This window comes from Kribbella sp. NPDC058245 (assembly GCF_042882005.1).
In the GTDB taxonomy this organism is placed as follows: Bacteria; Actinomycetota; Actinomycetes; order Propionibacteriales; family Kribbellaceae; genus Kribbella.
In genome coordinates, this window is the sequence record NZ_JBHVWY010000008.1 from 230,685 (window position 1) to 288,355 (window position 57,671).

The 57,671-nt window shown below is 65.5% G+C and carries 48 protein-coding genes (1 of these 48 only partly in view); 26 read left to right on the plus strand and 22 right to left on the minus strand.

Annotated elements, in window-relative coordinates; all coding sequences use genetic code 11:
- Nucleotides 1-15: 15 nt before the first annotated feature.
- The 7 genes from ACFVWG_RS20720 to ACFVWG_RS20750 form a co-directional block, all read right to left on the minus strand.
- A complete protein-coding gene (locus tag ACFVWG_RS20720) occupies nt 16-417 on the minus strand; it encodes a hypothetical protein (protein ID WP_391544958.1) in 402 nt (133 codons plus the stop codon).
- Between the two features lie 686 nt (nt 418-1,103).
- Nucleotides 1,104-1,583 (minus strand): hypothetical protein, encoded by a 480-nt coding sequence (locus ACFVWG_RS20725; RefSeq protein WP_391544959.1) that lies wholly within the window; start codon nt 1,581-1,583, stop codon nt 1,104-1,106.
- Between the two features lie 699 nt (nt 1,584-2,282).
- Nucleotides 2,283-3,002, minus strand: a complete 720-nt coding sequence (locus tag ACFVWG_RS20730; RefSeq protein WP_391544960.1) for a TIGR02391 family protein — start codon at nt 3,000-3,002, stop codon at nt 2,283-2,285.
- A gap of 1,527 nt (nt 3,003-4,529) precedes the next feature.
- Nucleotides 4,530-5,834 (minus strand): hypothetical protein, encoded by a 1,305-nt coding sequence (locus ACFVWG_RS20735; RefSeq protein ID WP_391544961.1) that lies wholly within the window; start codon nt 5,832-5,834, stop codon nt 4,530-4,532.
- Nucleotides 5,831-7,183, minus strand: a complete 1,353-nt coding sequence (locus tag ACFVWG_RS20740; protein ID WP_391544962.1) for an AAA family ATPase — start codon at nt 7,181-7,183, stop codon at nt 5,831-5,833. Before ACFVWG_RS20740 ends, ACFVWG_RS20735 begins: the two co-directional genes overlap by 4 nt.
- Before the next feature lie 466 nt (nt 7,184-7,649).
- Nucleotides 7,650-8,507 carry a hypothetical protein gene (locus tag ACFVWG_RS20745; protein ID WP_391544963.1) on the minus strand — a complete coding sequence of 286 codons (858 nt, stop codon included), beginning with the start codon at nt 8,505-8,507 and terminating at the stop codon, nt 7,650-7,652.
- A 93-nt stretch (nt 8,508-8,600) separates the two neighbouring features.
- On the minus strand, nt 8,601-8,846 hold the full coding sequence (locus tag ACFVWG_RS20750; RefSeq protein ID WP_391544964.1) for an AAA family ATPase: 246 nt from the start codon (nt 8,844-8,846) through the stop codon (nt 8,601-8,603).
- Between the two features lie 711 nt (nt 8,847-9,557).
- On the opposite strand from ACFVWG_RS20750, the gene ACFVWG_RS20755 reads away from it, so the two are divergent.
- The 3 genes from ACFVWG_RS20755 to ACFVWG_RS20765 all read left to right on the plus strand — a co-directional run bounded on the left by ACFVWG_RS20755 (nt 9,558) and on the right by ACFVWG_RS20765 (nt 16,182).
- Nucleotides 9,558-14,006, plus strand: a complete 4,449-nt coding sequence (locus ACFVWG_RS20755) for a S8 family serine peptidase (RefSeq protein ID WP_391544965.1) — start codon at nt 9,558-9,560, stop codon at nt 14,004-14,006.
- Nucleotides 14,007-14,406: 400 nt separating this feature from the next.
- A complete protein-coding gene (locus ACFVWG_RS20760) occupies nt 14,407-14,616 on the plus strand; it encodes a hypothetical protein (RefSeq protein WP_391544966.1) in 210 nt (69 codons plus the stop codon).
- A gap of 435 nt (nt 14,617-15,051) precedes the next feature.
- Nucleotides 15,052-16,182, plus strand: a complete 1,131-nt coding sequence (locus tag ACFVWG_RS20765) for a hypothetical protein (protein ID WP_391544967.1) — start codon at nt 15,052-15,054, stop codon at nt 16,180-16,182.
- Nucleotides 16,183-16,320: 138 nt separating this feature from the next.
- Here the strand turns inward: ACFVWG_RS20765 and ACFVWG_RS20770 are convergent, their stop codons facing one another.
- Together ACFVWG_RS20770 and ACFVWG_RS20775 are read right to left on the minus strand one after the other, a co-directional pair.
- Nucleotides 16,321-19,083, minus strand: a complete 2,763-nt coding sequence (locus ACFVWG_RS20770; RefSeq protein WP_391544968.1) for a hypothetical protein — start codon at nt 19,081-19,083, stop codon at nt 16,321-16,323.
- A 689-nt stretch (nt 19,084-19,772) separates the two neighbouring features.
- On the minus strand, nt 19,773-22,295 hold the full coding sequence (locus ACFVWG_RS20775; RefSeq protein ID WP_391544969.1) for a tetratricopeptide repeat protein: 2,523 nt from the start codon (nt 22,293-22,295) through the stop codon (nt 19,773-19,775).
- A 1,399-nt stretch (nt 22,296-23,694) separates the two neighbouring features.
- On the opposite strand from ACFVWG_RS20775, the gene ACFVWG_RS20780 reads away from it, so the two are divergent.
- The 13 genes from ACFVWG_RS20780 (at nt 23,695) to ACFVWG_RS20840 (ending at nt 36,623) form a co-directional block, all read left to right on the plus strand.
- Nucleotides 23,695-24,219, plus strand: coding sequence for an ImmA/IrrE family metallo-endopeptidase (locus ACFVWG_RS20780; RefSeq protein ID WP_391544970.1), 525 nt, complete (start codon nt 23,695-23,697; stop codon nt 24,217-24,219).
- Nucleotides 24,220-24,632: 413 nt separating this feature from the next.
- Nucleotides 24,633-25,532, plus strand: a complete 900-nt coding sequence (locus ACFVWG_RS20785; RefSeq protein ID WP_391544971.1) for a hypothetical protein — start codon at nt 24,633-24,635, stop codon at nt 25,530-25,532.
- Between the two features lie 3 nt (nt 25,533-25,535).
- Nucleotides 25,536-26,597, plus strand: a complete 1,062-nt coding sequence (locus tag ACFVWG_RS20790) for a toprim domain-containing protein (protein WP_391544972.1) — start codon at nt 25,536-25,538, stop codon at nt 26,595-26,597.
- A 113-nt stretch (nt 26,598-26,710) separates the two neighbouring features.
- Nucleotides 26,711-27,433: a hypothetical protein gene (locus tag ACFVWG_RS20795; protein WP_391544973.1), complete on the plus strand. Its 723-nt coding sequence runs from the start codon at nt 26,711-26,713 to the stop codon at nt 27,431-27,433.
- Between the two features lie 29 nt (nt 27,434-27,462).
- Nucleotides 27,463-28,242 carry a hypothetical protein gene (locus ACFVWG_RS20800; protein ID WP_391544974.1) on the plus strand — a complete coding sequence of 260 codons (780 nt, stop codon included), beginning with the start codon at nt 27,463-27,465 and terminating at the stop codon, nt 28,240-28,242.
- The gene (locus ACFVWG_RS20805) at nt 28,239-28,784 is read left to right on the plus strand and encodes a CHAP domain-containing protein (protein WP_391544975.1); all 546 of its coding nucleotides are present in this window, start codon (nt 28,239-28,241) and stop codon (nt 28,782-28,784) included. The genes ACFVWG_RS20800 and ACFVWG_RS20805 overlap by 4 nt, the downstream gene beginning before the upstream one ends.
- Nucleotides 28,781-29,095, plus strand: coding sequence for a DUF6112 family protein (locus ACFVWG_RS20810; protein WP_391544976.1), 315 nt, complete (start codon nt 28,781-28,783; stop codon nt 29,093-29,095). Before ACFVWG_RS20805 ends, ACFVWG_RS20810 begins: the two co-directional genes overlap by 4 nt.
- A gap of 5 nt (nt 29,096-29,100) precedes the next feature.
- Nucleotides 29,101-30,321 (plus strand): hypothetical protein, encoded by a 1,221-nt coding sequence (locus ACFVWG_RS20815; protein ID WP_391544977.1) that lies wholly within the window; start codon nt 29,101-29,103, stop codon nt 30,319-30,321.
- On the plus strand, nt 30,318-31,736 hold the full coding sequence (locus ACFVWG_RS20820; RefSeq protein ID WP_391544978.1) for an SCO6880 family protein: 1,419 nt from the start codon (nt 30,318-30,320) through the stop codon (nt 31,734-31,736). The genes ACFVWG_RS20815 and ACFVWG_RS20820 overlap by 4 nt, the downstream gene beginning before the upstream one ends.
- Complete coding sequence (locus ACFVWG_RS20825) at nt 31,737-33,143, plus strand: ATP-binding protein (RefSeq protein ID WP_391544979.1); 1,407 nt, start codon at nt 31,737-31,739, stop codon at nt 33,141-33,143.
- A 5-nt stretch (nt 33,144-33,148) separates the two neighbouring features.
- Nucleotides 33,149-34,903: a type IV secretory system conjugative DNA transfer family protein gene (locus tag ACFVWG_RS20830; protein ID WP_391544980.1), complete on the plus strand. Its 1,755-nt coding sequence runs from the start codon at nt 33,149-33,151 to the stop codon at nt 34,901-34,903.
- Nucleotides 34,900-35,265, plus strand: coding sequence for a hypothetical protein (locus ACFVWG_RS20835; protein WP_391544981.1), 366 nt, complete (start codon nt 34,900-34,902; stop codon nt 35,263-35,265). The genes ACFVWG_RS20830 and ACFVWG_RS20835 overlap by 4 nt, the downstream gene beginning before the upstream one ends.
- A 728-nt stretch (nt 35,266-35,993) precedes the next feature.
- Nucleotides 35,994-36,623 (plus strand): flavin reductase family protein, encoded by a 630-nt coding sequence (locus ACFVWG_RS20840; protein ID WP_391544982.1) that lies wholly within the window; start codon nt 35,994-35,996, stop codon nt 36,621-36,623.
- On the opposite strand, the gene ACFVWG_RS20845 is transcribed toward ACFVWG_RS20840, so the two are convergent.
- A complete protein-coding gene (locus ACFVWG_RS20845) occupies nt 36,607-37,794 on the minus strand; it encodes an ABC transporter substrate-binding protein (protein WP_391545095.1) in 1,188 nt (395 codons plus the stop codon). The genes ACFVWG_RS20840 and ACFVWG_RS20845 overlap by 17 nt on opposite strands.
- Here ACFVWG_RS20845 and ACFVWG_RS20850 point away from each other — a divergent pair.
- Nucleotides 37,735-38,460 (plus strand): alpha/beta fold hydrolase, encoded by a 726-nt coding sequence (locus ACFVWG_RS20850; protein WP_391544983.1) that lies wholly within the window; start codon nt 37,735-37,737, stop codon nt 38,458-38,460. The two genes, ACFVWG_RS20845 and ACFVWG_RS20850, sit on opposite strands and share 60 nt — an antisense overlap.
- Before the next feature lie 86 nt (nt 38,461-38,546).
- Here ACFVWG_RS20850 and ACFVWG_RS20855 read toward each other — a convergent pair whose 3' ends face one another.
- The 3 genes from ACFVWG_RS20855 to ACFVWG_RS20865 all read right to left on the minus strand — a co-directional run bounded on the left by ACFVWG_RS20855 (nt 38,547) and on the right by ACFVWG_RS20865 (nt 41,778).
- Complete coding sequence (locus ACFVWG_RS20855) at nt 38,547-39,359, minus strand: hypothetical protein (protein ID WP_391544984.1); 813 nt, start codon at nt 39,357-39,359, stop codon at nt 38,547-38,549.
- Nucleotides 39,360-39,510: 151 nt separating this feature from the next.
- Nucleotides 39,511-40,743 (minus strand): MFS transporter, encoded by a 1,233-nt coding sequence (locus ACFVWG_RS20860; protein WP_391544985.1) that lies wholly within the window; start codon nt 40,741-40,743, stop codon nt 39,511-39,513.
- Nucleotides 40,744-40,875: 132 nt separating this feature from the next.
- On the minus strand, nt 40,876-41,778 hold the full coding sequence (locus ACFVWG_RS20865; RefSeq protein ID WP_391544986.1) for a LysR family transcriptional regulator: 903 nt from the start codon (nt 41,776-41,778) through the stop codon (nt 40,876-40,878).
- A 208-nt stretch (nt 41,779-41,986) separates the two neighbouring features.
- Here ACFVWG_RS20865 and ACFVWG_RS20870 point away from each other — a divergent pair, with 208 nt between their 5' ends.
- Entirely contained in the window at nt 41,987-43,708 is a 1,722-nt protein-coding gene (locus ACFVWG_RS20870) for a CocE/NonD family hydrolase (protein WP_391544987.1), read from the plus strand.
- Nucleotides 43,709-43,799: 91 nt separating this feature from the next.
- Here ACFVWG_RS20870 and wrbA read toward each other — a convergent pair whose 3' ends face one another.
- The 8 genes from wrbA to ACFVWG_RS20910 form a co-directional block, all read right to left on the minus strand.
- Nucleotides 43,800-44,423 (minus strand): NAD(P)H:quinone oxidoreductase, encoded by a 624-nt coding sequence (gene wrbA, locus ACFVWG_RS20875; RefSeq protein WP_391544988.1) that lies wholly within the window; start codon nt 44,421-44,423, stop codon nt 43,800-43,802.
- Between the two features lie 251 nt (nt 44,424-44,674).
- Nucleotides 44,675-45,445, minus strand: a complete 771-nt coding sequence (locus tag ACFVWG_RS20880; protein WP_391544989.1) for an SDR family NAD(P)-dependent oxidoreductase — start codon at nt 45,443-45,445, stop codon at nt 44,675-44,677.
- A 38-nt stretch (nt 45,446-45,483) separates the two neighbouring features.
- The gene (locus ACFVWG_RS20885) at nt 45,484-47,205 is read right to left on the minus strand and encodes a CocE/NonD family hydrolase (RefSeq protein WP_391544990.1); all 1,722 of its coding nucleotides are present in this window, start codon (nt 47,203-47,205) and stop codon (nt 45,484-45,486) included.
- 4 nt (nt 47,206-47,209) lie between these two features.
- Nucleotides 47,210-47,566: a YciI family protein gene (locus ACFVWG_RS20890; RefSeq protein ID WP_391544991.1), complete on the minus strand. Its 357-nt coding sequence runs from the start codon at nt 47,564-47,566 to the stop codon at nt 47,210-47,212.
- Between the two features lie 19 nt (nt 47,567-47,585).
- A complete protein-coding gene (locus ACFVWG_RS20895; RefSeq protein WP_391544992.1) occupies nt 47,586-47,996 on the minus strand; it encodes a nitroreductase family deazaflavin-dependent oxidoreductase in 411 nt (136 codons plus the stop codon).
- 17 nt (nt 47,997-48,013) lie between these two features.
- On the minus strand, nt 48,014-48,982 hold the full coding sequence (locus ACFVWG_RS20900) for a zinc-binding dehydrogenase (RefSeq protein WP_391544993.1): 969 nt from the start codon (nt 48,980-48,982) through the stop codon (nt 48,014-48,016).
- A complete protein-coding gene (locus ACFVWG_RS20905) occupies nt 48,979-49,482 on the minus strand; it encodes a nuclear transport factor 2 family protein (protein ID WP_391544994.1) in 504 nt (167 codons plus the stop codon). Before ACFVWG_RS20905 ends, ACFVWG_RS20900 begins: the two co-directional genes overlap by 4 nt.
- Nucleotides 49,479-50,411 carry an NADP-dependent oxidoreductase gene (locus ACFVWG_RS20910; RefSeq protein WP_391544995.1) on the minus strand — a complete coding sequence of 311 codons (933 nt, stop codon included), beginning with the start codon at nt 50,409-50,411 and terminating at the stop codon, nt 49,479-49,481. Before ACFVWG_RS20910 ends, ACFVWG_RS20905 begins: the two co-directional genes overlap by 4 nt.
- A 76-nt stretch (nt 50,412-50,487) precedes the next feature.
- On the opposite strand from ACFVWG_RS20910, the gene ACFVWG_RS20915 reads away from it, so the two are divergent.
- The 7 genes from ACFVWG_RS20915 (at nt 50,488) to ACFVWG_RS20945 (ending at nt 55,692) form a co-directional block, all read left to right on the plus strand.
- Entirely contained in the window at nt 50,488-50,862 is a 375-nt protein-coding gene (locus ACFVWG_RS20915) for a nuclear transport factor 2 family protein (RefSeq protein WP_391544996.1), read from the plus strand.
- A gap of 39 nt (nt 50,863-50,901) precedes the next feature.
- A complete protein-coding gene (locus ACFVWG_RS20920; protein WP_391544997.1) occupies nt 50,902-51,510 on the plus strand; it encodes a TetR/AcrR family transcriptional regulator in 609 nt (202 codons plus the stop codon).
- Nucleotides 51,511-51,629: 119 nt separating this feature from the next.
- Nucleotides 51,630-52,622 carry an SDR family NAD(P)-dependent oxidoreductase gene (locus tag ACFVWG_RS20925; protein ID WP_391544998.1) on the plus strand — a complete coding sequence of 331 codons (993 nt, stop codon included), beginning with the start codon at nt 51,630-51,632 and terminating at the stop codon, nt 52,620-52,622.
- Nucleotides 52,619-52,888, plus strand: a complete 270-nt coding sequence (locus ACFVWG_RS20930) for a hypothetical protein (protein ID WP_391544999.1) — start codon at nt 52,619-52,621, stop codon at nt 52,886-52,888. Before ACFVWG_RS20925 ends, ACFVWG_RS20930 begins: the two co-directional genes overlap by 4 nt.
- Entirely contained in the window at nt 52,881-54,014 is a 1,134-nt protein-coding gene (locus tag ACFVWG_RS20935; RefSeq protein ID WP_391545000.1) for a thiolase family protein, read from the plus strand. The genes ACFVWG_RS20930 and ACFVWG_RS20935 overlap by 8 nt, the downstream gene beginning before the upstream one ends.
- Complete coding sequence (locus ACFVWG_RS20940; protein WP_391545001.1) at nt 54,011-54,805, plus strand: MaoC/PaaZ C-terminal domain-containing protein; 795 nt, start codon at nt 54,011-54,013, stop codon at nt 54,803-54,805. The genes ACFVWG_RS20935 and ACFVWG_RS20940 overlap by 4 nt, the downstream gene beginning before the upstream one ends.
- On the plus strand, nt 54,802-55,692 hold the full coding sequence (locus tag ACFVWG_RS20945) for an NAD(P)H-binding protein (RefSeq protein WP_391545002.1): 891 nt from the start codon (nt 54,802-54,804) through the stop codon (nt 55,690-55,692). The genes ACFVWG_RS20940 and ACFVWG_RS20945 overlap by 4 nt, the downstream gene beginning before the upstream one ends.
- A gap of 1 nt (nt 55,693) precedes the next feature.
- Here ACFVWG_RS20945 and ACFVWG_RS20950 read toward each other — a convergent pair whose 3' ends face one another.
- The gene (locus ACFVWG_RS20950) at nt 55,694-57,226 is read right to left on the minus strand and encodes a class I adenylate-forming enzyme family protein (protein WP_391545003.1); all 1,533 of its coding nucleotides are present in this window, start codon (nt 57,224-57,226) and stop codon (nt 55,694-55,696) included.
- Between the two features lie 117 nt (nt 57,227-57,343).
- On the opposite strand from ACFVWG_RS20950, the gene ACFVWG_RS20955 reads away from it, so the two are divergent.
- Nucleotides 57,344-57,671: the 5' end (the start) of an SDR family NAD(P)-dependent oxidoreductase gene (locus ACFVWG_RS20955; protein WP_391545004.1), read on the plus strand. It continues 407 nt past the right edge of the window; 328 of the gene's 735 nt are visible here — the first part of the coding sequence; the start codon lies at nt 57,344-57,346; its stop codon lies off the right edge, out of view.

Sequence of the window (57,671 nt, forward strand, 5' to 3'; positions counted from 1 at the left end):
TGCTGGAGCTCTGAACTACTCGGTCGACTTCAGGTAATGGATCCAGTTGCCGGTGCTGACGTCCATGAAGTCGGGCTCCTTGGTGAAGGTCGCGCCCGGTGCCACCGCGAAGGCGAAGTTCGGCTGGGCCAGACCGATATAGGGCAGGTCGGTGGCGATCGCCTGGGTGATCGCCCGCATCGCTACCAGGCGTTTGGCCTGGTCGGTGCTGGAGTCGAGCACCTTGAGCGCCGCCCCCGTCGACGTCGAAAAGCGTGAGGCGTTGTAGGGGTTGGACTTGGCGACAACATACGAGTCCCAGGAACTCCGATCCGGGGCAACATCCTCGTCGGCAAGATCCCCGATCGCCGATGAGTCGTTGAGCCGCCGCGAGACGAGTTTGACGATGACGCCGATCTTGTTCAGGTTGAACCGCACGAGAAGTCTGCCTGTGAACTCTAGGTTTGCGCTCAGCGACTAACAACGCCGACCGGGCTTTGGCGGAGTCGCGGAGCTGGACACAGCCAGGTTGACCACTCAGATGGCGGGCCTGGCCGTAGAACCCGGGGAACCCCTGTTGATCTCCATGCCGTTGACGGCCCGGAGGGATCAGTTCGATGTCCCTGGAAGCGAGCAAATTCTAGTCCTTCGGACCGCGCTGTTTTGTTGCGAGTGACACCGATGCGAGTCCGATCACTGAGACTGCTGTGGCAACCACCGATGCCACTGGCAGGCCGAAGATCAAGATGAGCCCGGCGGAAAGGCTAACGACCACGCAGAGCGCCAGTACGCGTATCAGTGTTACGGCGTGTACCGAGAAGCGGCGTGGATTTGGCGATTCCTGTTCTCTGCCGTGCTGTGGCGTGTCCATGCTGTTCCGACGTAAGCGCTCTTGTTCGGCTCGCTCGGCTTTGATCCGGAGACGCTCTGCCTCCAAATGAGCCAGGTCCTCCGCCGCAGGAGTCCATGGGTCCGAAGCTCGCGACTTCTCTGTCTCAAGTCTGTGATTCGAGTTGGACACCGGGCGTGTGTTGGACATCGCCATGAACAGTTCGACCAGCCAAGGATGGCGTGTCCGCAACAGCGGTGCGCGGGGCACTCGCAGACCCAGCCGACCCGACAGGCTACTCAAGGTTGCCTCCTTCTGGCGCCGGGCGGGCAACGTCAGGTGGCTCCAGTTTGGTGCTTGCTGTCTTTGGCGATCTGCGCTTGGAGGTAGCCAAGTGTTGATCGGTGGTCGTTGCCTGCTCCGCGCCTGGCGTGATTTCAGGAAAGGTCCCTTGAGCGGTCAGTCGGCTGACTGTGACGAGCGCACCTGCTCCAGTTACCAGCGCACCGTATGCACCGCTGATCTGGTCCGCTGAAGCAAGTACCGTGACGAGCGCGAAGGCGACGCCCGTCTTCAGGAACACCCCGAGGAAATAGGTTTGCAGAGACGGCTGCGGTATCCCGTCCACCTTCCTGCCTCGCCAGCCTGCCATCGTGATCCACGGGACATGCGCATAGCGCTTGATGAAAAGGGCAACCTCGGCGGCCTCGGTCAGGATGGCGCCGAGTGCCCCGGCCGCCCCAAGCTCCCAGACTGCGGTCGTCACCAAGAACATGTCCTGAATCGTAGAGGGTGGTGACTCGGCAGCACAGAGTTCATGCGCCTGCTGGGCCCAAGACACAGTGTCACGCGTAGACAGAGTGGTACATCGTGCAGTGGGCCGAGCTCCCGGACCTCACGGGCCGCGCTTTGGCCGACTGCAACGATGCTATCCGCACTGTTATAGAGGGATTGAAGATATCGATCCAATTGGCGGCGCAGAACCTCAGCCCCCGAGATGCTTCCCAGCAGCGACCCCGGGGGTCATGTACGCGCTGATGACCCACAGCCCACGATGCAACCTGAGGCGAACTCGAGGGACCGGGCCGGCCGTGTGAACATGAAGGACCCCGTCACGAACGGTTGATTCCGACCCTAGCGCCTAACGGCGCTGTGCATCTGCGAGCTCAAGCACGGCAGAGTGAACGCCATGTCCTCCACCCACGAACATACTCTCTGAGAAGTGGTTGACACGTGGTCCAGGAGCCATACGAACAGTCTCGCACTGGATTGGCCCAGCTAGGCTGCGGCGGCATCTGTCGGTCATGACGGTTCCTCCGGTGGTTGTGCAACCGGCGGGACGGCCTGCCAGTGGGGCATCCGGGTTGTCCGGCGCGGTCCGGGAGGACTCTGTGACAATCCAGGGAAGTCTGCTGCAGATCATGGAACTTGCGGTCATATCGGTCTAGGCATCGACCATTCACCGTTAGGCCGCTCAGAGTCTCTTGTCGATTCGATCCAGCAGTCTGAGAAGGAGATCGGCCAAGAGAATCACATCGCTCGCGATCAGCGGATCCTCATAGCTAACTGCTCGATGAGACGCCGGGTTCTTGAAGAGGCCGATCGCACCCTTGAACAAATTCATTGCCGCTTCCTGTTCAGATCCCTCCGCTTTGGGGTCCGCCAGCGGCCCCGGCGCGGCCGGGGCGAACGCCCATTGCATCAGCTTTGTGCCGAGCACTCCGTCGGATGCGCCCGCGAGGTCGCGCACCCGAATCTCAACTTCGCGCATGGCCGCGAAGACGGCGAGGTCGTACTCGCCCAGCAAGAACTGGGACTCCACGCGCTGTGCGATCCGTGGGTGCAGGGCAACTCCAAGCCGTTCGGCGGCAGTGAGCTTGTCGACGCCATACTCAAGGGTTTCACGTCCAAGTCGAGTAATTCGATAGGCGTCGACCGAGGATTGAGATGAGTCACGTGCGACCAGGCCGTGGGTCATGAGCCACTGCCAACCCTCGCCAAGAGCTGCGTTTATTTCCTTGTCCCGCGCAGTTCCCTGTTGCTCGGCTCCTCGCATCCAGTTTTGCCAGTTCCAGCCCTGCCCAGCGCTATAGTCCGCCAGGATCAATAACGCGAGCGCGTTGATTGGCAGGGCTAGTGTTTCTTCTCGTGTCTTGTCCCATGCCATGCTCAGATCGTGGCAGAGCCGGATCACCGATGCCAGGGTATGCGGCGATCTTGGGCACGCACCCAACCCACCTGCCTGGTAATACCTCGCGCGCATGCAAGGAAAGTCCCAAAGCGGTCTCGGCTGCGATCTCTTGCATTGCGGAAGGTCAGGGACGAGCGTAGCGCTGCGGGACTGCAGTTGGCGCCTATCAGTTGGCATCCCAGCTTGGCCGCAGAGCCGCCGAGGAACCGGAACGGTTCGCGAACCTCGCCCTCCGGCTCGACTCTTCGACGCCGGCGGTGCACCTCCTGAGGATCATTTCCGCCATCGCTCCAACCGTCGACTTGGGGCTCCTGTCCCAGGTGTGCACTCGTGCGTTCGAAGATGCCGGTCCCGAGGTGCTGCGCACTGCCAACGACCAACAACGTGGCGGAGTACTCCGGTCTGATCGCCGGGCCGCAGTGTCGATGCCGTCGGTCCCGGCTGCATCCGGTAGGGCGGGCGGGCTAGTGCCAGGAGGCGTTGTCTTGGGTGACCAACCGCCCTGCCCCGGCCTCAGCGCCTTCGATGTCGGAGAGCGCTTGCAGTGCGTCGCTCACGGCCGCATCCAGGCGGTGCGATCGAGGCTCGGGGTGCCGTTGGCGAGGGCCTCCTCGCTTTGCTCGACGAAGCCTGTTCGTCGACGAGCGACGCAGACTGTGGGCCCGAGAGTTTCCGTGCCGGACCTGGTGAGCGGCGGTCGAGAGTTGCCTGTTGTCGTCGATGTAGATGACGACAGTCCGCACGCGCTCCTCGTCACCGTTAGGGACGAACGTGGTCGTCTGCTTCATAGCCGACAGTTGCGTCCGCGCCAAGGACACGTCGAGACAACGTTTACCGATCTACCGCCTGGCGCGCAGAGCGTCCGTGTGGCGGGATTCCAGTCGGGCAGTCCTATTGCACCGGTTGAGACAACGACCCTGGGCTGGTCCGACGAGACTGTACGGTGACGGACCGCTGAGGTCGGCCAAACAAGCTCACACACCACCAAGGCACGTACCGTGAACCCTGGATGCGCGATGGACGCGAGCCACCCAGGAATCCGCGCCGCACCAGGCTCCTACCGGGGAGTGCCCGCAAGCTGAGCACCCGGTCGCAGTTCGCCGAGTGAGAATTCGGACTGCGACCGGTCCGGCCGCGGTCTACTGAGGTCAGTTGAGGGGGTAGTGGGAGGTCCTGATGGTGCAGTGGACGGGGGAGGAGTCGCTCGATGTGAATGGTGACTTTTGGCTGGCGTCTCAGCCGCAGGGCCGGGTGAACCACCCCGGGTTTGATGCACACCTCCTTCGCTGGGAAGGTGGCACTTACGCCGAGCAAGTAGGGACTGCCCCCGGTTCGGTTGTCTCCTGGGGCGTGGGCTGGTCAGGTCGGGGTTGTCAACGGCCCGGTGTCGAGCACGGCTCTGCGGATGGGCGTCAGCCCGGACAGCATGCTCCCGTTTCGGTTGGCTGACCGCCTGCGGCCGACCACGTGGAGGCGATCATCTCTTGAGCGTACGAGGAGTCTTTGGCGGGAAGGATCAGGGTTCGCCGTCTAGTTGGTGACATGCTCGGCACACGGGCAATGCGTGACGCTTTGCCGGTTGGGGGTTCTGTCATCGTCGGCGGATAGTTGCTGGCGCGCCATCCTGGCTAGTGTGCGTCCCTTGCGAAGGAGAAGTAGCGTGCTGTCGCGCAACTCGTACCGGAAGAGTACGAAGGTTGTCCGGGGGATCAGGGTCAGGACGGCGTTGAGGTTTCGCCGCTTGAGTTCGAGTTTCGCCAGGCGGGCATTGCACAGGAGTTCGCCGCGGGGAAAGTTCTTGGCTCTGCTTTGGTTTGTTGCCCTTCGGAGTACTTTGGCTGCAGCGGCTGGATCGTCTTTCAGCAGCAGGTGTGTTGCCTCGGCTGAGTGGAGCATGGCTTCGCCAGCGCCAGTGTCCTGACCCTGGGCGAACAGCTTTCGGGCCAGTGCTAGGTGAACTTGAGCCTCGTCCAGCAGTCGTTCGCGCATCAGAATCTCGGCCACTCGAAGGTTGTGGAATCCGCGTCCCGTGAGGCGACCCTCGGAGATCTCCTGTGCCGCGAACAGGAGTTGTAGTGCATCGCGGTTGCGGCCTTGATCGCCTGCGATGCGACCGAGATAGTGCAGTGCTTCAGCTCGAGGTTGCTGACGTCCGATGACGGTCTGAGGTGGGTCGTCCGGTGCGGCGAGGGCCTCGGTGAGGAGAGAGGTCGCACGGTCTATGTCGTTGTAGTACTCGATCATGCCGGCGGTGACAAGGATCTGCTGCTGGAAGGGGGCGCTTGCGTCATGGGCGATCGCGCGGCATTGAGAGATCAGCCGTCTGGCTCGACGATATTTGCTGACATCGATCTCCACGCGTGCGAGCGTAAGTAGGGCCCGGAGGCGCTCGGTGTCGTTCAGGGCGTGCCGCAGGGCCCGTTGCACGGCCCGTCGACGAGCGTGGCCGCCGGTGTTGAAGGTTGACTCGTAGCGCGCGAGTGCCAGGAGCAGATCTGTCGTCGACTTGGGTGGCGTCATCTCAAGCAGGCCATTGATCGTCTTCGTGCTGATGGCGACGACTCTGTTGGTCAGCTGGAAGTTCTGTCCTGCGCCGGACAAGGTCGCTGCTTCCAGGGTGAGCTGAACCAGGCCGGCTTTGAGGTCGAGGTCGTCGGTGTATTCATCGACGCGTTCAAGGAGGCGGGCGGCGGCTTCGACATCGATCTGGCCGTCTGGTGTCAGGGCGGCCTTGTCCAGCAACTCCTCGGCGTTCTCGATGGTGAGTTTGAGCCGCTCGTGTTCGAAGAGTGCACGCGTCGGAGCACCGTCAATGCCACCGGTCGGGTCGGTCACGCCTGTACCTCTCGCAGATACTCGTAGAGCAGACTGTGTACCGACAGGTTCTGCTTCAGGTTGGACGGGATGACGAGGAACAGTCGACATGCACCCTCGACAAGTTCTCCGAAGAGGTCGTCGTCCTGGATTCTCGATCTTGCTTGGAGGTCCTGCCGACTGGGGGCAGCGCCGCGCGCGAAGTAGGTGAACGCGGACATCAGCCGAAACGCGGCCCGCGCGTCGTACTGAGTGGCCAGCTCGACCACGGCTTGCTCGTAGAGGTGACTTCGGACCCGTGCGCCCATGTCGTGCTGCGCAGATCTCAACTGGTCGATCACCGCGGAGAGTGGGCGATGCCGTCTGAAGTAGGTGACCACGATCAGCTTGATGAGGAACGGATTGCCCTCCGAGATTTCGTAGATCGGTCGGAGCAGTTCGTCATCGGCTGTCTGCAAGTCGGCGTTGGCCTCGGAGTCGGCAAGTCTCCGAACCAGGCGGAGCGTGTCGGTGAAGCTGAGAGCCGGCACGTCGACAGGTCTGAAGTCGAGTTGCTGCGCAAGGTCGCCGTCTGGACTGTCGACAGCGAAGCGACTGACGGCGATCAGTCGATGAGGCTTCGTGAACCCGAGCGCCCTGACTTCGTTCATGATGGATCTGGCGTCTTGGATGCCTTCGAGGTTGTCGATGACCAGAAGGCGACGGACGTCGGTGCTGTGCTCGGTGACGTGTTCACTGATGCGTTGGCCAAGCACGACCTTTGACTCTGCTTCGATCCCGAGTTGTTGTGCGATCTTCTGCAGGATGTCGTTCCAGTCAACCGTCGTCGGCTGGTTGGCCGGCAGTCCATCCGAGCGAATCACGGTATCCCGCGCTGATGCCCAGATGATCTGGTCGAAGCGTCCGTCCGATTCCAGTTGCTTGACTGCCTCGTAGGTGACCGCCGTCTTGCCGATGCCGCCGGCCCCAGTCACCGTGACGGCCCAGGCGTCGCCGTCCTGCAGCAGCGGTCGCCGGATCCTGTCTACGGTCTTCTCGGCGGACAGGAGTTCGCCGTGGTCGAAGACTTGCTGAAGCGCTTGTTTCTCCCAGCCCGTAACCGATGTTGGGACCTGATGCGTGCTCGGCTCGGCAGTCTCGATCTCGTTGCCCGGCCAACGGTCGGCGGGTTCGAGTGGTCCCGGTAGCTCTGTTCCGTCGCTAGACGCACGATCTGAGCGCGCGCCAAGCTCGAAGCCGAAGAACTTGACGCGGCGACCTTCACGGCCGTAGACAGCCTTCAGCGTGAGCAGAAATACCGCGACTGCTGCAGCGACGATAAGAGGTAGCGCCCACCGTGGGAGGTCCTGCAGGTACTCGACGATCTCCAACTGGACTCCAGGTCATTTGGGGAGCCAGTGTTGCAGGGTGACGCGCGCAAGGCTAGCGCTCGATAGTCGACTTATCGTGGGCCGCGGAGCGGCCGAGCTCTATTTATGTGGACGGTCTGGCCGCAGTAGCAAGAGATAGTGACTCGTGCGGGAGGTCGCGCTTCATCCAAGCGGTTGTTTCCTGATCGACTCGGAGGAGTTATCTCCGGGTCGTGTAACGGATTGTGCAGATCGATCGATAGGCGCTTGTAGGGAGGGCTGCCACTGGCAGCCGGGGGTGGTGGATTCGTTCGGGGGTCTGCCGCTCGCCCTGGTGCCGGCCAACGCTGCTTGGGTTGTGCCTCCCGCTACATCGCATCCCCTCAGACTGGTTGTTGTGAGCAACGACCAGTCCGAAGATGAGCGGTATATACCGGGCAGATAACAGACCTACCCAAGCGCGCTCGGCCGGCGCAGTCTCGATTGGCTAAGGGTTGCAGTTCGTCACTGGGGCGTCGTCCGTACGGGGGTCGACTTCATTGACCTGTGTCCCAGTGGAGCCGACGATCCACAGCCGGCGGGAGTCCTTGCGCTTTAGTGGGGTGAACTCGAACGGTTGACCGTTGTTGTCGAGCTTCATCGAGCCACGCTCGTTCGATCCGTACTGATAGTCGACCGTCACACTGAACCGGACATGGTGGTCACGAGTATGGAAGTTCAACAGAAACCCGACCTTCTCGTTCTTGGTCAGCGTCACCATGCGCCTACTGAAGTACTTGGTGTTCGTGACGGTGCCATTCTCCTCCATCACATGGGCGATGGGCTGGGTGCTGTCGAGGTCGAAGTCGAGCAGTTCGAGGTCACCGCCGCCGCCTTTCTCCACCAGCGGGCAGACCAGAGCATTGGTGATCGGCGCCGACCTCTCCAGCGGGTCGATGCGGATGTCGGTGATAGTGATGGTCTGCTCCCGGTTGCCGCGCAGGTAGACGATCGCCGGGTTGGTTGACACCGCCGGAACGCCGCCGTCGGGAACGGCCTGGCCTGTTGGGCCATCGGCAGAGTTGATTGTTGCTGCGAAGCGCTCAGCCTTGCCAGCATCCTCGAAGGCCATCGGCCAGTACGTGTCGAAAAACATCTGATCGACTTTGATGGCATCAGAGGTCGCCACCTTGTCCACGGCAGGTCCGACGGGCACCAAGGGCTCCATCGCACCTGAGAGTGTGGCAGCGATCCATCCTCCGACCGCCAACAGGCTTGCCCCAGCTGCGCCGATCAACCACTGTCGACGTTTGCGCCTGGATTTCGCTAGCTGCTTCTTGCTCTTCCCGTTCTTCTTATTGTTCAACTAAATGCCCCCTAGGCTACTGAGGGGCTATCGGGCCAAGAGTGCGAGTCGTTACGCATTGCTACCTCCGAAGCAGAAACCCACCCCGACCTGTTATCTAACAAACGCTTGCACGCCACTGCCTCCGTCGTGGCACGCAGCCGACCATTGCAACTCAAGAGGCTCTACATCGCCGTTCACCGCACACGCAACGGCCTGCTTCGCCAGGGTGCATGCAGCGAGCAAGGTGGACTTGCCGACCCCGTTGGCTCCGGTGATCACCGTGAGCGTCGTGTCGAGCTCAAAGGAGAGGCTCGGGAGCGCGAGGAAGTCCGTGACCGCGATACTCGTGAGACGCATACAGACATGGTCGCAGCCGCTGTCACTTCAACAGGTCAACACTGACGAGAAGTTCGCAAGTCGCCTAGGCTAGCTGACCACATCTTGCCTCGCCCTCGCATGCGGGTGGGGAAATTCCTGCGTGAAGGACTATGGGGTGGGTGCCGACGAGCGTCTCTCGTGCTGGAACGCTCTTCGCGATGCGTCCACCACTGAGATCGGAAAGCTCTCGGTGACTGCGAAGTCGACGTCGCCCGGCAGTTCGAACCTTGCTGGCTTCGATCGTCACACACTTGGCTAGGGAGCCGTCGCGGTGCCGGTCGGCGACACCGAACACTCGTGTCTTACAGGCAGTCATGTCGAGCCGTAGCCGATCGCGGTGATCGCTCTGGCCAGCTCGTGCCCGGGATCGAGGGGCCGCAATCATTGCCGGTTCAGAAGGTCCAGGAGGTAGGTCGCAGAGACTCTGCCGAGAGATCGGGGCCATACGGTCGGCGGCCGGAGGAAGCATTAATGGACCAGCATGAACAGGCGATCGGCTCCAACGAGTGGCGTGCGACAGGACCCCGCCGACGTCTTGAGTCCTAGCTCGCTCCGGACATCAGCAAGATTCGCCAAGCGCTGCGTGGCCGCAACGAACAATTTGCTGAGTGAGGAGCGGACCTAATGCAAACGATTTCATGAATTAATCTTGCGAGAATCTTCGGGTTCCGGTAATTCTTCGATAGCCGATTGACGTCGCTACCGGATTCCGATTCAGCCCGGATATGTAACGTACACGGTGAATTCGCCGATAGCCCGGCCGGGGGGCTGCGTCATGTTGACGGATGCCTCAAAGGGGTGCCAGGCCGTGCCGCGACCTGTTTCAGGCGCGGCGCGGTGGGCTTAGAGGGGGTTGGCATGAATTCTCGCGTGTCTCGTGTCTGGCTGAGGTTGCTGACAGCCATCGGCCTGGTAGCCGTCGGGCTGCCAGTCATCACGACTTCGTCTCCGGCTGCGGTGAACAACCCGGCGGGTTCGTTCGTGCCGGTGCCAGCCGCGCGGATGGTGGACACAGGAAGCGGCGTAGGAGTTCCCCGTGCTGCAATTCGGGCGAACACCGCCGTCACGGTCCAGATCACCGGGCGGGCCGGCGTGCCTGCCAGTGGTGTCGGCAGCGTGCTCCTGAACGTTGTCGCAGCCGGCGGAATCACGAGCGGATCCATCACGGCGTACCCTGCAGGATCTGCACGCCCGCGGACGCCCAACGTCTATTACCTACGACGGCAAACGATCGCGAACTCCGCCAGCGTGGCGGTCGGCACGGGCGGTAAGGTCACGTTCTTTAACGGCTCGGCCGGCACCGTACAACTCATCGTCAACGTCCATGGCTACACAATTGCCGGCGTCGCGACCCAAGCAGGTACGTACCGCCCAGTGACCGCTGCCCGCATGGTCGACACGGGGACCGGCGTCGGTGTCCCTCGAGCCGTGGTTCGCGCGAACACAGCCGTCACCGTCCAGGTCACCGGGCGTGCCGGCGTACCGGCCAATGGAGTCGGCAGCGTGCTGCTGAACGTCGTCGCAACCGCCGGAACTGCCAGCGGATCCATCACGGCGTACCCCGGGGGTGGAGCCCGGCCGCGAACGCCCAATGTGTACTACGCAGCGCGACAGACCGTCGCGAACCTTGTCAGCGTTCCGATCGGCATCGGCGGCAAGATCACCTTCTTCAATGGCTCGGCAGGCACCGTCCAACTCATCGCCAACATTCACGGCTATACGCTCGCCGGCGCCGCAGCCCAAGCCGGCGCCTACCGCGCGGTGACAGCCGCGCAAGTCGTTAACTCCGGGGTTGGTACCGGTGTCCCGCGAGCTGCGGTCCAGCCGAACGCCGCCGTCACCGTTCAGGTCACTGGGCGGGCGGGAATTCCAAGCACTGGCGTCGCAACTGTGCTCCTCAATGTGATCGCCGCCGGCGGATCCACCAGCGGGTCCGTCACCACATATCCCGGGGGTGGAGCCCGGCCGCGAACGCCCAATGTGTACTACGCAGCGCGACAGACCGTCGCGAACCTTGTCAGCGTTCCGGTCGGCATCGGCGGCAAGATCACCTTCTTCAATGGCTCGGCAGGCACCGTCCAACTCATCGCCAACGTTCACGGCTACACGATCCATGACACGACCGCCCCAGCTGGGGTTACCAACATCTCGCTCAGCAACGTCACCACGACGTCGGTCAAGCTGTCCTGGCACAACCCCGTAGACGCAGACTTCGCAGGTGTCACCGTGCGGAGTGCCTCTGGCTCGACACCGCCCTCGTCGCCCAGCAGTGGAACCGCCGTCGCGGAGCTGACCAAGCCCGCCGCCGAAGTTGTCGTGACGGGTCTCGTCCCGGGCACGCAGTACACGTTCGCCTTCTTCTCCCACGACTTCACGGCGAACTACTCCTCGGCGGCTTCTATCTCCGCGACGACGGCAGCCACTGCAGAGCCGCCCGGCCCTGTTACGGATCCGGGCACTTCGGTGATGACCCCGACATCGGTGTCACTCATGTGGAAGAACCCCACCGGACCGAACCTTACGGGTGTCATGATCCGACGTCTGGCTGGCGCGACCGCGCCGGGGTCACCGAGCGAAGGATCTCTGGTCGCAGAGGTTCCCACGGACACCACCGAGTACACCGACGGTGGACTGACGGCAGGCACCGAGTACTCCTACGCGCTCTTCGCACACAACGGCACACCTGAATTCGCCACAGCGGCGACGGTACGCGCAACGACATCAAGCGGAACGCCGGTCAGCCTGGAGCGCTCCCTTGACGTCACCATCGGCAGCTCGATCCAGATCGATGTCTCTGACACGTTCTCACGAGTCGCTTCGATACAGCCTCGACCGGGAAACCCGGCCGGCCTGACGGTGCAACTGACCGATACGGGGGTTGTCACCCTCGCGGCAACGTCGACCGTGGACAGCGGCCCGGCCAGCCTTATTGCCGATGGTTCAGGCTGTGTCGACAAGAACTGCGACATCCCCTTCCTAGTCGCCATCAACGCGAGTGTCGTTGCGCTCGCTGATGCGACTCCAGCCAACGAGGACTTCACACAGCCTGCGCCCGACAGATTGGCTCGTGCCGAGACCGTCGATGACATCAAGGCGCTCAACGACGAGGTCATCCTCACTCTCGGCTCTCCCCAGAACCCGGGCACCCTCGGAGAGGCACAATCGCTGGCCACCGGAGTCGGCGCTGTCGTCAGTGGAGCCCTGGAGGACCTGGGCGTCTACGAGCTGCGCTGGACGACGCCGCCCCCCGAGCTGGACCCCATCCTGGCGGAGCTGTCCAGCTCACCAATCGTTGCCTCCGCCGCCCGGTCCACGTTCGGATCTGCTGAGATCAACGCAACTCCGCCGGGCGACTGGAACGACGACGGCCAGGCCGTCAAGTGGCCGTTCCAGCAGATCCGTGCGCAGGAGGCCTGGGACATCGCGACCGGAGGAAACGTCAAGGTCGGCATCGTCGATGTTGGCACCGTGTACCGGGAACACGAGGATCTCAATGTCACCCAGACTCTCGGCAATGCCGAGATCGCTGAACACGCCACCCACGTCGCGGGTTTGGCCTGCGCAGTCGCCAACGGCCGTGGTCTCGTCGGCACCGCGTGGGGATGTCCAGTCGTTTCGAGTGGACTCGCACCGGGAGACGTCAAGGCACAACTCGGAAAAAATGCCCTACAGGCCGCCCGGCAGACCGCAAAAACTGAACCGCGGGTCATCAACATGAGTCTCGGTAAGAACGAGCATGACCCTGACTTCTGCGTGACCAAGGCGCGGAGCGATGCAATAAACGCAGAGATGCAGGCCGGTGCTGCGCCGTTCCGGCAACTGTTCAACGGACCTGTCGGCAGGGACATCGTCTGGACACTTGCAGCAGGCAACAACTGCGGCGTGGGCGTACACAGCCCGTTTGGCGCCAGCTGGGCGCTCCCCAACGTCATCACGGTGGCGGCCAGCAACTCCGACAACACCTTGGCATCATTCTCCAACTTTGGTCCAGGGGTGGAGGTGGCCGCTCCGGGAGGTGTAGGTGTCGACATCCAAGGCGGGGCCAGTGGTGTATGGAGTACGACACCGCGAAAGTGTGGATTCCTTAGCAAGGGGTGGTGCCCGAATTACTCCCCGATGGCGGGAACCTCGATGGCAGCACCCGTTGTTGCCGGGGTTGCCGCATTGGCGATCTCTTCGAATCTGTCAGCGACTGCTGCTGACGTAGGAAGCTGCATAACGTCCACCGCCGGCATCTCGACGCCGAAGCTGACGTCACGGAGTTCGCAGCCTGCGAACCTCGGCATCCCGATCCAGCCCAAGATCGCATTCACCGGATCGATCCCGGTTGTGGACGCTCGAGCGGCGGTCGAATGCGTACGTGACGGCATCCGCCACGGCGACGTACTGATCGCCGGTCAAGGCGACAGAACGTCGTCCGGGAACGGAACTGATCTAGGTGACCTGACCGCCCAGCTCGAGTCGCTCGGATACTCCGTAGCAACCTCCCGGACGTTGCCGAACGATCTGTCCGGCTTCGGCCAGATCTGGTACGTCGACACCGATGCCTTGACCGAGAGCGAGCAGGATCGCGTCGCAGCCTATGTCGCCGTCGGCAAGTCGGTATATCTCACCGGCGAGTGGGGCTGCTGCTCAGTCGACAGCTCGTCGATAGCACTCATCAACCGCCTCGTGCCGGGTTCGTCAGTCGTCCATGCAGGACCCGACGGGGACAATGTCACGATCCTCCCGGCAGCTCCGTTCGGCTTGGCCACCACACCACGCACCGTGTCGACCCTCACGACCGCTTCGCCGGGATCGTTGTCGGGCGTAGCGCCGGCCAATGTCGTCGGGTATTCCTCCGAACCGGATCGCGCCGTGATCGCCGCATGGGGACCTCAGGACGTCACTGGAGGGGGCCGATTGGCGATCATCATGGACATCAACTGGATAGCCCAGCAGTACCGGGGACCGACCTGGAGCCCGTTCGTCCAGAATCTAGCCCAGTTCCTACAACCATCAGTTCTGCTCAAGACCGGAAAGGCGGTCGACAAGGCATCCCAGCCCAACGACATGGCCGGCCTCGACCAGTCTTGGGCGAACCCGCCGACTCCTCGCACCCTCCGCGAACCTACGTCGGCAGCAGGCCCACGCCGATGACGATCGGTGATGTTCTCTGACGACGCCTCAATCGTGCGATGTACGTCCGGCGGCACAAACTGCCGGACGTACAGAGAATCGACCTTGGTCAGGCGCCGCTTCTCGCGCTGCCATTGGGTGGAGATCTCGTCCGGCCCATGGATGGTTGCGCCCGGCGGGTGTGAACTCGGCGCCGAGCTCACGCGACTGGGCGGCGGCGGTCAGCGCGGTGGTGGGCGTTGGCGGTCAGCTGACCGTCGCGGTAGCGGCCGCCGATCATGGAGTCCGGCCGGTCGACAGGATCTGACGGGCGGCCTCAGCTGCCGCACCTGCTCGGCCCGCAGGACGTCGGCGCGGTGGAAGCCCCTGTACGGCGCACCTTCCCGCAGCTTGACCCGTCGCGACGGCGGCGGCGCCGTGCATGAACTCGAAGAGGCCGGACGGCGACTTCGTGATCGGCGTCCCGGCAGCAGCGCCGTCCCTGGTGCTGGCCGGTGGATTCTCGGGACACGGGTTCAAGCATGCAACCGCCGTTGGGGATATCGCGGTCGCCGGCATCTCCGAGATCGCGCTGGATCACTTCTCGCCGGACCGATTCGGACGTGTTCGCGATCCTGGCTACTTTGCGTAGCGTTGCAAGCTGCTCAGGTCTGAGCGCGGCGAGTGCGAGGTCGACCTGTCTCGTAGCCGCTGCTACGTCGGTCCAAGGCGCCCTCGACATGTCGTACGGACCTAGTGATGTGGCCAGATGGATTCGATGACGGATAAGGCATTCGGGCAGGAATAGCCGACAACCAGGGCCACCAAGACGCGCGAGTTGAGCACGACGTCGAGTAGGTCGATCACAGTGCGCGCAGCGGATCCAGACGCAGGCTGACGCTCGTCCGTCGCACTGCCGGAGCCTATACGGCGTTTCTTGGCCTTACCCATCGTGATTGGCACCTGTCCCGCGTACTCGAAGCACCTGTTGTCACCCGACATCGTGTCGGGCTCAAGGACAATGCATCAGATCGTCAGACGGTGCGTTGGGAGAAGATCGGGGGGTTCTAAGGCCTACAGTGTCGCCGTGTCTCGGTCTGTCAGCCCTGTCGACGAACAGCTCGCCCGGCAAGCGTCCGAGGAGGGCCATCCAACGACCCCGCGTCAGATCGAGCGCTGGCGTGAGAAGGGTCTGCTGCCTCCGAACGAGCGAGTCTTTCCCGGACGAGGGAGCTCGGCGACGGCTGCGGCCGGAACCATGGAGCTCGTCCGCTGGCTCTCGCAGAATGCTCGACGGGGGCGTAGGCCGGCTGATCTGGCGCTCCTGGCCCTCGCAGAGGGACTGCCTGTTCCGGAGGCTACGGTTCGCGGGGCCTTTGTCGCTGCTATCCGGCGCCCAGTCCTTTTAGTCGAGCGCGACTTCCCGGAGGGCGCTGAACCAGAGGACATCGCAGAAGCTGCAGCAGACGCTGGTCTCGCCGCAACCGTGCTGCCTGAGCGCGTCCGACGTATCGACCAATCTCTTGAGACGCTCGGAGCCGACTGGGCACTGCCAGGCCTCGGCGACCTCGATCCAGGCCCGACCAGTGATCCGCTCACACCCAAGGACTGGGCCTACAACGCGGTCCTCGCACTGCTGAAAGGTGGCGGGGACCTGACCATCGAGCAGATGGCACAGATGGCGCGGTCGGTCCTTCCGAAGAACGCAGTCGTCCCAGTTGCCGCGGACATGGAGCGCAACTGGCCTGACAACGAAGCCGACCGCGAGCTACTCCTCAATGAATCCGGGGGCCTCTCGTTTATCCCTGAGGGAGACCTACGGCAGCTGTTCGAGGAGTATGCGCTCAACCGGCCACTCGAGGAGCTCCGCAACGCGTTGGAGACCGCCACGCAGGTCGCCGAATGGGCCGAACGTCTCTGCGCCGACACGGAGGCTGAAGTCGCGTCCAATACGCCCGGCCCAGCGGCACAAGAGTGGATGATCGGCTCGCTTGTCGGACCTGCGAGGCTCATGCTGACCACGGGCCTGCGCGACGCTGACTCCAGCCCCTCTGACCTGGCTTTCACCGCCGTGCTGCTGCTTTTCATGCAAGATCTCTTGGGTCGCGTCCGGTCTCTCGTGCCGGCTGCCAACTTCGACGTGCTGGCTCTCCCCGGCGTCCTCCCGCAATGCATCCTGACCACGCTGAACTTCGGCGTCTCGTCCAGTTCGACGTGATACCGCTATTCGACCGAGTTCGCCAAGACCCGTGAGCTCTTGCCCTGGCTGGCGAAGTTCGGATCGACTGCCACATGCGGCGTCAGGAGCAAGCCGCTGGATCCCTTTAGGCGCTCGGACCGGTCCGCTCGAAAGGGTTCAGTTGCCTCGGTTGTTTTGGGGTGAGGGGGCGGGGGGTGGGGTGAGGACTTGGTCGACGAAGACGTTGGCGGCGCCGGCGCCCAGCGTTGTGGCGGTGGCGGTGAGGAGCGCGATCAGGAGGGTGGAGGCTGAGGCGGTGGCTGCCGTCAGGTGGTGGAGTTCGCGGAGTTGGCGGAGGCCGTAGGCGTGGCGGCGGAGAGCTAGGTAGTCGGCGGTGAGGCCGAGGATGAGGCCGAAGAGAAGCCATTGGGTCAGTTGGAGGAGGGCGGCTCTGAGGTGCAGTTCGGGGAGGAGAGTCAGGCAGAGGGCTGGAGCCGAGAGGGTGACGAACATGCTGAGGCCTTTGCCTACGCCGGTGTTTCCGCGGATCAGGGGATAGGCGATGCCCATGACCAGGCCGGCGATGGCGAAGCGGAGGATGACGAGGAGGCCTGCGGCGGCGTCGACCAGGCGGAACGGGCCACCGGCGGTCAGGACGTTGAGGACGGCGGCGATGTCGAGCACCGTCCAGGGAAGTCCGGTGACGAGGCCCAGTACGGCGAACTGGCATGCGCGCCGCCAGGGGCTGACGCCGGTGTAGGACGACAATGCATCGCGTAACTGCCTCCGAGTCGGGCGCGGGATACGCGTTGCGAGGCGGGTGAGCTTCGTGACGCGGAGCCTTCCTTCGACGTCTGGTTGCCCGATGTCCTCCATCGGTTTGTCGGCGAGGCTCTTGCGCAGGGCGGCTTCGGTTGTGGCGTCGACGCGGGCGAAGGCAATTTCCGTGACGACGGTCCCGACGGCGTCGCTTGTTGCAGCCAGGGCGACGTCGCCGATCGCGGGGCGCTCGGCTGTTGCTGCGCGGCGCGGTAGTAGCCAGACGTCGAAGAGAAGCCAGCCGACCAGAAAGGCGAGCGGTAGTCCGCCGACAGTTGCCGCGGGTGTGAGTAGACCGACCAGGGCGACGAGGATGGCCGCCGTACGTAGCAACGCCAACGATCCGCGAGTTGTCCCGGCGACATCTCGGCCGAGCCGTCGGAGCAGCAGCACCAGCAGCACCAGCACGACGAGCCGCAGCGTCTGGTCGATCGAGAACGTGAACGGCCGGAAGTCGTACCAGGTGATCGGCGGCTGGAACTCACTGCCGTACACGACCAGCGGCAGCGACAGGAGAACGGCGGCCACATATCGCAAGCCCTGCCATGGTCGCAGAGCAGTGCGCAGCTTGTCCCACATCGCGGGCGGATCCGCGTTGACAACCAGCCGTACCAGTCGATCGAGCGTGAGCCATGCCAGCGCGCTCGCCCCGACTGGAACCAGGGCCCCCACGACACCGCCGATCAACCCTCGCTGGCGCGTCGCCGGCGCGAGCAGTAGCAGTACCGCGACCAGTCCCAGACCGCCGACCATCGTCGCGATCGAGGACTTGCGGAGCCGCAGCGCCCAGCCGAGGATCAACGTCCCGAGCATGGCAGCGAGTACGGCGCCGCACAGCCCGATGACGTGTCCGGCGAACCCACCGGTCCATTCCTTCCATGTCGGCTGTGCCCAGTGATCCGGCCACCAACCGCCGTCGTCCGACAATGTGCCGGCCCAGACCGGGATCGTGGTGGCGAACACCGCGCTCAAGCCGGCGACCAACCACCCCCAACCTTTTGCCGACTTGCCGCCGAATGCCCGGCGCAATCCGGCACGTCGCCAGACGAAGCCGACGGCGACGATCAGGAGGATCACCCCGAGCTCCGACGCCGGCTGCAAGCCGAGCAGCGGATTCCTCCCTCGAGACCAGAACAGCCGGTTGTTCACCGTGGACAGTAGATCCGACAGCAGGGAGACGACATTGAGCAGGACGTGCAGGAGCAGCATGAGCCCGATCGCCATCGCCGCGTGCTTGCCGAAGAGGTCGGTCACGGCCCACTGTCGCAACGATAGGTATGGCGTCTTGCCGGCGGACGGCCGCATTCGCCACCAGACGATGAGTAATGGAACCGTCGTCAGCACAGCGAATCCGCCCGACGTGAGTAGCCGGTCGACATCGCGGTCGTTACCGATCAACGACTGGTCGCGGCTGATCCCGTCCGGAGGCGGCGCCGCGGTCGATGCGAGCTCGGCCCGCGCCGTACCGCCGCCGCGGAAGACCGCCCGGGTCGCAGACTGGTCTTCCCATGCGCCGACCTGCCGGCAGCCTTCCGAAGTCTGCTCCGCCTTGACCGCCACGACCTGCAGCCCGGATCCGACGACAGTGAAGGTCCGCGTGAGCTTTCCGCACAGCGGGTAGCTGTCCTCGATCGCCACCACGGTGGTGTCCACCGGCGCCGCGAGCGCCGCTGCCTCGATGGACACGTAGACGCGGTCGCCGACCACGGACATCGTCGGATCCCCGTAGTTCAGCCCCCAGCGGATGGAGGGGCTCAAGCCGACGACAGACGCCAACTCCCGGCCGTGCCCGCGGGCCTTCCCGGCCCGGACGGCCCGCAGCAACGGGTCGCTCACCGGCCCCTCGATCCAGATAGTGAGCTTGGCTTCGCCCCTCGGCTGATCAGTCGAGACTGTCAGCGTCGCAGCAGCCAACAGTTCGCCCGGCGCGACCTGGTCCGCCGCAGCCGCCAGGTCGCTGACTGCCTCGACCGGATCGTCCACCCACGGCTCGCGTACCGACTTCAGTACCCATGGCACTGGTGCGGAGCTGTCCCCGAGCAAGCTGCCCAGGTACTCCAGCCCGGCCAGCAGAGCGAGCACCCCCACGATCCCCGCGACGACACGGCCAACTACCTTCACCGCCCCCACCCCCAGTGCCATGGTCACGTCCAGTGACCACCGCGTCCAGGGTTCGGACATAACGTCTGCGCATTGGGCGCCGGCAGAGATAGGAGGTGACGAGGTGAGGTGGCTCCGGTATTGCCTATCTCAGTGTGAGCCGGCTCGCCGTCAATACTCCGTTGTACTGGCTTGAAGCCCGAGGCTTCTGTGTGGCGTCCGACGTCGATGTCTCAATGACCTAGTGCGATCTTCGGCGTTCGGGTTCGTGGTTCGGACCGTCGCACATTGCAGGAGGTTGCAACCCGCGCAGCATCGCTACCTCAGGATCCGGGGTTGCCTGGCCAACCCCCGTACTGTGAAATCGCGGCAGGTTTTGCGCTCGTTTCAGCACGCGGCTGAGCGCTCATGGGCGGAGTCTGCGCTTCCTGCCGTGGGCAAGAGTCGGTCCTCGCTTTCGTCGACGGGCTGTCGGCGCCACGGCGTGAATCCGGGCGGCGGAGCTGCCGGATCGGAGGTGTCGGTGTCATCACCGACAGTGGTGGGCATGGCACAAATTCTGGAGACAACTCGGAGCCAGCTGCTGATGCTGGCGCTGGCCGGCTATGTGTTCGTCATGTTCATCGGGATGCATGCCACCCGCATCATGTACGTCCTCGCGAGTGGTCGAGACTGTGTTTCCGCATCCAGAGACTCCTGGGGAAAGATGGCTACGCCAGGGCGCGTCCCCGCGGGCGGGTGTGGATCTCGTCCATGCGGCTCCGCCAGCGGGAGGCGCCGATGAGGTCGCCGCGATCTTGAAGAGTCGGTATGAGATTCGCAATGGCCTGGGTCTGCCCTTGTTCTGCAGCGCGTCGGAACCAACGCTCGGCTTCGAATGGCCTTCCTTGCCGCTGGAGGATCACCCCGAGGGTGTTCATCGCAGCCGTATGACCGGCTTTGGCCGCCTCACGACACCACGTCTCAGCCTCCGCGGGGTACGGACTGATCCGCAGAATGAGATGCGCGAGGTTGTACATCGCGCTGACGTTGCCACCGCGTGCGCTGGTGCGATACCACCGGACGGCGTCGCGGTGTTTGCCGCCTCTGGCCAGCCGCAACGCGAGGTTGTACTGCGCATCTGGATCGCCGGCGTTGGCTCCGACGTGGAACCAGTACTCTGCCTGGGTTTCGTCGCCACGTCGCTTCGCCATGACCGCGAGTGAATTCATGGCATGCCCGTCACCTCTTACGGCGCTGGCGTGATACCAGTGCCTCGCCCCGGCAACGTCGCCGCGCTCGTGGAGCATGAAGGCAAGCCCGTTCATCGCTGCGGTGTTCCCGGTCTCGGCGCTGATCCGGTAATAGTGCTCAGCCTCTACTGGTTGGCCCCGGCGGTCGAGCAGATCCGCCAAGTTGTGAGCTGATTCGACGTTACCTGCCTCGGTGCCGGCGCGATACCACTGCTCTGCGGCTGCCGACTGACCCCGTTGCTCGGCCATAACGCCAAGCTTGTTCATGGCCTGGGCTGAGCCGTTGCCGGCGGCGGCTCGATACCAGGGCTCGGCTTCACTGGCACGCCCGGTGGTTCGCAGCAGTTGAGCGAGAGTGAACATGGCGGGGGCGTGGCCAGCCTCGATGCTTTTCAACAGCCAGTCCTTGGCAATCCGTCTCGAGCCGCGGCGCCACTGATTGAGGGCGACCCGATGCATGGCCACGGCGACTCCCCGGGTTGCAGCGGCCATGAGCCACTGCTCGGACTCCCTACGCCTGGCAAGGCCGTTTTCCTGTTTGCCAAGGGTGTCCAGGGCGATCGCGAGGTTGTGCATCGCATCCGCATATCCGGCCTCGGCTGCGGCTCTGCAAAAGGGTTCTGCGTCGGCGAAGTTCTTGCGCTCGCAAAGAATCGCTCCGACGAGGTGGCTCGCCTCCATGTTTCCTCTGTCTGCGGCCAGCCGGGCCAGATCTTCTGCGCGGCCGATGTCGTCAAGGCGCAGTGCAGCTGCGGCCACGACAGCGAGGTCGGCCGGGGTATCGCGCAAAGCCGCAGCGACGAGTTGCCATGTCGCTGCGGGTATGGGGCGGCTGGGGTTCCTCGAGAGATAGTCGAGGAGGTAGTCGTGGACCACGACGCCGCTGCCGTCCGTGCGGTTGGTGATGAGCCGTGCGCCTGACACAGCTGTGCTGGCCCAGACCAGCGCCTGTTCAAATCGCTGCAATAGCAGCGCATCGTCTGATGGCAGGTAGTGCGGATGGAGGCTCATCACAAGCGACAGGGGTACTGGGCGGGTCAGCCCGAGGCGGAACCAGTCGGCGGCCGCCCGGACGAGCGCGACTCCCTCGGCCGGCGGATCACCTATCTCGAGTCGTTCGATGAGCTCTGGGCCGGCTGAGAGGAATTCGCCGAGACCCATACCTTTACCGAGGGCAGCGACGACGTCTGGTTTGTCCTGGTGCTGGCGGCCTGCGGTTTGACGGTCCTGCTCGTCCCAGCCGGTGAATCGGATCACCGCTCCTTGCGCCACGGCGAGTTCGACTACATCTCGGCCAGCTGGTCGAGCCTCGCCTTGGGGCTTGATCTGCTCGTAGGCGGCTGCGCGCATCGTAGCGATGATTCGGACATTTCGGATCTTCAGAAGCCGCTCAATGCAAGCCACATCGACGCCTGCCCCCAGATGCCGGTCGAGATCGTCGAGCCACACCACGACGCTGGCCCTGACTACTCCGGCGTTGGCTAGCTCGATCAACGCCGAGGGCCGCAGGACGGGGATCACAACGCGTTCGCCGGGGTAAAGCTCGCGTGCCAGCTCGGCAACGGATCGCGATTTGCCGGCCGTCGATGGCCCGTGAACCAGAACGAATCGATGTTCCTGTAGAGCGTCTCGTAGCCGATCGTCCAGGAGGTGCCGGGGCACGTACCGAAGCTGCTCGGTCGACTCCTGCAGTCCCTCACGGGGAACGCGAACGCCGAGGGCGGCAAGGTCAACGTCCCTGAGCGTTGGGAGACGAGGCATCGAGCTGCCTGTGGTGAGGGTCGCGATGGCCTGTCGCCGCTTTGTGACGCCACTGATACGCCAGAGGGCGCTGATCCCGCCGGCGAAGGCCACGATGACGGCTACAACAGTGCCGGCGACTTGGGCGGAATCGACTGGCTTGGAGCTGAGCCAAAGGATCACCAAGGTCCCGACCACGGCGCAAAGAAGAAGCCATGCGGAAGCCACGGCGATACCCGCTCGCAAACGGGCTCCAGCCATCAGAGACCTTCGGATTGGGGCCGAGGCACCGGCGTGGAGAACAAGGATACGGAGCCCATTTCCATGGCGGCGCTATCCGGGACTGGCGAGCCAGGCGGCTGTTCTGTGACAGGTCCTGCTCTGTATCGGTCGCCGTCCGTGGCCCATATCAGGCTCGATCGAATGGATGTCTGCAGCGCGCAACAACATCGCGCGGCCCCCTCCTGGCTGCCGGCCTTCCCCCCACAGGAAGGTGACCTTCTCGGCCACGGGCAGATAGTGACACAGAGTAACCCTGGGTGCAATAGCCGGCTGTGACCCTTGAAGGCCTCGTGGTTCTCGGCCTAGAACTGAAACATGTTGGATCGGCGAGCTCAGGGCAGGTTGAGGACGCGCAAGGCGTTGTCTGGGGCTTCGGCGGCGGCTGGGTTGGCTATTTGAGGCCACCGACCTCCCGGGATGCCGCGATACCAGTCGTCCTCGGTGTCGCGGAGATCGTGCCGCCCCCTCTTCGGCCGGGTCTCTGCATGGTGGATCGCGTCGACCGTGTTCGCCCGCTGGGCGCGGGCGGCTTCCTAAACACCACTTCTAGGCTCAGGCCGAGATGTTTCCCGATCACCCGGGAACTCAAGGCACCATCCGGCGTCTTCTCTGGCGTCTGGCTGCCATCTGTGTCGGGATGTCTGACTTTGCGGCCGTGCTCGCGGTCCTCGTACATCGGGGAGTAGGCAACACGGGCGTACTCTCGGCCATCGGGCGTGCGTTATGGCGTTGCCAGGAGCGATGACGGTGATCGCCCTCAGCGAGGCGGCCCTGAACAATGTCTACGCGGAGTACCTGATCGACCGACGGCCACCTGCCTTCCGCCGATCCCGCGGCGCCGGGCAGGTCTAGTGGCCCGACCGCCGCCTCGAAGGCCGGCGTACCAGGAGACGCCCCGGAAGGTCTGGGTCGTAGTCGGCTCTGAAGCCGGTGAACTCTGCCCCTCACGCTCATGCGGTCGGCTCGAAAAACGGCCGGCGAATCCCGTTGAGTCCTTCCGACGAGGACTACGGGAGGCGTGATGAGTCGGTTGCGGGTGAGTGGTGACGATCTTCGGCGGGTGTTCGAGGCTGAGGTGGGTGGTCGGATATCGACGGGGCGGTGGGTTCGTTGGCTGGATGCGGCGTCGGTGTTGCGGGACCAGTCGTTCAGGAATGTGGTTCTGATCCGGATGCAGATGCCTGAGGCAACGTGGGTTGATGGCCGCGAGCTGTGGGAGGAGCAGGGGCGCAGGGTGGCTCGTGGTGAGGCGGGGATTCGGATCATGACTCCGAAGGAGAGGACTGCGGGTCCTCGGGGTGCGAGTAGGCGGCATGATGTGAGGACGGTCTGGGATATCTCTCAGACCGACGGTCGAAATGTTGCGTTGCCAGCGGCCGTGAGTGCTGTCGAGGTCATGTACGCCTTGGCGAAGGTTGCTGGCGAGCTCGGGTATGGCGTTCGCTGGGGTGAGTCGACTGAGGGGTTCGTTTCGCGGGCGGATCGGCGTCGGCGGCAGATCGTGCTGAGTCCGAGTCTCGATCCTCACGGAGCGGCTGGGCGCATTGCGCATGAGCTTGCTCATCTGCGGATGCACAAGCTGTCGAGTGGTTCGCGCTGTCATGGTCTGATGGAGTTGGAGGCCGAGTCCGTCGCGTACGCCGTACTTGCAAGGTATGGCTGTGTCGTTGACCGGCGGACTGCTGAGCGACTGTCGGCCGTCGCTTCGGTGGTCGGTCACAGGCCGCCGGCGCGGATGGTCGATGCGTTGGGAGGCCGGGTCGTGACGGTGGCTGGCCGGTTGGCGGGAGCTGCTGAGCGGCATCTGGAATCGAGGGCTGCGCCGGTTCACGTTCGCCCGACTCGAGTCGACGTCGGGGTGCAAGGGACTTCTCCTGAGGAGGGTCCCGGACTCTCGCTGTAAGGGCGGGCGAGTCCTGGAACTGGTAATCCGGGTTCCGGCTCCACTGGCTACTGGCGATGTTCGAGTCATGGATTTCGTGGGTGGTGTGCAGCCGGACACAACGTCTGATCGGTCGGCGAGTTGGAGGATTGCGCGTCTGATTGAGCTGCTCGATGCCGCGATTGACTCGACTGGGGCGCGGTTGGCTCGGTCCGAGGGGTTGTGGTTCGACTGGACGGATGAGGCTCCGGCAAGGTCCGCTCGGCGTACAAGGGCTTGGCGGCAGGATTCCGTCGCGCGTCTGGAGGCGGAGACCGAGTTGCAGCGCGGGATCGATACTCCGTAAGTCCTGGATTTCGTGATCCGGGTTCTGAAGTCGGTACGACGAATCCACCTTCGTAGCTGTCATGCACGACAGCGATGTTGGAGGTTTCGTGAGTGAACCGGGGTACATGTTGTCGCTCAAGGAGCGGCGACGGTTGCTTGAGGCAAATGCGGCGGCGGCGCGGTTCTATCGGCGTGAGTTGCTGCGTACGCGGGGCGGTTGGCAGACGGAGTACTTGAAGGCCCGCGGTGCGGAGTCGGTGTTGACGATCAACACGGACTGGAAGGTCGGCTACGCGCCGGACACCTGGACGAGTCTCACCGACCATCTGCATGCGGAGGGCTTCAGTCACTCGACGTTGATCCAGGCGGGCCTTATGGAGTGGACGGCAGGCGGCGAGGCCATTGACCGCCATCGGGATCGGTTGATGCTGGTGGCGCGTGACCATCGGCTATCACCGGTCGGATTCATCGCCATCGGCCAGGACGGACAGGCGAAGTCTGTCAGCCCAGTCAGTGCCATTCATCGGCCATCCAATGTCCTGTTAGGGATCGAGGAGCAACTGGATCTGCTAGCGGGTGGCGCGGTCGCAGTCATCGTGGATGATCCGATGGATGCCATCGCGGTGACTGCGTTGAGTCGCGAGGTGGGCGGGCAATGGGCTGGAATTCCTGTCTGCGGAGGCGGGCTATCGACGGCTCAGGCGCGGATCGTGCGGCGGTACAGCCGGACCGACAAGGCGATAGTCGTCCTGAGCGGAGACGAACCCTCCCGCCATCAGGCCGCAGGCTATGTGTTCGATCTCGCGCTCTTCTTTGATCGCGTGCGTGCGGTCGAGATGTCGATGGGGATGGCAAGCGCGGTCATGCGCGGAGGAGCGAAAGCTGAGCTGCAGGATCTTCTGTCGGGTCCCCGTCCGCTGATCACCTACAAGGTCAGCGAGGGCCGAGCCGGGACTCTGCACGCCGAGGATCTCGATCCTCCGGCGCAGGGACCGGGGCTGGGATGAGCCATGCGGAACGTAACGCTGGAGATGCATCGGCAAGCCTTGGAGTTCTATCAGCGGCAACTGGGCAGCAGGCCGGACGGCTGGGCATCCGTGCACCTGCGCGATCGCGGTCTGGCCGCGGCGTTGGGCGACCCTGCGTGGGGAATCGGATATGCGCCGGCTAGCTGGACTGGCCTGACCGATCACCTCCGCAAAGCGGGCTTCACCGACGAGAGCCTGGTGACTGCTGGCCTCGCGGCACCGACGATAAACGGGTATCTGATCGATCGCTTCCGCGATCGGCTCATGTTTGCCGCCGAGAACGCCGACATGGAGGTAGCCGGGTTTGTCGGGCGTGCTCGCGGCGGATTGGTGCGATATCTGAACAGTCCGACGACGGAGATCTACTGCAAGTCGGAGGCCACGGTTGGGCTGGTGGCGCAGTGCGGGAAGCTGCTGCGTGGCGCGACGCCTGTGCTGGTCGAGGGAGTGATGGATGCCCTCGCGGTAGATCAGCTCGGCAGTCGCTGGGCTGGGATCGCGATCTGCGGTACGGCGGTCACACGCCAGCATGCGTTGACGATCAGACAGCTGTCGCCGGCCAACAAGATCGTGATGGCATTCGATCCTGACCTAGGCGGCCGGCTGGGCGCCGTACGCGGTCTGAATGCGTTGGACGGGGTGTTCGGCGCAGTCCAGGCGGCCGCGCTACCGGACGGCCATGACCCGGCGAAGTTGTTCCAGCGCTCCCCCGCACGGCTGCTCGAGTGCTTGGACTCCGCAGTTCCGCTGGCCGAGTTCGCGATCGACGTCGAGCTCGCGAAGTGGGCTCCGGTTCTCGACCACCTGAGCGGTCAGGTCAACGCTCTACGAGCTGTTGCACCGTTCGTCAGGCAGTTGCCGTCGGCCCAGGTCGCACAACAGATCGCGCGACTGTCCGAACGCTTGGACCTTGAGGTGGCTGTCGTGTCGCGGGAGGTCCTGACACCTGTGCGTTCTGGATCAGGACGGAGCACAGCGAGGAAACCGACCGGCTGGGGCGGGGACGTCCTGGCTGAGGGACCAGGCAATTCCAGGACTCCTTGATCTCGTATTCCAGGTTCTGAGTTCGCCCCGCCGCCACCAGATTTGTGGCACGGCAGTACGACGAGAGGAGCCGGAGCGATCCGCTCCTCCTTCCCCCGGGATGGAGTGACTCGATGAACGACGAGTTGGAGGTACTCATCGCCGACGCGGCGGATTCGGACTGGGCGGAGGGACCGTCCAGGCGGCTTGCCGAGGGGATCGAGGAGCGGATCGTGGCACCGCTGTCGGGCAGGTTCCGCGCGGTCCTCGGGTACGACGAAGCTCGGCAGCTTGCTCGGGTGATCGCCTGGGAGAGGTGTCGTGAGCTGGCAGCGAACCCGCCGAAGCGTGGTCTGTCGTGGGGTTACCTCGGCACATTGGTGAGGTGGCGCCTGACGGACATCCTGCGCACCGAACTGGTCCGCAGGCACCGGCTCTCGCTGCGAACTGAGCCACCGGAGCGTGAGGTGGAGGTGCCCTGGCTCGGGCACCACCTCGATCAGATCGTCGACGAGTTAGAGCGCAAAGGGCTATCCGCTGCCACGGCTCGGAACCTGATCCGCACGGCGGCCGACGGGCCGCCGTACTACCGCGCAGCAATCGTCGTGCGCCTACGGCGAGTCGGTGCCACGGGTGAGCAAGCCGAAGCGCTCAGTTGGCTGTTGCGCGGAGGGGCCGGTAGACCGTCGGCGTTGGCCCGGCTGGCGAGCGGGCAGCCTCCGGCGGAGGTTTTCGAAGATTCCGACGTACGACGCTGGGTCTGGGCTGCTGCCGGCCGTGACCTTCGGTTTTTCGGGCGAGGCGGGCGCCTCGGCCACCGCCGACTGGTCGGTCTGGGCCAGCTCCGAGCCGCCTGACCAAAAAAGTCTCCCGGGCTAATCCGTTGATGCCCGTCATGACGCACAACCACACCGCAGTACCCCGCCACAACTGGCTCGTTCGGTACTACCGCGCGCAGTTCAGGTTCTGGCTGCACGTCCTGAGCGCGGTCTGGATCCTGCCGCGGCCGCTGGCCGCGCTCGGGTTCGCCTGGCTGCGCCGTACTGAAGTCCCCAAGAGAAGAGGAAACAACGTGAACCACTCGATCCGATCCAAGGTCGTGATCCCCGCCGTACTGGTGCTCGGCACCGTACTGGTCCTGCTGGTTGCCGGGTGCGGTCAGAGGCCGACGGCGACCCCGGTCGGTCCGGCTGTGCCTGGTGACAACGTGCAGGTGACGCGGGCGCCGCTCGAGCAGTGGCGGGTGCCGGTGACCGCTGATCCGCATGAGTATGCGATTGCGTTCGCGCGGGCGATCTGGACCTATGACGCGAGCCGGCACAGCTATTCGGACTGGGTCGGTGGCATCAACATGTTCGCGGGTGCGACGAGCACGAGCGGGGAAGTTGCCCGCAGCATGCTGCCTGGGCTGGGGGAGTGGCAGCAGCTCGAGGCGTGGAAGGCGCGCGCAACCGTCGCGGACATCACCGCTGAGACCACGCCGGAGTTGTCGAAGCTGAAGGAGAATCACGGTTTGCCGCAGGGCTGGCAGGCCTATGTGGTGCGGGGCAAGCAGAGCGTGGTCCTAGGCCCGGAGACGAAAACTGTCGAGCGCATCGCGGCGGTCAGCGTGGTCTGTGTCTACACCTGCAAGTTCTGGTCAGCCTCGCCCGAGACGACGACGTGATCATCAAACTCGTCTTGGCTGGTGCGCTGCTGACCAGCGGCATCGGGCTGGTCGCGCCGCTGGCTGTGGCAGCCAGCGGCAGCGACACCTGCATCTCGACACCGACAGACGCGCTCCCGGCCAGCTGCCGGGCGCCGGCCGGAGTGGATTCCGGTTCGCTGCCGGGTGCGGATGAGGCTGTGGCGCGGGCGTTGCGGCTGGTGGGTGGCCATGGCTACTACCAGCTGTGCGCCCGGCTGGCGTCCAACATCTGGGGACGGCCGCACTCGGGCTACTACTCGGCCGCTGAGCAGTGGCGGCAGATGGTTGTCTCCGGCAACGCGCACCGCGATCGGAAGCCGCCTGTCGGTGCGCTCGTCTTCTGGGACACCGGCGGCGTCTTCGGCCATGTCGCCGTGTACGTCGGCGAGGGCCGCATCGTCTCGAACGACATCGGCGACGACTTCCCTGGCGAGGGCGGTGTCTACCTCGTCGACTTCGGCCTCGTCGAATCCAAGTGGCACGCGGCCTACCTCGGGTGGGCGCCCCCTATCTACTCATGACCAAAGGACCTCTCGTGTTCAGCCACATCATCATCGATCTGCAAGACCCTGGAGTCACACCCAATACCGACGGTCTGCCTGGCCTGCAGGCCTTCCGTCACATGATCGGAGCACTGCAGCCCTTCGGACTGGTCGTCTGCGTCGCCGTCCTCATCGTGTCTGCCGCGGCGTGGGCGCTGGGGAGCATCAACGGCAACGCCGGCTATGCCAGCAAGGGCAAGTTCGGCTTCGTCGTCGCGCTCGGAGCGACGATCCTGATCAGCTCGGCCAACGCTCTGGTCCGCTTCTTCAGCGGCATCCAGATCGGCTGACCGCCGTGAGCTGGATCGAATGCCTCATCAACCCAAGCGCCTGCGTAGCCGCTGGCGCTGCCCAGAGCGCGGCCGACTCCATGTGGGCCTCGTTCGTCGACTGGATGGCCCGCGGTCTGACCGACCTGACGACCTATGTCTTCACTTCGTTCAGTGAGAGTACCTCGCCGCGGTTCGATCAGGAGTGGTGGCGCAGCAACCTCGATCTGATGATCGTGATCACGCTGCCGCTGCTGGTCGGCATGTTCATCTTCCAGTGCCTGTCGGCCGCCATCCGGCGAGAGCCTGGCCGGCTCGGGCAGGCCGTGATCGGCGCGGTGATTGGGACGGCCGGAGTACCGTTCGCGGTCGCTGTGGTCGCCGGGCTCGGCCGGGTTGTCGACCAGCTCTCGGTCGGCATCCTTGGTGGCAGTACGTCGACCATGACGGCACTCAAGCGGATGGTCAACATCACCGCTCTGCAGGCCATCCCCACGCTGGGTGGCTCACTCATCATCGCCGTGGTCCTAGGCCTCCTGGCCGTCATCGGGCTCTACCTGGTCATGCTGCTGCGTGAGGTCGCGCTGATCGCCTTCGTGGTCTTCGCGCCGGTCGCGATGGCCAGCTGGACCTGGTCGGCGACCCGGCACTGGCTGCGGCGGTGGATCGAGATCGTCGCGGCGCTGTTGTTCTCCAAGATCGCGATGGCCATGATCTTCACGCTCGGCCTCTCGGCGATCGGCAACGTGGGAGACGACGGCGACCCGAACCTCGGGACCTTCCTGGCCGGCGTCCTTCTCTTCGCGATGGCGGCGTTCGCGCCCATTGCGACGTACTCGTTCGTGCACTGGGCCGGTGACCACGCCGGTACGGCGATTCAGCTGGTGCAGCACGGATCTGCGGGTGCCTCTGCGTTGAAGCAGCGAGCGGATCAGGCTCAGCAGTTCGCGGCTTCTCACTTCGGCGGATCCAGTGACAGCGGCCCCGCACCAGTTGTCGGGCGCGACGACGAAAGCACCGACAAGACCTCGTCTGACGACGGTCACTCTGACTTCACGCCCGCTGCTGGACCCGACGTTGTTGTTGTCGAGAACACGTCGAGCGTCCCTAACGCGCCGACACCTCCGCCTCCTGATGCAGGCAGCTCCGCGACTGCGGTCGCCAGCAGCCAAGTCTCGGTCGCGGCAGGAGAGGCGACCCAGGTGTCAGACACCGCAGGTGAGTCCGAAGGAGGCGACCGACGATGAGTACCTCGCTGGCGACACGCTTCCCACGGCCAGACCGCAGCGCCGTACTACTGGGTCTGCGGCCGATCCAGGTGATCCTCGTCCTGGCCGCAGTTCTCATCGTCACCTTGGCACTGATCAACCAGCTGGTACCGGTCGCGATGGTGACCTGCGTGGCTCTGGCCTCGAGCTGTATCGCGGTGGCGTTCCTGCGAGCAGAAGAGATTCCGCTGCACCGTTGGCTGGCGCTGCGGTTCCTGCATCTGCTGCGGAAGAAGTCCTTCCGCGCCGATGTGCTGGCACCGCGCGAGCATGGCCGGCTGCAGCTGCCTGGTGAGGGCGGCGTATTGCGGATGCTGACGACCAATTCGGGTATCGGCCTGGTGCACGATCCTCGGCGCCGTCGGCTGATCGCGGTCGCGAAGATCGAAGGGCCTGCTCACCTGCTGCAGAACTCCGACGAGCAGGATCGCCGGGTCACGGCGTACGGGCAACTGATCGCGGGACTGTGCCAGAGCAACCGGATCGCCCGCGCCCAGATCCTCGAGCGGACCTTGCCGGACCCGGGTGACGAGCTGACAGCGTGGGCCAAGCAGCGGCAGGTGGATCCGGCCACGCCGGCCGGAGCGATCTACACCGACCTGCTCAAGCAGGCAGCTCCGGCCGCGGCGCGACACGAGACGCTTTTCAGCTTCGCGATCAACCTGGACGCGGTCTCACGCGAGGTCCGCAAGCACGGCGGCGGCATCCTCGGAGCGACCGCCGTACTCGAATCCGAAGCACGCGCCTTCCAAACCGCACTCGCAGCCGCAGGCGTCGCCGGTGTCTGGCTCTCCGCCAAGGAACTCGCAATGAGCCTGCGGGTTGCGTTCGATCCGGCGGCGACACGCACGATCCCGTCCTCGGCGGCGATGGAAGCCGCGGACGCCGGACCGCTTGCGGTCGACGAGAGCTGGGATCAGCTCCGCACGGACTCGTCGCTGCATCGTGTGTACGTCGTCACCGAGTGGCCGCGTGTCCGTGCGGCGCCGTCGTTTCTCGGGCCGTTGCTGCTGCGGCCGGGGATCCGGCGGACATTCAGCCTCGTGCTGCAGCCGATCCCGATGGCGAAAGCACTGCGCGACGCCCGCCGACACCAGGTCGAGCGCGTCACCGACCGGATGACGCGATCCAGGATCGGGCAGCTGGAGACCGAGGAAGACCGCCAGCTCGACGCGGACGTCGCGCAGCGCGAACGTGACCTGGCCGCGGGGCACGGGGATGTGCGCTGGCTCGGCCTGGTCGTGGTGTCCGGCGACACCGAGGAAGCACTCGACGACGCGTGCATGGAGATCGAGATCGCCGCCACGCAGTCGTTCATCGACGTACGGCGCCTTGTCGGGCAGCAGCTCGATGGGTTCATGGCCGCGGCCCTACCGTTCGGGATCGGACTCTGAATGAAGCAGCAATCCGCGTACTACGAACCAGACGGAACCGACCGGGCAACCCGACGAGCCAACCGCCGTACCCGCACCGATGAACCAGCTAGGCGGAAGACGCCGGAGGCCATGGAAGCCGCCTCGGGGCGGGGGAGTGGCCGGCGGTTGCTGGTCGACAAGCACCGGGCGACCACGCGGATCCTGCAGGTGGCCTACCCGTTCCTGGCCGAAGGCGGCATAGGGGCCCAAGGCACCTACATCGGATCCGACGTCTTCAGCGGCGGGTCTTTCGTCTACGACCCTTGGGTCCTCTATCAGGACCGTCTCATCACCAACCCCAACGTGCTCCTCGCTGGAGTTATCGGCAGCGGGAAGTCATCGACAGCCAAGGCGCTGATCACCCGTTCGCTCGCCCTCGGCCACAAGGCCTACGTGCCGTGTGACCCGAAGGGGGAGTGGACCTCCGTGGCGGAGGCGATGGGCGGCGCAACGATCAAGCTCGGCCCCGGACTACCGACCCGGCTCAACCCACTCGACGCCGGCCGACAGCCGAGCACCGTCGACGCCGACGAGTGGGCACGCATCGTCTGGTCCCGCCGACGGGCACTACTCGGCACGCTCGCCGAATCCACCCTCGGCCGGCCACTGGTCGCAGTCGAGCACACCGCACTGGATCTCGCACTCGAGGTCGTCTCGGTACAGAACCCGAGTCCGACGATCCCTGACGTCGTCGTTGCCCTGTTCACACCTGATCCGCGTCATGCCGAACGCGCCGGCTTGAAGACTGCGAGCTTGGTGAATGACGGCCGCGAGGTCGCTCACGCGATCCGGCGACTGGTCCACGGCGACCTGTCGGGCATGTTCGACGGGCCGTCGACCACCGAGTTCGATCCCAGCCTGCCGATGGTCACGTTGGACTCGTCGTGGCTGAGCAGCGGCGGCGACGACCAGGCGCTCCGGCTGACCCTGGCCTGCGCTTCCTCCTGGCTGGAAGCCGCGGTCGCCGACCCGGCCGGCGGCAACCGCTACATCGTGTACGACGAGGGCTGGCGCGTCATGCGAGACCAGGCACTCCTGCGCCGGATGCAGGAACAGTGGAAACTCTCACGCGCCTGGGGCGTCTCGAACATCCTCATCGTCCACCGCCTGTCCGACCTAGCCGCTGTCGGTGACATGGGCTCCGAAGCACGCGCACTCGCCGAAGGACTCCTCGCCGACTGCTCAACCCGCATCATGCTCCGACAAGAGTCCGACCAGCTGGGCCGAACGGCGAGCCTGCTCGGGTTGACCGATGTCGAGATCGCCACGATTGCGAAGCTCCCGAAGGGACGTGCTCTGTGGCGGTTGCCTAGTCGCTCGTTCGTCGTCCAGCTGATCCGCCACGCCCGCGAGGTCGAGCTCTTCGACACCGACGCCCGGATGTGAACCCGTTGAACCAACGATCCGGTCACGACCTGACCGACACCATCTTCATCGCCGGCGCAGTCGCCTTCGCGTTCGCTGGCGTCCTCTACCTGGCCGGTGGCCTCGCGAGCCTCGGTACCACCGGCCACTGGGTCTCCACACCATGGATCGACGCCCTGCGAGTCCCCGTCCACGCGGACGACCCTGCAGCCGCGTTCGGACTGTCAGCTGCTGAGTTCGGCCCCGTGACGTACTGGTGCATCTTCGCTGTCCTGCTTGCGACGCCGCTGGCCGTCGCGTACGCCGGAACGCGGATATGGCAGAACCGCAAGGCGTCGACGGCCAACCGCGCTCGGGTTGTGGCCGCGCGCCCTGGGCTCGCCGGTCGAAGCGAGATCGAAGCTGCCGTAGGCCGCGCTCAGGTGATCCGCCGAGGCCGATCCGCGCGGCCACAAGCCCGTGCCAGCTCGCCGTACGCCGCAGGCACACTCCTTGGCCACGCGCGTAGGCGTGAGTGCTGGGCGTCGGTCGAAGACTCCAGGATCGACGTCGGCCCACCGCGCTCCGGCAAGGGCCTGCACCAGATCATCGGCGCGATCATCGACGCACCAGGCGCCGTCGTCACCACCTCAACCCGTCCCGACAACCTCGCCGCAACCCTCGAGCTACGCCGCGCAATCGGACCAGTCGCAGTGTTCGACCCACAAGGCCTCGGCCGGGTCGAAGGCATCCGCTGGTCACCCGTGCGCGGATGCGAAAACCCCACCACCGCCATCGTCCGCGCCAGCGGCCTGGCCGCCGGAGCAGGCTTCGCCAAGGGCAACGTCAGCGACGCCGCGTTCTGGCACGGCCAGACCGAAATGGCCCTGCGCGGCCTCCTGCACGCCGCCGCGCTCGACGACACCGGCATCGGCCAGCTCTACCGCTGGAGCCTCGAACCCGCCTCCGCCATCGAAGCCGTCGGCATCCTCAACCGCTCCACCGACGCCGCCGAAGGCTGGGGCGACACCCTCGACGGCATCGTCCGCATGGACGGCCGCACCCGCGACGCCATCTGGGCCGGCGTCCGCTCCGCCCTGTCCGCCCTCGCCGACCCCGCCGTACGCCGATCCTTCGACCCACCACCCGGCGAAGGCCTCGACCCGGCAAGCTTCATCCGTGACTGCGGCACCATCTACCTCCTCGGCACCGGAGCCGGCGCATCCGCCACCTCAGCCTTCATCGCCGCCCTCCTCGAAGACATCACCGAATCAGCTCGCCAACAAGCCGCCCACAACCCCGGCGGCCGACTCGAACCACCCCTAGCGCTCGTCTTCGACGAGATCGCCAACCTCTGCGCCGTACCGTCCCTGCCATCACTCATGGCAGACGGCGGCGGCACCGGTATCTCGACCCATGTCGTCATCCAGTCCCTGGCCCAAGCCCGTGAACGCTGGGGCGAGCAAGCCGCCGCGGCCATGTGGGACGCCGCCACCCTCCGCCTCATCCTCGGCGGCTCCGCCCAACCCCGAGACCTCCAAGACCTCGCCGCCGTCTGCGGCGAACGCGACGAAGAAATCCGCAACTGGAGCAAGGGCCCCGACGGCGGCCGCACCACCTCCACCAGCACCCGGCGCCTGCCCATCCTCCCGCCCGACGTCATCCGCACCCTCCCCTTCGGCACAGGCATTCTTCTAGCCCGCACCGCCCCACCCATCCTCCTCAACATGACCCCCTGGACTGCCCGCCACGACGCCGACGCCATCCGCCTCAGCATCGCCCGCTCCACCGACCTCCCATGAACTACGACGAACTAGGCAGATCGCTCGGCTTGCCTCCGACTGACCCGTTCGTAGTCCGCTGGCGGGACCTGGACGCCGACTCAGTGTCCGATGAACTGGAGCGGCTCGCCGACTGGGTGAAATGGGTCGCCGACCGCTACGGCATGGATCACAAGGTCATTCCGCTCTGCTGGAATGCACACGGCGCTGTCGTTGAAGAGCTTTCAGCCTTGCGCACCTTCTGGGAGTACTGCTTCCAGGACGACGCGGCTCCTTCAGATCCACTCGCATTCCATCGGGACCTGACACTTGCCGTACGCCGGCTACGGGAGTGGACATCGCTCCTCGGTTGTACACGCACTCAGAACCGCGGCCAACCATGAGCCTCTGGCGAGGCGAGGCGGATCTACGCCTGCGCTCGGTGGATTCGCCTCGAACCCGAGCAGCCAGCCCGCAGGGCGAGGAACTTCGGCGTGCAGACGACAGCAAACATCTTCACCAGGATCAACTCACTGGACGAGTCCTGGGCTCAGCGACTCACTGATCTCCCGCCGCGCCTTCTAGCGACCCCTGGGTGAGTCCAGCGAGCAGGGGCTAGGACCCGTGTGGTGTGAATTGGCCGGCTTGCCGTGCGAGATTCATTTCCGCCCAGCCACGACGCTCTCCGCCCGGCTGGCCCCGTCGACAGCGGGTTCCCTACAGATGTTGGAGTCGGCGGTCGAGGGTTGCGGCGGTCGTCCGTACGCAATGTGGTCGGCGCTGGGCATCGTGGTCGCGTGAATGCAGAGTCAACGATGACGCGAGTGGCCGGTGTCCGCCAGGCGGCCGATCGGATCGTGGAGGTGCTGCTGGAAGCCGTGGACGGATCGCGATTGCCTGGTTGGGAGCCCGGTTCTCATCTTGAGGTCGAGTTGGCCGAGGGGCTGATCCGTCACTACTCGTTGTGTGGCGAGCCGGACGGCGGTCAATGGCGGATCGCGGTGCTGCTCGAAAATTCGGGTCGTGGCGGATCGTGGCATGTCCACCACCGTTTGCGGGCCGGTGATCTCGTCCGAATCGTTGCCGTCCGCAACAGGTTTCCGTTCGCCCTCGGAGCGGAGCGGAGCGGTTCGTGTTCGTTGCCGGTGGCATCGGGATCACGCCGATCCTGCCGATGCTTGCCGTCGCGGCGGAAGCGAAGGCTGACTGGAGTCTTCTCTATCTGGTCCGCGACCGTGGCGCGGCTGTGTACCTTGACGAGTTGGACAGGTACGGCGACAGAGTCCATCTGCACTCCGACAGCGCGTTCGGAATGGTCGACTTGGAGCATGAACTGACCAGTCGCGGCGGCGAAGGAGCCGAGATCTACGGCTGCGGGCCGCGGGGACTGCTGGACGCACTCGACCGGTACGGCGCCAAGCACCGTGGCGCGCGCATCGTCGTTGAACGGTTCTCTGCGCGGCCGACCGAAACCGCCGGGAACGAGCAACCGTTCACCGTCGTGACCAGCGATGGAGCCGAGTTCGTGGTCGGCACCGGTCAGTCGATTCTGGCCGCGGCGGCCGACGTCGGCATCGTTATTGCGAGCTCTTGCCGTGAGGGCTACTGCGGGACCTGCGAGACCAAGGTGGTGGCAGGTGAGCCCGAACATCGCGACGACTTTCTCTCCGAGGAGGAGCGTGCGGGCGGCCAGCTCATCATGCCGTGTGTGTCCCGTGCCAGAGGATCGCGAATCGTGCTCGACCTCACTTGGTCGACTTGAGGAAGTGAATCCAGTTACCAGTGCTGACGTCCATGAAGTCGGGCTCCTTGGTGAAGGTTGCGCCCTGGGCGACGGCGAAGACGAAGTTCGGCTGCGCCAGCCCGACGTATGGGAGGTCGGTGGCCATCGCCTGCGTGATCGACCGCATCGCCGTCAGCCGTTCAGCCTGATCGGTGCTGGAGTCGAGCACCTGCAGCGCGCTCTCGGTCGCGGGCGTCGAGAACCGTGAGGCGTTGTAGGGATTGGTCTTGCCGACCATGTACGGGTACCAAGAACGCGGATCCGGCACCACGGCCGCGATGCTGAAGAAGCCGAGCGCCGGCACCTTGCCGACGAAGATGTCGCCGATGAAGTCGTTGAGCCGCCGCGACACCGTGATCCCGATCTTCTTCAGGTTCTGCGCCAGACTCAGCCCGACCAGCTTGCCCGCGGGAGAGTAGTACTCGTACTCCGTCGTGAAGCCCTGCGGATACCCGGATTGAGCGAGCTCCGCCTTGGCCTTCTCCAGATCGAACCCGTACTGGGTGAACGGCGCATCCAGCTCGTCCTGCTTCTGCTGATCCGGCGCGATGCGTTTCAGCACCTGCGACGGAGTGAGCGCGTGGGACGACTGAGCCTGGTCGCCGTAATTGGCCGCCAGCAAACCCTTGACGTCGGTCGCGTAGGCGAGCGCGCGGCGTACATGGAGGTCGGTGAACGGCGCGACCTGCGTGTTCATCGTGACGTAGTCGAGGTACAGCGTCGGAGACGAGTAGAGCGTTGCCCCCGGGACCGACTTCCAGGTGTTCGCGGTTTTGACGTCGAACAGCGCGACGGCGTCGAGCTGGCCCGAAGGCATTGCCAGCTGAGCCGCATTGTCGTCGGCGATGGCGGTGAACTTGACACTGTCGGCGGCGGGCTTCGCACCGGAGTACTTGTCGTTGCGTGTCAGGGTGACGCCGTTGGTGTCGAACGAGCTGACGGCGTAGGGGCCCGTGCCGATCGGTGGCGCCTTACTCGTGCCCAGCTTGTCGCCCTGCTTCTGCCCGTAGGCCTTCTGCTGGACGAACGAGATGATGGCCAGCGTGCCGCGGGCGGCGTTGTTGGGCTGCCTCAGCTTGATGGTGACCTGGTGATCGCTGCTCGCCGTGACGGCGGCGAAGGGAAGTCGTCCAATCGGCCGGGCCGCCAGGTCGTCGACGCCGCCCGCTGGACAGAGCGGATCGCGGACGAGCTAGGCCTGGGCGAACTGGCACTGCTCGGTACGTCGGGCGGCGGACCGCATGCCGCGGCAGCGGCCGCTGGGCTAGGGGATAGGGTACGGCGCCTTTGTCTCGTGGCCGGGTTGGGCCCGGATGAGATGCCTGGGTTCGATCCGGCGGCCGGGATGGTGGCCGAGACCCGGCAGGAGATCGCGTGTGCTCGTGCGGGGGAGACGCCGCTGCGGGTCTTCATCGACGAGTTGATGAAGCGGCCAGATCCGCTTGATGACTGGCTGTCCCAGTTGCCGCCGTCCGATGTCGAGATCCTCGGCCGGGGTGAGGTCCGGCTCGAGGACCAGGCGATCCAGTCCGAGGCGATGCGGCAAGGCCCGGAAGGATGGATCGAGGACGACCTGGCCCTGTTCCACCGGCCGTGGGGCTTCCAGCTGAGTGACGTCACGGCGGAGACCCTGCTGCTGTACGGATTCGAGGACGTGCTGGTGCCTGCCAACCACGGCGACGCCTACGTGATGGAGCTCGGGCACGGGCAGCTGGTGAAGATTCCCGACGCAGGCCACTGGATGCGCGACTACGAATCTGACGTATTGAATTGGCTGGTGTCACCGGCTCAGGGGCCGGCAAGGATCATCGGCTAGCCCGGCCCTTGGTCTCGAGGCCAAGCGAGCAGCGGACCCTGCGAGGTGTCCGCTGCTCGGTTGGCCGCGGCGGATGAGCAATTCGGTCAGGACTGCGGCAGCGCCTTGATCCTGTACGTCGTACTGCCTGGGAGTAGGAGACTGCCGTCGGCCTGGAGGTTCCATCGGAAGGCGGACGGTGGGAGTTGGGCGACTACCCGCTTCTGGCTGGTTTCCGGGTCCAGTTGCCAGACCTCGCTGCCCAGGGCGAAGTAGATGCACCCGTCGGTGCCTACGGAGACCGAGGTCATCTCATAGCTGGTGGTGGTGACTGTCCGGGTTGTTCCGGTGATGAGGTTGGTGCGCTGGATGCGGTTGCCGAACATGTCGCCGGTGTAGGCGTTGTCTTTGTTGTCCAGGGCAATGGTTTCGGTGTAGCCGATGTTTGCGGCTAGCTTGCGTGGGGGTTGGTCAACCGTGATCTGCCAGAGTTCGCCGCTGCCGGTCGAGACGTAGGCTGCGCCTGCCGAGTACGCGACGGCGTGGAGTGAGGTCGAGTTGGTGAAGACGATCGACTTCGCGCCTGTCGTGAGGTTGACCTTCTGCAGTTGGCCGTTGAAGTTCGCGAGGTACGCGCTGCCTTGGTTGTCCAGGGCAAGACCGCGGAGGTTGCCGAGGCCGGTGGCGATCTGGGTGTTCTGGCCGGTCGAGGGGACGACCTTGCGGAGTTCGCCGTTCTGGTAGGTGATGAACAGGTTGCCGTGGCTGTCCTCGGCGGTGTCGACGGGTTCGCCGAGGCCGGTAGCGAGCTGGATACAGTTGGTTGAGGGGCATTTGATTTGAGGCGGTGCTGCTGCCGCAGCCGGGGTGGCGACCAGGCCTAGCGCGAACGCGGCAACAGCGATCGGGCGGATGATCATGGGGCGATTCCCATCCTGTAGAGGTGGACGTATCCACCTCTACACGGATGGCCGCCGACAACGGTTCACCTCACCTTGGCCTGGCCGGACTTGCGGCCGGTGGCGGTCGGGATGAGGGTCGGGGGACGGCAGCGGCAGCCGCCGACCAGGGCTATCGGGTGGTGGCGATCGATCGTCGAGCGACGACGATGGCGATGGCGGCGCCCACCGACAGCACGGTGGCGAATCCGATCATCGACGGCCGGAGCGCGACATGCTGGATGACCAGGCTGAAGGCGATCGAGGGCAGCCCCATGCCGACGTACGCGATGATGAAGAACATGGCGAGCACGCCGGCCCGCGAAGCCGGTACCGCCGCGATCGCAGCCTGGGTCACACCGCTCTTGATGAGGAGCCCCGCGCCGCCGCCGGCAAGAGCCGCAGACGTGAGCGCCAGCCAGAGCGTCGGCTGGTAGAGCGACACCGCGGTCAGCGCCAGCCCGATCGGGAACAGCAGCCCGCCGATCAAGAGCACCGTCGACTGGGCGAGTTTGCCGAGCGCGAGCTGCGCTACGGCTGACGCGGCGAAGGCAGCGAACGGCACAAGGCCGCCGACGAAGTATGAGGTGATGCCCAATTCGCCGCGGACGATGATGACGCCTAGCGAGGAGAACAAGCCCATCACTGCGAACGCAAAGAACCCGACAGCAGCTGCTGCGCCGAAAACTGCGCGCTGACCTGGACGCAGAGCAAAACGCAGCGGCCGGTTCTGGTCTGCCGCGTAGGTGTCGATGGTTTCGGGGCTGGCCAGCACCAGTATGAGAAGCCCCGCCATCAACGCTCCGAAGATGATGTACGGCGTACGCAAGGGCGAAGGCGCCCACTGAGCCAGTACTCCTGCTGCCAGCGGGCCGAGTGCGAGACCACCCAGATTGACAGCGGTCGCGACCAGTGCGGGAACGGGTGATCCGTCCCGACCGGGACGCGCCTCGTGGTAGAGGTCATTGAGATAGGCAGTCGCGGTCGACGCCATCAGACCGATAGCCACACCAGTCAGCACCCGGCCGACGATCAAGCCGGGCAGGTCAGGCCAGAAGGCCAGGACCGCATCGGCAAGAATGGCGACGAATAAAGCAGGGACGATGACCCGGCGGCGGCCCAGCCGATCGGACAGGTGGCCGAGCAGCCGGAAACTGGCACCCGTGCCGACGATCAGCGCCGCAAATGCAATGGTCACCGTCGTCGCGCCGAAGTTGTCCCGGACCTGGTAGAGCGGCCACAGCGGCGTTGGCACGGTACCGAATGCCATCAACGTCAGGAACGCGGCAGCAACGGACCAGAAACCGGACAGATGCCGCCGAGGGCTGGCCACCGCGACCCGGGACGAATGTGCAGCTGTACGCATTTCCAACCTCTCGCGAGTGAATGGTGCTTTCCATTCATGAGAACCTCTCGCTCGCGAAGGCCGATACCAGACTTCTTGGGCCTGGATGAGATGCCTTCCATCTCTCCTGGAGATCTCGAAGTTGGAGCCCCCTCAGCCAGCACCGTCGTGCCGCGCCAACATGCCAGCTGCGAACGCTGCGGCCGCCGGACTGGTCTCGGCGCGTGGCGGCAGGATCAGATAAAGGTGGCGGTCCATCTGGGCGCCGTCCACTCGGAGGTGCCGCAGCGGACTGTCGGGATCAGTCAGGACCTTGTACTGGAGTCCCACCGGGGTGAATCCGATGCCTGCACCGGCGGCGATCATCTCCAGTAGGACCTCCCAGTCGCCGGCCTCCGCGACGATCCGCCGGGTGATTCCGGCCCCAGCGAACAGCGCATCGCACAGCAGCCGCGCAGTCCAGCCCGGGGGCACATCGACGAAGCGCTCGCCGGCGAGGTCGGCGACCGTCACACGGTCACGGCGGGCAAGTTCGTGGTCGCTGCGGCAGGTCAGCGCAAGCGGCTCGCTGGCCAGCGAAGTAAGGCGCAGCCGGCCACGTTGCTCCAGAGCGGGTCCGATGGCGCAGTCGAGCTCGCCGTTCTCCACCATTTCGAGCATCAGTAGCGCAGCGGCGGGGCGCATCCGTACGTCGACGCCGGGGTGGTCGCGCAGGAACGCGCCGAGGTAGCCCGCGAACGGTACGAGGTACTGCGCTGACAGGGCGATGCCGAGGCGGAGCCGTCCCACGAGCACGTCCCGGGTCTCCTGCACGGCGCGACGGGCGGTTTCTGCCGCGCGCACCGCCTCGCGTGCCGGCGCCAAGAGGGCCTCTCCGGTGGCGGTGAGCCGCACCGGCCGGGTTCCGCGAAGGTACAGCTCGGTGCCCAGCTCGCGTTCCAGCGACTGGAGAGAGTTCGACAGTCCGGATTGCACGATCAGCTCGCGACGAGCAGCGGCGGTCACGCTGCGCTCTTCGGCAAGCGCGATGAAATGTCGTAGCTGGCGCAGCTCCATGCGCGAACCTCCATCTGCTGAGCGGATCGAGGGTATCTCCGCCTCCTGCCGATAACTCGGAGGACGGGCTTCTGGAACGTCGCAGTCGTTCTTCATCTGTCCCACAGATGACCGGCATCTGAGGCCGCTGTCGCGACAACCCTGTCGGGGAAGGCCTCGTCGCGGTTCATTGGTAGTGGCAACCAGACACCTACGTAGGGAGAACTTGATGCGCATCGATTGGGATGTGCCGATCACCATGGACGATGGCCTCGTCCTGCGGGCCGACATCTTCCGGCCCGACGCGGACGGACGTTATCCGGTCATCATGACCCACGGGCCGTATGCCAAGGGATTGTCGTTCCAGCAGGCGTTCAGGTTCGCGTGGTCGAACCTGGAGGCCGAGCATCCCGACGCGCTCGCCGGTTCGTCCAACCGCTACCAGAACTGGGAGACCGTCGATCCCGAGAAGTGGGTCCCCGACGGGTACGTCGTCATCCGCGTGGATGCCCGTGGCTCCGGCCGATCCCCCGGGTATGTCGATATCTTCTCGCCACGTGAGGCCCGCGACTATTACACCTGCATCGAGTGGGCCGGGGTGCAGCAGTGGAGCAACGGCAAGGTCGGCCTGCTCGGGATCTCGTACTACGCCGTCAACCAATGGCAGGTTGCCGCGCTGCAACCGCCGCACCTCGCAGCAATCTGTCCGTGGGAGGGTGCGACCGACTACTACCGGGAGTTCACCCACCACGGCGGCATTCCCAGCGACTTCCTCAGTCAATGGTTTCCACCGCAGGTGGAGGCGATGCAGCACGGGGTCGGCGACCGCGGCGCACGCAATCCGGTCACCGGAGTGCCTGTGGCCGGCCCGGAAACGCTCGATCCGGAGGTGCTCGAAAAGAACCGGGCGGACGTAGTCGCCGACATGCTCGCCCGCCCAACTCTGGACGACTACTACCGGGACCGGTCGGCCGACCTCGCCCAGATCACTGTGCCCACTCTGTCCGCCACTAACTGGGGTCACCACCTGCATACCCGTGGCGGCTTCGAGGGCTACAACGCCATCCCGGCCAGTCAGAAGTGGCTCGAGGTCCACGGGCAACAGCACTGGGTCGAGTTCTACACCGACTACGGCCTACGGCTGCAGAAACGGTTCTTCGGCCACTTCCTGAAGAACGAGGACACCGGCTGGCGCGACCAGCCGCCGGTTTACCTCAACCTACGTCGCGTGGACGGCACGTTCGCGCAGCGCGCCGAGGACGAGTGGCCACTGGCCCGCACCGCCTGGACAACATTCCACCTCGACATCGACCGCCAGCAACTGGACACGACACCGCCGCAGTCTGCGACAAGCGTCGACTTCGCCGCACTCGGCGACGGGGTCACGTTGTGGACGGATCCGTTGAGCGTGGAAACCGAGATCACCGGGCCGGCCTCCGCGCACCTGACCGTTGCCTCCAGCACCACAGACGCCGATCTGTTCCTCGTACTACGGGTACAGGACCCGAACGGACGGGATGTCACCTTCCCCGGTGCCATGGATCCAGAGGGCGCCATCGCGTTCGGCTGGCTACGCGCCTCGCTGCGCTCGACCGACCCGGCGCTCAGCACGCCGTACCGGCCGTGGCAGACCTACACCGAATCGCAGCCGCTCACGCCTGGCGAGCCGGTTGGCGTCGACATGGAGATCTGGCCGACGTCGGTGATCATCCCGGCCGGATACCGGCTCGGCGTCACCTTGTGCGGCCGCGACTTCACCTTCGACGGCGAAGGTCCATGGCCCGAAGCGTATGGCGTCCGCATGCGCGGCAACGGCATTTTCGTCCACACCGACGAACGCGCCCGTCCGAGCACGATCTTCGGCGGCACCACCACTCTCTTCACCGGCGGGCAGTACGCGTCCTCGCTGCTACTGCCGATCATCCCGGCAACCGGCCGTGCCGCTGGATAACCGTCGCGCGACCGGGTGCGTACTGGAGGAACGGCCGCCGGGCTGAAGTCGCTGGACTGCAGGCGGGCGGCCGTTCAGCCCTGCTAGGTGGTCAGCTGAGGCCTGCCTTGAGGGCTGCGGCGATCTTGACGACTCGGGCACCCTGGTAGGCGGCTGCGGTGCGGGTAGTGTCTGCGATGGGGATGTCGCCCTGGCCGGCGACATGGCTGGTGCCGTAGGGGTTCCCCTCGACGAACTTGATGGGATCGGTGTAGCCGGGGGCCACGAGGATGCCGCCGAAGTGGTGGACGGTGTTGTAGAGGGCGAGGAGCGTTGACTCCTGCCCGCCGTTCGCGGTGCTGCTGGAGGTGAAGCCGCTGTACACCTTGTCGGCGAGCTGGCCCTGCGCCCAGAGACCGCCGAGAGTGTCCAGGTACTGCTTGAGCTGGCTTGCCACATTGCCGAAGCGAGTGGGGGAGCCGAAGACGACGCCGTCGGCCCACAGCATGTCGTCCGGCGTTGCGACGGGAACGTCCTGGGTTTCGGCCGCGTGACTTGCCCAGCCGGCGTTGGAGGCGATCGCTTCGTCAGGTGCGAGCTCTTGGACCTTGAGAAGGCGGACCTCGGCGCCGGCCTTCTCGGCGCCTTCGACCACTGACTTGGCAAGTTCGTAGACGGTACCGGTGGACGAGTAGTAGATCACTGCGATCTTGGGCACGACAGGTGATTCGGACATGGTTGTTCCTTCCGTAGTTTCGCTCGATGGCCGGGCGGGCGCAGCCGCGCGGCTGCCCTGGAGCCACCGCCGAAGCCATCCGCGAACGCTGCCTGGAGTGGTCGCTGGCATGATCATCTTTCAATCTGTTTGTGCAAACAAATATATAGAACTTTGTCGTGCCCCGCAATGGAGCGAGGCCCGGACGGTCGGCGAGTGCGTGCGCCACGCTCGGGTTAGGCCACGGCAATCGCTGCAGGGGCCGGCCGCGGTCAGATCACAGAGAGGAGGCCGCCGTCGACCAGGAGGGACGTGCCGGTGATGAAGCTCGCGAGATCTGAACCCAGCCAGACGATCGCGTCGCCCACCTCGCTCGGACGGCCGAGGCGGCGTAGCGGCGTACGGAGTCGGAAGCCTTCGACCGCTTCGGCGACTCCCGGCGTCGTATGAAGCAGGTGGGTATCGATGACACCGGGGCAGACGGCGTTAACCCGGATTCCGTCAGGACCGAGGGCGTCGGCGAGTGACTTCGCCATCAGTACGACACCGCCCTTGGTTGTGGAGTAACCGACAGTCAGCGCGGAGCCGTTGATACCGCCCATGCTGCCCGTGATCACAATGCTTCCGGCTTTGCCCAGTTCGCGCATCTGCACGGCGGCGGCCTGCGCGCTGAACAGCACGCCCTTGAGGTTCACCGCGATCAGGCGATCGAAGTCTTCCTCCGTCACGTCCACACGGTCGGAGGCTGCAGTCACCCCCGCGTTGGCGACCATGATGTCGACTCCGCCGTACGACCGTGCGGCCTTGACCAGCGCGTCGACGTCCGCGCGCTTCGAAACATCGGTCGGGACGAACTGGGCGTGGCCTCCGATCGCGGCGATAGCGTCGAGGGTCGGCTCTCCGCCCTCTCGTGGCGTATCGACCAGGTCGGCGACGAGAACGGTCTTCGCTCCGTGCCGCGTCGCCGCGATCGCCGTCGCCCGTCCAAGACCACTCGAGGCGCCGGTGACCACCACCACCTTGCCCGCAAGGATATTGCTCATCTCACTCCGATCGGTTCGTGTCGTTGATGCGTCCGAGGTCACTGGATGGCTGCGTCAGCCTCCTTCCTGTGCAGGGAAGCAGGAATTACGGGGATCAGTAGGTGGGAGTCGTAGCGGCCGCCGGTGTGGATGGTGTGGCGTCCGCGGTTGCGATCAGAGGTGTGACCCGCGACGAAGGTCGTCGGCGGGTAGCTCTGGATGTCGGTGCCCTTCACCAGCACGCGAAGAGACTCGCCGGCCAGGTACGACGTACTTGAGGGCCACAATTCGATCTCGACCGGGACGATCTCTCCGGCAGTCAGTCGCTGTTCGCGACGGTGAGGATGCACCGGTTGCTCCGCAGTGGACAGTTCGTCGTCCAGTTCCCGGTGGGAGACGCGCTGCCAGCCGTGGGTGGCCTGCCCGTCGGACTGCAGCGTGAAGTACGGGAATGTCACCGCTTCCCCGGCCCGGTCGCGCTTCTGTACGGCGACGAAAAGGTCAGCGTCATCGGCACCGTCGGTGGAGATCCACAGCTTCAACTTGGCGTAGCCGGTGATCTCGGTGTCGGCAGGAAACGCGTAGTCGAAGACTGCGGTGATCTCCTGCGCGGTGGCGTCGTAGCTGACTGTCGTCTCGGGGTGCGACTCGGCCAACGAGGCCGACCGGGTCGCGGCGTCAAGGTACAAAGGGATGTGGGTGGTTCTGGCGATCGGCCACTCCTGCTCGTCTCGCCACTGACCGGAGTAGTACCGGTCCCTGACCTCGATCCGCACCGGCGGCCAGTCGTCGACCTCGTTGGGCAGGCCCTTCAGATAGCGGTCGAAGAACGCGATCTGCCGGCGGACGCTGTCGTCCCAGTAGTAGCGGGCCCACTTCTTGCGTCCGTGGACCTCCAGGAACTTGTGCCGTGAGCTGATCTTCCGATAACCCTCGAGACTTCCCCGGGTATGGATGCCGTGATCGGTCCAGCTGGCGACGACGTACGTCGGGACCTCGATGCGCTCGAGCACCGGCTGCTTGCTGCGCCAGTAGTCGTCGAGCAGTGGATGGAGCTCGGTGGCCTTGAGCCAGTCCTCGGCGCGCTGGTGTCCCCACATGGTCTTTCCCCGGCCCCAGGTCCGCATGAACTGGTCGTTGGGAATGCCACCGTGAAAGGCAACTTCCCGGTACGGGTCCGAAGCGCCGTCGTACGGGAGAATCGCCGCCAGGTGCGGAGGTGTAGTGGACGCAGCCTGCCACTGAGACCAGCCGAAGTACGACATCCCCGCCATTCCCACGCGGCCGTTGGACCAGGGCTGGGTCGCCACCCACTCGATGGTGTCGTAGAGGTCGTCGCGCTCCTGCGGACTCTGTACGGAGATGTCGCCCTCTGAACCCCAGGTGCCCCGCGGATCCACCACGAGCAGGCCGTACCCCTTGCTGCACCACACCACGGGGTCCGGACACTCCACGAGTGTGTGCTTGGAGAGCTTGTCCAGCGCGACCTCGCTGCCCTCGAACATCGCCCAGGTGACGAACCCGTGCTTGCCGTAAGGACTCCACACCACGAGGATCGGCAACTCGGCCTCGACTGTGTCCTCTCGATAGAAATCGGCGCGAAGGGTCAGTCCGTCGCGCAGGATGATCGGGAGGTCGTACTCGATGCGAAGACCGTCATCGACGACCTGGCGATGGTTCACGCCCTGGTAGCCGAACTCCTCCGGAGGGCGCGCAGGCGAGAAGACGTCGTCGGCCATTGCGCCGGCGCGTCGGCCTGATGGGCTGTCGGTGTGATCCATCGGGTCAGAGGATGCCGTGGTTGATCATCCACGGGACGATCTCGTAGGTGCGGGCGCCGGAGGAGTGGAGCGGGTCGGCGTCGGCCAGCGCGTGTGCCGCTTCGACGGAGTCTGTCTTGAACAGCATCATGCCGCCGCCCTCCCACTCCTTGCCGTCGGGCGTCCAGGGCGGCCCCGCCGCGATCTCGATGCCGTCGGCCTCCAGTTTCTCGTGATAGTTCAGATGCGCTTCGAGATGCTGAAAGACGGGATCCAGCCCGTGAGCTGCACGGGAGATGACGAGGTAGTACTGACGGGCCAGGTATCCCTTCTCCTTCGAGATGTCGATGATCACCTGGGCAGGCTGGCGGGTCGAAGCCATGGCGGCTCTCCGTTCAAGGTCAGGCAGCGATCGGTTCGAGGATGACCAGCGGGATCTCGCGGGTGGTCTTGCGCTCGTAGTTGTCGTAGTGCGGCCAGACGGCGGTCATCAGGGGCCAGAACTTGGCGCGTTCTTCGGGGGTGGCGGTCCGGGCTGCCGCCTGGAACCTGTTGGCGGCGACCTGGACGGCGACCTCGGGGTGGGCGAGCAGGTTGAGGTACCAGCTCGGGTGCTTGGCCGCGCCGCCGTCGGAGGCCACCACGAGGTACCGGCCCTCGGTCTGCTGGTAGATCAGCGCCGACTTCCGCTCCTGACCGGACTTGCGACCGCGGGTGGTCAGGACGAGCGTCGGTACGCCGTTGAGCCAGAAGTGGCCTTCCTGGCCGTTGGTCTCCTCGTAGCGGCGGATGTGTTCTGCGCCGTGCAGCATGGTTCGGCCTTTCGCGATCAGTCGGTGGGTGGGAGAAGGACGGCGGCGGCTTCGGGGATGCCGTTCTCGAGATCGTGGTGGGCTTGGGCCGCGTCGGCCAGGGGATAGGTGCGGACCAGACGCTTGCCGAAGGCACCGTCGTGCCAGGCCCGGAACAAGTCCGCGCTGGCCCGGAGCAGCGTCACGCGATCGGGGAGGTGTTCGCCGGTGCTCGACCTGGTGATCCGGATTCCACGACCTGCCAAGGCGATCGTGTCGATCTCAGGATCGCCTGAGGCGGCGCCGATGAGATCGAGGGTTCCGCCGTCGCGCAACGCTGACACCGCTTCGGCGAAGGTTGCCCGGCCGACAAGGTCGTAGACGACGTCTGCCTTCCCGCCGACAGTTGCCATCGCCTCCGCCAACTGCCCGGTGCCTGCGACCACAACGTGCTGCAGGCCGAGGGATTGCGCGGCCTCGACACGCTCTGCGCTGGCTACTGGTGTAATCACCTCGGCACCAAGGTGCTGGGCCCAGGTCGCGAGCAGGGAGCCGACGCCACCGGTTGCGCCGGTCACCAGGACGACGTCTCCAGGCTGTACGGCGTGAACCCGGTACAGCCGGCCCCAGGCGGTCAGTCCTTTCGCGAGAAGGGAGGCAGCCTCGGTGGCACCGAGATTGTGTGGCAGCGGGATTGCGTCGGCGGCTGAGAGGAGCCGGGTCTCCGCGTAGGCACCGAGGGAAAAGTAGTAGCCGACCCGGTCACCGACCGAGATTGATTCGACCTCAGGGCCTACCGCGTCCACGGCGCCCGCGCCTTCGCCGCCGATGACTGCCGGCAGCGGGAGCGGGAATCGGCCGCTGCGGAAGTAGGTGTCGACGAAGTTCACCCCGATGGCTTCCTGCCGGATCCGCAACTGGCCGACGCCGGGTTCGCCGACTGTCTCCGCTTCGTACCGCAGGTTTTCCGGGTCTCCGGGTTCATAGAGTCGTACGACGGCGCTCATGCTGAGGTGGTCCTCTGATCGAAGGGTTGTTGTGCGGGCCGGCCGATGACGAACTGGTCGAACCGGTCGACGAATGGGTCCGCAGAGGCTGTCTGGGAATCGACACTGAAATCGCGGGCAGCGAAGTACCAGCGGTCGTCGATCTTCGTGTAGCGGTCGCGATAGATGCCGGTCAGGATCACTCCGGTACCAGGCGCTGTGCCGGTCCGAAGCACCATCAGAAAGCTGGTGCCGACTGCATCCAGCCCGTCGCCGTCGATCAAAGGTGGTGAGGACCAATGCCGGATCTGCCCCGCAGCGATCTGGAAGAAGCGAGCGGCGAACTCACCGATCGCCTGGCGCCCCTCGAACCGCTCGGCCGGCTCGCCCGGCAGCCCCGACTCCGCGAAGAACGCGTCCGCCGCGAAGCAGGATTCGAAGGTAGTGCGGTCCGCGAGGTCGAGCGCGACGCTGTACCTGGCGAGCAGTTGCCGGATCGCCTCGTAGTCCAGCGCGGTCATCGCCACAGCGACCCCGCCGAGCCGATGTGGAGTACCCGCTTTCCCGCGCCGTGCCGCGTGGCGACGTCGCGATAGGCCTGCTGTACCTCATCCAGTGGGTAAGCAGCGGCGATCGGGATCCGGAAGTCGCCGGCCGCCGCGAGTTGGGCGAGGTATTGCCAGTCGGCCGGTGTCGTCTGCTCCTGGGCCGCGTGCCGGACGCCGTACCGCCTCGTCGCGGCCGGGTCGGCGATGGTGTTGATGCGTTCGGGTGCGACGCCGAGGTCGACCGCCAGTTGCACGTATCCGGCGCCGAAGTTGTCGAGGAAGGCGTCGATGCCGTGCGGCGTCAGGGCGATGAGGCGGTCTCGCAAACCTTCGCCGTACTCGACTGGCTCGATGCCGAGTTCGCGGAGGAGCCCGGCATTCGCACCGCTCGCCGTGCCGATGACCCGGGCTCCTCGGAGGCGGGCCAGTTGGCCGGCGATCACGCCGACGCCACCGGCGGCCGCGGAGACGACCACCGTCTCGCCGGGGCGTGGAGCGACCGCCTCGACGGCTGCCCAGGCGGTCGCGCCGACACCGGGGATGCAGGCAGCCTCGTCCCAGGCCAGCGTCGGAGGCTTCCTGATCACCAGTCCCTGGGGGAGTGCGACGAGCTCAGCCTGCGCCGCGCGTGGTGCGAAGCCGATCACTTGGTCGCCCGGAGCGAAGGTCGATGAGCCAGGCTCTTCGACGTACCCCGCGAAGTCGTTGCCCTGCCCTTCGGGAAAGGTGGCCGGCCATAGCGCCGCGAAGGCGCCCTCGCGAATGCTGATCTCACCCGGGTTCAGCGCGGCTGCGACCACCCGGACGAGGACGTCGTCCGGACCTGGCGTGGGGCGGTCGACCGACACGACCTCGAGCACCTCGGGGCCCCCGTACCGCGCGAACTTCACCGCTCTGGACATCTTCCCAGCATACCCTAGTATTTGCGCGCACAAACAAGTAGCTTTCCGAAGGAACAGACAGACTTCTGGAGGAGACATGACAGTGGCAGCCGATCCCGCCCAGTGGGCCAAGGAATTCTTCGCGCTGGTCGACGCCGGTGACGCGGACGGAGTTGCCGGCCGGGTCGCCCCGGACGCCGTCCTTACCAGCGGGAACGGGGAGCCGATCGTCGGCCGGGAGGGGATCCGCGGCGCGATCGCCACCTTCCAGACGCTCATCTCCGGCATCTCCCATGAGCTGGTTCGCGCCTGGGTGGTGGGGGAGGTCTACATCACCGAACTGCAAGTCACCTATGTGCGGCTCGATGGCCGAACGCTCGTGCTGCCGTGCACCAACATCTTCGACGTCGACCACGAGGGGCAGATCACCAAGTACCAGATCTTCATGGATATGACCCCGGTCTTCGAATGAGCATCGGCGACCGGGTTATGGGCGCTATAGTCCGAAACCATGGCCCCGACCACCGCCGGCTCCGAGCGTCGCGTGCAGATCCTGAACGAGGCGCAGCGCCTGTTCAACCAGCAGGGGTTCCGCGAGACGAACCTCGACGACGTGGCGGTTCGCCTCGGGGTCAAGCGGCAGGCGATCTACTACTACTTCAAGTCCAAGGAAGACATCCTGTGGGAGCTGGTCGAACGGGCCAGTACGACGCTGGCCGAGTCGGCCGAGTCGATCTTCACCGCGGACCTGCCGCCTGAGCGCAAGATCGAGGCGCTGGTCGACAACCATGTCCGCCAGTTGCTCGGCGACATCGAGATCTTCCGGCTGGACGTGCTGCAGCGCGACAAGCTCAGTACGGACAGGCATGAGTCGGTGCGGAAGTCGCAGCACGAGTATGTCCGGCGGATCGCCGAGATCATCACAGAGGGCCAGGAAACCGGCCGTTTCGTCGCGGCGGCTCCGTATGTCCAGACCCTGCTGATCATCGGCATGTGCAACTGGACGCTCGACTGGTACCGGCCCGAGTCGTCGACCACCGTCGACGATGTGGCGGCCGAAGCGGTACGGATGGTGATGGCAGGTCTGGCGGCCCGCCGCCCGCGCACCCGCAAGACCTGACGCTCCCGCATCTGGAACACCTGGAACAACTGCGCGCTGCGTGGTTTACTTGCGGGCAAGCAAGTTGGCTTCCCCGGAACGAGAGGTAGGCGCAGAATGGCGAGCAGGAGGGCGAAATCGTGACGGCGGGCCGCGGTAACGCGGACCGGCAGCTCGACGGGCGGGTCATCGTGGTCACGGGGGGCGGCCGCGGTCTCGGCGCCGCCTATGCCAAATTCGCGGCGGCCAAGGGCGCCAGAGTCGTGATCAACGATCTCGGTCTGGGGCTGGACGGGCGGCCTGAACCGGACTCGGCCGCCGAGCTGCTCGCCGAGAGCATCCGCGCCGACGGCGGCCAGGCGGTTGCCGATGGCCATGATGTCTCGGACTTCGACGGTGCTCGAGCGCTGATCGAGTTCGCGGTGGCCGAGTTCGGCGACCTCGACGTTCTGATCAACAACGCGGGCATCCTGCGGGACCGGATGCTGACGAACATGACGATCGAGGAGTGGGACGACGTCATCCGGGTCCATCTGCGAGGTCACTTCTCGACCACCAAGCACGCTGCCGACTACTGGCGGACCCGGACCAAGGAGCACGGCCGGCGGGATGCAGTACTGATCAACACCACGAGCATCGCCGGCCTGCACGGCACACCGGGGCAGTTCAACTACGCGACCGCGAAGGCCGGCATCGCCACCATGACGTGGCTCGCACACCTCGAACTGCACGACCGGTACGGCGTGCGCAGCTACGCGATCGCGCCCAGCGGCCGCACGCGGATGACCTTGGCCACCCCCGCCGCCAAGGATCTGGTGGCCCCGCCGACCGACGGCAGCTTCGATTTCTGGGCTGCCGAGAACGTCGCGGCAGTCGTGAGTTGGCTCGCCTCCGCCGACTGCCGCGCGCCCTCGGGCGCGGTACTGGGTGTGGAGGGCGACACCCTTCGCCGCTATGACCCGTGGCGGATCGCGACCACCGTGCACAACCAGGAGCAATGGACCTTCGAGGCATTGGACGAGCGGCTACCCGAACTCGTCGAGGGATTCGCTGAGGCGCAGTCGACCTCGGACCTGGTCGTCCGGTTGGCCGAACAGCATGCCGCGACGCTGAACCACGGGATCCCAGCATGATTGCGTCGATCGATCCGTTGACCAAGGAGCTGTACGTCCCGCCACGCCGCCTCGCGGCGGACGGCTCTCTGCGCCGGTGCGAGCCGACCGAGATTCTGTCGGCCGGAGTGCTGCGGGCGTTCACGTCGAGCGGCAGCACCTTTTACGGTCTGGTCGATCTCGACTGCGAGGTTCGCGTTCAGGTGCGGCTCGACGAGGGTCCGCACGAGGTCGGCGCGACCTATCAGGCTGTCGATCCGGGCGGGGCGGTGTTCGGCCGTGCCTGAGGTCTATGTGGCAGGGACCGGGCTGACGACCTTCGGCCCGCATGGTCCGGGAACCGGAGTCGCCCTTGCCGTCGATGCCGCTATGGACGCGTTGCAGGACGCAGACATCGACTTCTCCGACGTCGATGCGCTCTTCACCGGAACAGCCCACCCGCTCAGCCCACGCGGTGTGTACGTCGGACGCGAGCTCGGCCTCACCGGCCTGCCGATCCATATGAGTACCAACGCCTCGGCTACCGGATTGACCGCGATCCACGACGCAGCGGCCGCGATCGAGGCCGAGCGGGCTGACATCGTTCTGGTCATCGGGTACGACGCTCCGGAGACCGAGATGGCGACCGAAGCCGTCATCGCCGGCGAAGGCCATGCTCCACCCGTGGTGTCATTCGCGCTGTGGGCGAAGGAGCGGATGACCCAGTGGGGAACGCGACCTGAGCACCTCGCGATGGTCACGGCCAAGAACTGGAACTACGCCCGCGACAACGCGAAGGCCGCCCGTCGATCGAAGGATCTGGTGACGGTGGAGAAGGTGCTGTCCAGTCGGCTGATCGCCGATCCGCTCACCTCGATGATGTGCACGCCTTGGGGCGAAGGCGCTGCGGCCGTGGTATTGGTCTCAGAGGCCGGGCGGCGACGGCTTCGCAAGGGATCGGTCCAGTTGAGCGCGACCGTCCTGGCGAGCGATCGCTTCGGGCCGCGGCAGATTCTGGAGGGATCGATCGTCGGCTCGCCGGCCTTGACGCGGCAGACGGTCGACACCGCGTTGACCATAGCCGGAGTGACCACGGCGCAGGTCGACATCGTTCAGATTCACGATGCGTTCGCGATCGAGGAGATCCTGTACTACGAACTGCTCGGCTTCAGCGAGCCTGGCCGGACCGAGCAGCTCATCGAGCAGGGGGCGTTCGGACCGGGATCGCGCAAGCTGTTCGGGTTGCCGGAATTCTCCACCGACGGCGGCCTGATCGCGCGCGGACACCCTGGCGGAGCCACCGGAGTCGCGCAGGTCATCGAGACGACTCGCAGACTGACCAGCACCGACGACCGGGTCGGCGTGTGTCATCTGCTCGGCAGTGGCTCGACCTGCATCGTGCAGGTCTACACAGTGGTGGACGATCAAGCATGACGACCTACCCGTCGACCGAGCACGTGGTGCGAGCTGACGACGTCGCGCAGTACGCGGCTGTTTTCGGGAGCGAGCCGTCGACGATCCCGGCGACCTACGCCGCGGTCTATGCGCTGGCCGACACGATGGAGCAGGCGATGGCCGATCCGGTGCTCGCCATCGACGTGCCACGGATGCTGCATGGTGAGCAGGAGTTCGTCTGGGCTGCGCATCCATCGATCGGCGAGACACTGACCTCGACCGCATCGGTGGCCTCGGACGAACTGCGCAACGGGCTGCGGTTCATCACCCTGCGGACTGATGTGCGCGGCGCGGCCGGACGGGAGATCTGCGTCGGCCGGACGCTGCAGATCGTCCGTTCCGCCACTGCGAAGCGCGCCGACACCAACTGGACCCCCAGGCCGGTAGCCGGTTCTGGAGTCACCATGGCGCTGATCGCGGACGTCGTCGCGCGGTACGCCGACGCGGCCCGCGACCACAACCCGATCCATCTCGACGACTCGGCTGCCTTGGCGGCCGGGCTGCCTGGCCGGATCGCCCACGGCATGCTGACCATGGGGCTGTTCGGTATGGCGGCCGCGGACTGGGCCGGGGGAGCCCAGCGGATCCAGTCGCTGAGCTGCCGCTTCACCGCGCCGGTCCTGGTCGGCGACGTGGTGACGGTGGCCAAGCAGACAGAGCGGGGTGACGGCGAACTGGTGACCGTCGAGGCCACCGTTCACAACCAGCACGGGCAGCCCGTTCTCGAACGATGCACGGCGCGGTTCCGGCCCGAAGGAGGTTCACGATGATCATCGGCATCACCGGAGGCAGCGGCCGGGTCGGCCGGCATGCGATCGAGGCCGCCCTCGAACGTCTCGAGCCCAGCCAGGTAGTCGTGACGACGCGAACGCCGGAGAGCCTGGCCGATCTGACCGCGCGCGGGATCGACGTACGGTACGGCGACTTCGATCAGCCGGAGAGTCTCGGGAAAGCGTTCCGTGGCGTCGATCGGCTGCTGATGATCAGTGCGAGCAACGCCACCGGGCGTCGCCACGACGAGCACTCTTCGGCCTTGGAGATGGCGCGCGACGCCGGGGTGTCCAAGGTGGCGTTCACCTCGATGCCCAGCGTCGACAAGGCTGATCACCCGTCCGGGCTGGCCGCCCGGGAGTATCGGGACGCCGAGCTGGCGATCATCGCGAGCGGCCTCGACCACGTTCTGCTCCGGGTCGCTCCCTACACCGAGCTGAACGCGATCGAGCGGATGCTCGTCCCGGCGGCAACGGGTGAGCTGCGGATCAATACCGGCGACGGTCGGGCCGCGTTCATCAGCCGGGCCGATGTCGGTGCAGCAGCAGTGGCTGCGCTCGTCGGTGACGAGTACAGCTCCAGCCTCATCGATCTGACCGGCGGGGCGGCGCATACCTTCGGCGATATCGCGGAGGTGGTCGGGAAGGTGCTGGGGGCAACTATTCGCTATGAGGTCATCGGCGACTCGGCGTACCGCGACGAGCTGTTGGCTGCGGGCGACCCGCCGCTGCTGGCCGAGGCGGTCGCCGGCTTGGGCAGGGCCATCCGCGAGGGTTACTTCGATGTCACCACCGACGTCGCGCTCCGGCTGCTCGGCCGTCCGCCGCTGACCCTGGAAGAGGTTGTCGACCGCGACGCCGACGTGCTGCGCGCCGCGGTCGGCTGATTCAGTCGAGCTCGCCGAGCGAGAGTTGCGACTTCAGGATCTTGCCCGACATCGTCCTCGGCAACGGAGCCTCGCGCAGCACGATCTGCTTGGGCTGCTTGTAGTCGGCCAGCTCCCGCTTGCAGATCAGCCTCAGCAGCTCGACATCGACGCCCACGCCCACCACGAACGCCACCGGGACTTCGCCCCAGCGCTCGTCCGGGCGCCCGATCACCGCCGCCTCGATCACGCCCGGTACGTCGGTCAGCACCCGCTCGATCTCGGCCGGGTAGACGTTGATGCCGCCGGACAGCAGCATGTCCTTCGACCGGCCGGCCAGGGTGAGATAGCCGTCCCCGTCGAGCGAGCCCAGGTCGCCGGTGTGCAGCCAACCGTCGACGAGAGTGTCGGCGGTGATCTGCTCGGCGTTCCAGTAGCCCAGCATCACGCTCTCGCCACGCAGCAGGATCTCGCCGACAACCCCTGGTGCGGCGTCGCGCTCGTCGGCGTCGACCACCCGGATGTCGATCCCGAACATCGGTACCCCGACGGAGCCGAACTTGCGCTCCAGATCGGCGAAGAGCAGGGATGCGCCGACGCCGGTGCTCTCGGTCTGGCCCCAGCCGACCGACAACGGGAGGCCGCGGTCCACGTATGGGCGGAGGGTCTTGGGGCTGGACGGCGCACCGCCCGAGCGCATCACCCGCAGGCTGCTGAAGTCCGCCGCGGTGAACTCGGGAAGGGCCGAGATCGACTCGAACACCACCGGTACCGCGTAGAAGATGGTCACCCGGCCGCTGGACAGGTCCTCAAGGGTGGCGAGGGCGGAGAATCTTCGATGCTGGACCAGACAGCCGCCGGACAAGTAGATCGGTGCCCAGGACGCGATCAGGCTCCCGGTGAACGCGAGCGGCAGCACGAGCAGGCTGACGTCGGCGCGGGTGGTGTCGTCGGTCAGCGCGAACGCCTTCGCCGCCACCAGGAAATTGCGATGGGTCAGCATCGCGGCCTTCGGATGTCCGGTGGTCCCCGAGGTGTACGACAGGAAGGCGAGGTCGTCGGCGCCGGTCACATCTTCGCGGGGGAGGGGTGCGGTGTAGACGTCGGCGGGCACCTCCAGATCGAGCAGCGTCACGTCCGCGGGCGGCTCAGGGCCGATCCAGTACACCTTCAACTCTGGCAGCGCGGTTCGAGTCGGCCGAAGCCGCTCGACGTGGGCGGCGTCGGTGATCACCGCGGCCAGCCCCGCGTCGTCGGCGATCTCGGCGAGTTCGGCCGCGGCGAGGCGCACGTTCAGCGGTACGACGACGCAGCCGGCCGCCAGTGCGGCGAGGATGAAGACGATGGTCTCGTTGCTGTTCTCGCTCAGATAACCGACCCGGTCGCCTGGTTCGAGCCCGTGCTCGCGAAGCTCGCCGCCCCAGCGTCTGCTGACGGAGTGCAGCTCCCGCCAGGTGAGGATCTGCCCGTCGCACTCCAGGGCGGCGCTGTACGGCGTCCGCACACTCCAGTACCGCAGGATGCCGGTGATCCTCGCGACGTTGTTGTTGCCCATCCGGAACTCCGATCGCTGACCGTCATGACTGCTCCCACGATGATCTTTGCTTGCGCGCAAGTCAACAGTTAGATTGTTTGCACCAACAAATAATATCGCGTCAGTACGGAGGCCGAGATGTCGCTGCAGGACAAGGTCATCCTGATCACCGGCGGTGGTCAGGGCATCGGCCGCGCCACCGCGGAGCTGGCGGTGGCCAGGGGAGCGCGGGCGGTGATCGCCGACATCCGTCCCGACGTCGAGGCGGTGGCCGCGGAGATCGGCGCGGCCGGCTACCTGATGGACGTCACCGATCAGCGGTCTGCCGATGCGGCGGTCGCCGCGATCATGACGCGCTTCGGCCGGATAGATGCCTTGGTCAACAATGCGGGCACCGCACTGGCCGCACCAGCGCTGGAGTTGACCGCGGAGCAGTTCGGTCGCGTCCTGCAGATCGATTTGGTCG

Excerpts from the sequence above, each read along its gene's own strand:
- ACFVWG_RS20800 (WP_391544974.1), top strand. The coding sequence starts at position 27,463 with ATGCCCGTCATGACGCACAACCACACCGCAGTACCCCGCCACAACTGG.
- ACFVWG_RS20890 (WP_391544991.1), bottom strand. The coding sequence starts at position 47,566 with ATGGCTTCGACCCGCCAGCCTGCCCAGGTGATCATCGACATCTCGAAG.
- ACFVWG_RS20895 (WP_391544992.1), bottom strand. The coding sequence starts at position 47,996 with ATGCTGCACGGCGCAGAACACATCCGCCGCTACGAGGAGACCAACGGC.
- ACFVWG_RS20790 (WP_391544972.1), top strand. The coding sequence starts at position 25,536 with ATGCGGAACGTAACGCTGGAGATGCATCGGCAAGCCTTGGAGTTCTAT.
- ACFVWG_RS20900 (WP_391544993.1), bottom strand. The coding sequence starts at position 48,982 with ATGAGCGCCGTCGTACGACTCTATGAACCCGGAGACCCGGAAAACCTG.
- ACFVWG_RS20915 (WP_391544996.1), top strand. The coding sequence starts at position 50,488 with ATGACAGTGGCAGCCGATCCCGCCCAGTGGGCCAAGGAATTCTTCGCG.
- ACFVWG_RS20825 (WP_391544979.1), top strand. The coding sequence starts at position 31,737 with ATGAAGCAGCAATCCGCGTACTACGAACCAGACGGAACCGACCGGGCA.
- wrbA (WP_391544988.1), bottom strand. The coding sequence starts at position 44,423 with ATGTCCGAATCACCTGTCGTGCCCAAGATCGCAGTGATCTACTACTCG.
- ACFVWG_RS20860 (WP_391544985.1), bottom strand. The coding sequence starts at position 40,743 with ATGCGTACAGCTGCACATTCGTCCCGGGTCGCGGTGGCCAGCCCTCGG.
- ACFVWG_RS20795 (WP_391544973.1), top strand. The coding sequence starts at position 26,711 with ATGAACGACGAGTTGGAGGTACTCATCGCCGACGCGGCGGATTCGGAC.
- ACFVWG_RS20760 (WP_391544966.1), top strand. The coding sequence starts at position 14,407 with ATGAACTCGAAGAGGCCGGACGGCGACTTCGTGATCGGCGTCCCGGCA.
- ACFVWG_RS20905 (WP_391544994.1), bottom strand. The coding sequence starts at position 49,482 with ATGACCGCGCTGGACTACGAGGCGATCCGGCAACTGCTCGCCAGGTAC.
- ACFVWG_RS20855 (WP_391544984.1), bottom strand. The coding sequence starts at position 39,359 with ATGATCATCCGCCCGATCGCTGTTGCCGCGTTCGCGCTAGGCCTGGTC.
- ACFVWG_RS20870 (WP_391544987.1), top strand. The coding sequence starts at position 41,987 with ATGCGCATCGATTGGGATGTGCCGATCACCATGGACGATGGCCTCGTC.
- ACFVWG_RS20775 (WP_391544969.1), bottom strand. The coding sequence starts at position 22,295 with ATGGCTGGAGCCCGTTTGCGAGCGGGTATCGCCGTGGCTTCCGCATGG.
- ACFVWG_RS20950 (WP_391545003.1), bottom strand. The coding sequence starts at position 57,226 with ATGGGCAACAACAACGTCGCGAGGATCACCGGCATCCTGCGGTACTGG.
- ACFVWG_RS20865 (WP_391544986.1), bottom strand. The coding sequence starts at position 41,778 with ATGGAGCTGCGCCAGCTACGACATTTCATCGCGCTTGCCGAAGAGCGC.
- ACFVWG_RS20930 (WP_391544999.1), top strand. The coding sequence starts at position 52,619 with ATGATTGCGTCGATCGATCCGTTGACCAAGGAGCTGTACGTCCCGCCA.
- ACFVWG_RS20940 (WP_391545001.1), top strand. The coding sequence starts at position 54,011 with ATGACGACCTACCCGTCGACCGAGCACGTGGTGCGAGCTGACGACGTC.
- ACFVWG_RS20820 (WP_391544978.1), top strand. The coding sequence starts at position 30,318 with ATGAGTACCTCGCTGGCGACACGCTTCCCACGGCCAGACCGCAGCGCC.
- ACFVWG_RS20725 (WP_391544959.1), bottom strand. The coding sequence starts at position 1,583 with ATGTTCTTGGTGACGACCGCAGTCTGGGAGCTTGGGGCGGCCGGGGCA.
- ACFVWG_RS20835 (WP_391544981.1), top strand. The coding sequence starts at position 34,900 with ATGAACTACGACGAACTAGGCAGATCGCTCGGCTTGCCTCCGACTGAC.
- ACFVWG_RS20920 (WP_391544997.1), top strand. The coding sequence starts at position 50,902 with ATGGCCCCGACCACCGCCGGCTCCGAGCGTCGCGTGCAGATCCTGAAC.
- ACFVWG_RS20885 (WP_391544990.1), bottom strand. The coding sequence starts at position 47,205 with ATGGATCACACCGACAGCCCATCAGGCCGACGCGCCGGCGCAATGGCC.
- ACFVWG_RS20750 (WP_391544964.1), bottom strand. The coding sequence starts at position 8,846 with ATGCGTCTCACGAGTATCGCGGTCACGGACTTCCTCGCGCTCCCGAGC.
- ACFVWG_RS20880 (WP_391544989.1), bottom strand. The coding sequence starts at position 45,445 with ATGAGCAATATCCTTGCGGGCAAGGTGGTGGTGGTCACCGGCGCCTCG.
- ACFVWG_RS20910 (WP_391544995.1), bottom strand. The coding sequence starts at position 50,411 with ATGTCCAGAGCGGTGAAGTTCGCGCGGTACGGGGGCCCCGAGGTGCTC.
- ACFVWG_RS20945 (WP_391545002.1), top strand. The coding sequence starts at position 54,802 with ATGATCATCGGCATCACCGGAGGCAGCGGCCGGGTCGGCCGGCATGCG.
- ACFVWG_RS20810 (WP_391544976.1), top strand. The coding sequence starts at position 28,781 with ATGACCAAAGGACCTCTCGTGTTCAGCCACATCATCATCGATCTGCAA.